This window comes from Acidimicrobiia bacterium (assembly GCA_040880805.1).
Taxonomy (GTDB): Bacteria; Actinomycetota; Acidimicrobiia; order IMCC26256; family DASPTH01; genus DASPTH01.
This window is the reverse complement of record JBBDHW010000060.1, coordinates 1-57,671: the sequence shown is the minus strand read 5'-3', so window position 1 is coordinate 57,671 and position 57,671 is coordinate 1. Positions and strand designations below refer to the sequence as shown.

Below are 57,671 nucleotides of genomic sequence, written 5' to 3'. Positions count from 1 at the left end.
TCCAGTTCGAGGCGCATGTCGTTCGCGGCGATGGTCTCGCCGGCAAACCACTCCTCGCGTGTGCGCACCGGTCCGCACGGCACGTCGACCGCACCGAGAACTGCGAGCCACTCCGCGCGCGCCCTCGAGCGAAACGCCGCTTCGAGCTTTCGCATCGTGACCTGGGCGCCCGGCGCGACCAACGCGGCGCTCAGATCGCCGGCGAACTGTGGATCCGACAACACATCGGCGAGCACGCCGGTCGCCTCCAGAGCCCGCACGTAGAGGACTTCGAACAGCGCGCCGAGGAAGAACCATTCACCGTCCGCGCATTGATACAGGCGGTAGTTCGGCGCGCCGCCGAGGGGCGCTCTCCAGATCGAAGTCTGCTCGTGCTCGAACCGTGTTGACGGCAAGACCTGCGCGGCGCCGTGCAGCCCGCTGACGACGACGCTTTGCCCGAGTCCCGAGCGAACGCGTTCGAACAATGCCGCGCCGATCGCGGTAGCCATGCAATTGGCCTGGCCGTAGTAGGCCAGCGGCGCGACGAGGTGGACGGGCGCGCCGGAATACGACGCTTGTCCCGACGATATTCCGGTCAGCGCGGTGAGCACGTTGTGTGACGCGGGCAACGCGCTCCAGCGGCCCGTCTCGCCGTAGGGCGGCGCCCAGGCGTGGATCAGCCGTTCGTGCTGCCGCGTCAAGGCGACACCGTCGAGACCGAGCGACTCGAGCACGCCCGGCGCCGCATCGAACATCGCAACGTCCGCGTCGGCAACCAGGCGCTTTGCGACACCGAGATCCGCGGGCGTCATCAGATCCAGCGCCACACGCCGCTTGTTGCGATTCCAGGCCAGATAGCCCGGCTCGTCGCGGCCGCGCGCTCGAGCCGCTGGATCGACCTTGATCACCTCGGCACCAAGATCACCGAGATGCATGGCAGCCATTGCGGCCGCGCAGTTGTTCGAGAAGTCGAGGACGCGGACGTCCGCAAACACCGACACCGAGCCGCTACGCGTCGGTGAGCTGCTTGGCGAACCCCGCATTCTCGAACGCCTTGCGGATCTGCTCCTTGGCGGCCTCGGGCAGGATGCCCTGCGGGGGGCGCGAGTGCGGGTAGTCACCAACGGGGAGCCCGATGACGGACGCCGCGTACCGGAACCCTTCGCCCCAGTGCGTGAAGTAGTCGGGCCGTCCGGGGTAGCGGGTGAACCACCCGCCCACTTCCTCACTGATGCGGTCGAGGCCCGTCTCCTGGGCGTACTCGATGGCTTCGGCGAGTCGACCCTCCCAGACCATGGTCCAGTAGTTGGTGAGCATCGGCTTCTCGGGCGTCTCGTAGAAGTAGCCGGCGGTGCCGAGTTGCGCGGGCCCGACGATCCCCTGCTGCAACCATCCCGCCTTGTACACGATGGTGTCGCACTCCCAGATGACGAGCTCGGGAGCGAGCGCATGCGCAGCCTTGCTCCGCCAAGGTTCCATCATCCCTTCCTTCATCGCGCACACCGCCGGGATCTCGTTCGTGATCTGCGCGACTTCTTCCGGGGTGAGGGCGTAGCCCGACGACCCCGAGTTGAACAGGCCGAGGGCGATGTCGGTGCGGTCGGCGACGTACTGGAAGAAGCGGAGCACGCCCTCTCCCCCGTGAACCTCCATCGGCGGCGTCTGCAGGTAGCAGATGTCGGCGCCGTGGGACTCGGCGTGCTCGGTCAACTCGAGACAGTCCTTGGCCGACGTGGCGCTCGTGCACGCCTGGATCACCGTGTCCGGCGCGATCGCGCGCGCCTCCTCCACCGCCACCTCGAGCAGCTGCTTCCGTTCGTCGATGGTGAGTGACCACCACTCGGCGATCCCGCTCGTGAGCCAGAGCATGGCGTGCCCGAGATCACCGACGCAGTACCGAACCAGCGCGCGGTAGGCGGCGAAGTCGATGTCGTCGCCGTCGGTGCCGCTGAAGGGCGTGTACAGCGAGTTGCCGATGCCATGGAGACCACCCGAGGCGGCCCACTCTTTCGCATCACGTGCAGAAGGCATAAGTGCTCCCCTCGACGAGCAACGAAGCGAAACGGTGTAGTTTCAGCGTAATGGCGGACTCCGCGAGTGCAGTCGCCGACGGTGGCCGCGACGGCGCATTCGTCGACGGCGTGGTCGACACCTACGAGCGGGTCGCCGCCATCCACCATGGCACACCGGCCACCAAGCGCGATGGCGCCTTGGAGCTGACGCGCTTCGAGGACGTCGTCGCGGTGACCAAGCGCCGCGACGTCCACTCGATTGATCCGGACGCAGTGGCGATCGTGTCGATGGCCTTGGGCGCCGGCCGGCCGCTGATCCCGTTGATGCTCGACGGAGAGCAACACACCAAGTACCGCAAGCTGCTCGACCCGCTGTTCGCTCCCAAGCAGGTCGCCCGCCTCGAACCGGTAATCCGGAACCTCGCGGAGGGGCTGATCGACGCGTTCGCCGCCGACGGAGAAGTCGACTTCTTCGCGGCCTTCTGCGAGCCGCTCCCCAGCCAGATCTTCCTGAGCCAGCTCGGCCTGCCGCTCGACGACGTGCCGTTCCTGCTCTGGGTGAAGAACGGCATCATCCGCCCGACGGACGAGGAGCACCTTGCGGCGGCGGGGCCAAAGCTCATCGAGTACCTCGACGCCGAGCTCGATCGCCGCGAGGCGTCCGGCGAGCAGCAGGACGACCTGATTGGCGGGTTCCTCACGGCTGAGGTCGACGGGCACAGCCTGACGCACGAGGACGTCATCGACATCACGTTTTTGCTCGTGCTCGCCGGCCTCGACACCGTCACGGCGTCACTCTCGTGCATGGTCGACTGGCTGGCCCGCCATCCGGCGGAACGTGACCGCCTCGTGGCTGATCCGTCGCTGCTTCCGGCGGCGATCGAAGAGCTGATGCGCGTACACACACCCGTCGTGGCCGGCAGCCGCCACGCGACCGTCGACTTCGAGATCGACGGTGTCGAGGTGAAGGCCGGGGACGAGATGCGCGTCGTGTGGGCCGCCGCCAACATGGACCCCGACACGTTCCCGGAGCCGACCAGCGTCGACTTCGCGCGACCCAACAACCGCCACATCGCCTTCGCGAGCGGCTTCCACCGGTGTCTCGGCTCCCACCTGGCACGACTCGAACTCCGCGTCGCGTTGGAGGCGCTGCACCGTCGCATCCCCGACTATTGGCTCGACCCGAACCGAACACCCGGCTACCTCAACACCGCTGTCGTCCGCTGCGTCGACCCACTGCCGCTCGTCTTCACACCCGCGTGACACCGCCGCTCGGAATTCACGCTGGGCTGCTGCGAGTCGACCATGCCTGACCAGGAGCGCACCCGGGAGATCGCCGTCGATCGCGAGCTCTGCATGGGAAGCGGGATGTGCATCGTCTACGCGCCGGGCACGTTCGCGCACGACGAAGCGACGAAGGCGATCGTCATCGACCCGATGGGGGACGCGATCGACGCGGTCCGCATCGCAATCGAGGCGTGTCCGACCGGCGCGCTGAGTCTCACGTCCGAGGAAGAGCGGGGCTGAATGGAAATGTTGCTCGAAGGCAAGTCCGCGGTGATCACCGGGGCGGGATCCGGCGTTGGGCGCGCGTCGGCACTGCGCTTCGCCGAGGAAGGCGCGCGCGTTGTCGTCGCGGATCTCCAGCTCGACTGGGCGAAGGAGACGGTGCGCCAAGTCGAGGCGATCGGCGGCACCGCCGTCGCGCAGGAGTGTGACGTCTCACAGGACGATCAGGTCGCCGACATGATCGCCGCCGCGGTCGAGCACTTCGGACGGCTCGACGTCGTCTTCAACAACGTCGGTATCCCGACCCCGCGACTCGGGATGAGCTTCGAGGAGCACAGCGTCGACGACTTCGATCGCTTGATCGCGGTGAACCTCCGCGGCGTGTTCCTCGGGTGCAAGCACGCGGTCATCCAGTTCAAGCAGCAGGGCGACGGGGGCGTGATCGTCAACACCGGTTCCATCGCCGGTCTCGTGGGCTGGGGCGGCACCGTGTACGGCGCGACCAAGGGCGGCGTGCACCAGCTCACGAAAGCCGTGGCGATCGAGTGCGCACCGTTCGGCATCCGGGTGAACGCGATCTGCCCCGCGGCCATGCCCTACACGAACTTCGCGGCGGCGGGGGGAATGGAGACACCTCCCGGCGGCATCGAGCAGATCGCGGAACACGTCGGTTCCATGCACCCGCTCGGGAGGCCGATCACCGCCGAGGACTGCGCGGAGGCCGCGGTGTTCCTCGCGTCCGATCGCTCGGGGAACATCACCGGTGTCCTTCTCCCGGTAGACGGCGGCTACGTGGCGCGATGAGCGAGCGCGCGGAGGCGGGTATCCCGGCGAGCAGCGAGCGGGGTCCGAGCGGCCCGGCGGCGCAGCCGCCAGGAGCGGAAGACATGAGCGAGGTGGACGACACGCAGACGCTCGACCGCGAGCAGCTTCGCCGGCTCTTCGATCTGCGGAGCAGCTACAACGCGCACTCCGGCGGCGACTACACGGACGACCCCTATCCGATGTGGGCGCAGTTGCGAGCGCGCGCCGCGGTGCACGAAGGCACGGTGCACGAGTTGACGGGCCACGCCGGCGCAGCCTCGTTCCATGGTCTCCCCTTTCCCGACCGACCGCACTTCTCCGCGTTCAGTTTCGCCAGCTGCGACACCGCGTACCGCGACGATGAGGTGTTCGCGTCGTCACCCGACGCCGCCGGCCCGGAAGCCGACGACATCAGCGTGACGAGCAGCATGTTGTCGATGGGCGGTGCCCGGCACCGTCGATACCGCTCGCTCGTCCAGCCGTCGTTCGTGCCGGCGAAGGCCCAGTGGTGGATCGCGAACTGGATCGAGCGCACGGTGCACCTGCTCATCGACGGGTTCGTCGACGACGGTCGCGCCGAGCTCAACGTCGACTTCGCGGCGGCGATCCCGGTGCTCACCATCACCGGCAGCTTCGGTGTGCCGGTCGAGCAGGCATTGGTCATCCGGGAGTCGCTCCAGCGACCGATGGAGATCGTGGAGATGCTCGAGCCCATCGTCGCCGCCCGGCGCGAGAAACCACGCGACGACCTCATCAGCGTGCTCGTCGAGGCCGAGTACACCGACGACGATGGCGTGACCCATCGCCTCTCCGACGCGGAGGTCTACTCGTTCGCCATGCTCCTGCTCGCGGCGGGCTCGGGCACCACGTGGAAGCAGATGGGCATCACGATCACCGCGCTCTTGCAGCGACCCGATGTGCTCGCTGCGGTCAGGGAAGACCGGCAACTGCTGCGGTCGGCAATCGAGGAGTCGCTGCGGTGGATGCCGACGGATCCCATGTTCTCGCGCTGGGTCACCCGCGACGTCGACTTCCACGGCGTGCAGCTCCCGCGTGGCGCGGTGCTGCATCTCTGCATCGGCGCGGCCAACCGCGATCCGGCGCGCTGGGTTCGGCCGGAGCAATTCGACGTGCGTCGCGCTCCCAAACCGACGCTCGCCTTCGGCAGCGGCCCGCACATCTGCATCGGCATGCACGTCGCACGCGCCGAGATGGCGGTGGGGATCGGCGCGCTGCTCGACCGGCTCCCCAACCTTCGTCTCGACCCCGACGCCGAGCCTCCGCGTTTCATCGGGATGTACGAGCGCGGCGCCACCGCGATCCCCGTGCTGTTCGGTTGACATGTCAGACCACGCCGAGGCGACCGAAGGTGTCGTGGTCGGTGAGCGCCGCAGCGAGGCGCGGGATGTGGACCAGCACGACCGCGCGCGAGCTGATCCGCGTGATGACCCACAGGAAATAGCCGTACGAGAAGCTGAGCGTGTACTGCTCCCACGCCTCGTCAAACGTCGGCGCCGGCGCGCCGAGCGACTCGAGCTCGCCGAGGTAGTGACGGAGCAACTCGGCCTCGTGCGCCCGTCGAGTCTCGATATCGAGGACCGTCGCCAGGTGATAGCTGATGTCGGTCGCCCAGTTGCCGCGCTGCACGATCTGCCAGTCGAGCCAACACGCTCGGCCGTCCCCATCCAGGTACGAGTTTCCCGAGTGCGGGTCGGCGTGGATCACACAGGTCACTTCGTGCGCGCCGGTACGCCGCATCGCTTCCGCGACGTTCTCCGCCGAGCGCAGCTCCGGCGCGATGTCGGGCCCGCGTCCGTCGTCGAGGAGCAACTGGAGTTGGTCCATGGGGAACATGTCGGCCATGGACGCGACGCGCGGGGTGAGCCAGTCGAGGTCGGCGACGTCGTCGCAACCCCACGTCGCCGCGTGCAGGCGCGCCAACTGGCCGAGGGTGTCGCGGGTGGTGTCGAGCGAGTAGGGCGTGTGCGCGTTCAGGAAGCGACCGCCGTTCGCGACGACGTCGTCCATGATGATGATCGCCTGCTGCGCCGCGTCGTCGACGGCCGTGTAGTAGGCCCGCGGCGAGCGCACGTCGAGCCGCGGCGCGAGCTCGCCGTAGAAGCGGGCTTCCGACAGGATGTCGGCCCCGGGCGACCCGTCGAGGTGCGCCTTCACGCAGTACGCCCGGGTCTGCCGCGCACCGTCGGCGCCCTCGAGCGTCAGCCGGAACCGGACTTTTGTCGCGAGGGTCTTCGAGGAGTCGACCTCCTCGACGCTGACGATGCGGTCACCGCCGCCGATGTCGTCGAGCGCCTGGCCGAGCCACTCCGGGTCGAGCACCGCGTCGAGCGTCGTCGGAACGGCGGTGTGTTGCACGGCGGCGAACGCTATAGCAGCACCTAGATAAGGTGCGATGGCGAGGCGCCGGCGTCGCTGACGAGCGCGCCCGAGGAGCGGAGGTGCTCCGTTGACGACGACCGGCAGTGGTGAGGTGCGCATCGGGCTGGTGGGTGGCGGCGACGCGCGCCGGATCACTGCGCTCGAGGAAGCCGTCGACTCGCTGTGGGTCGGCGGGCACGTCGCGTCGCGCAACCCGAGCCCCGAGGCGATGATGGGCCTCGCCCGGCTGGCGGCGCTGACCGAGCGGGTGACGATCGGCACGTCGATCCTGCTCCTGCCGCTCTACCCACCGGCGCTCGTCGCCAAACAGATCGCCGACCTCGACCGCGCCACCAACGGGCGCGTGATCCTCGGCGTCGGCGTCGGCGGCGAGTACCCGCAGGAGTTCCGCGCCTGCCAGGTGCCGGTGAACGAACGCGGCCGCCGCGCCGACGAGATGATCCCGTTGATCCGGCGCCTCTGGACCGCGGAGGAGATCACCCACGAGGGCCGCTACTACTCGATGCAGGACGTGCGGATCCATCCCGCGCCGGTGCAGGCCGGTGGTCCGCCGATCGTCGTGGCCGGTCGCCAAGAGCCGGCGATGCGGCGCGCCGCGACGTTGGGTGACGGGTGGTTCCCGTATCTCTACTCGCCGCGTCGCTACGCCGCTTCGGTGGAGACGGTCGAGCAAGCGGCCGCCGAGATCGCCCGCAACCTGTCGGCGTTCGAGTGGTACGTGTTCGTGTTCGTCAACGTGAACCCCGACGGCGACACCGCGCGCGAGGAGGCGGCGCGATCGATGGGCGGCACCTACAACCAGGACTTCGCTCCCATGGTCGACAGCGTCGCGGCCGCGGGGACCGTCGAGGAAGTGACGACGAAGCTGCGGGCGTTCCACGACGCGGGGGCGCGGCACTTCGTGTTCAGCCCGGCCACCGCGGGTGGCGACCCCCAACCGGTTGTCAACCGGCTCCTTGGCGACGTCGTTCCCGCGCTGCGGGAGCACGCCGCGGCCGCCCACTGAGCGGTCAGGATGAACGATGGCTCGGCGTGCCTTCGCCCCCATCGCTCGGGGCTCGACGCTCGAGCTGCCCGTCTGATCGAGATCTCGATGCGTCGCGCACACCGCTGACGCTCAGCGGATGGCGAGCCCCTGCCAGCAGAGTCGCCACACTCGTTCGGCGAGTGCCTCGGAGTCCGCGACGAGGCCCCCGCCGTGGACCGCGAGCGTCATCGTCTGGACGAGGTGCGTCACGATCGTCCCCGCCATCTCGGGATCGTCGCACGAACCGTCGCCGGCATCGCACACCGCGACGATCGCGTCGACGACCGCGGCGCGATACGGCTCGACGACGGCTTCCACTTCGTGGGGAAACGCCTCGATGAGTCGCTGGCGCTCACGGGCTCGCCAGCGATTGATACGTTGCGCGCGATCGTCGTAGGTGAACAGAAACGGTGCCGTCACCAGGTGATGCAGTCGTTCCACGGGTTGATAGCGGGCACTCTCGGCGATGAAGGCCCTCGACCCCTGGTCGATCGCCTCCTCGAACATGGCGAGGAGCAGCTCGTCCTTGCTGCCGAAGTGTCGGTAGAGCGTCTGCAACGCGACGTTCGCGCGTTCGGCGACCTGCTTCACCGTGAAGTCAGTGACCTCGCTCGTGAGCATGAGATCCCACGCCGCGTCCACGATGTCGTGAGCGATGCTTCGACCGCCGTTGTCCCCGACCCGGTCCATCGCCCGCAGCGCGGCCCGGACTTCCCACTGCCGCGGCTGCTCCCCAGGCCCCGCCCGTCCGGTGCGCCTCGTCCGTTGCGTCGACCCGGCGGACCGCGCGCCGGTGTTCTCGCTCATCGCCGCGTTCCGTGCATGACGTGTCGGCACCGCGACCGTCACCTCCTCTGCCTTGGCACGCCCGCCGGGGAAGAGCTACGGTCTGCCAACCCGAGACTATCGTTCTAGCGGGGTCGCATGCGAACACAAGTGGATCGCTCGAACGACCTGCCCTCGAAGATTGCCGACATCCGCCAGTCGTACGTCGACGGGCGCTTCGTCCCCGGCGACGGAGCGCCCCTCGCGGTCGACAACCCCTACACCGAAGAGGTCATCGCTCAGGTCGAGGCGCTGTCGCTCGCGCAGATGGAGGAGGCCGTCCTGGCCGCCCGCCGCGCGTTCGACCGCGGCGTGTGGAGCGGGCTCCGGCGCGAGGAGCGCATCGACGCCGTGCTCGCGCTCGGCGAGTACCTCGCCGGCCGCGCCGAGGAGCTGGGCGCGACCCTCACCGCCGAGGCCGGAGCCACGACGTCGATGCTGGGCGCGCAAGTCGGGATGCCGCTCGCCCATCTGCGGGCTGCATGCGAGATCTACCGCACCATGCCCGAAGTCGAGCTCACGCAACGCCCGTTGGAAGAGATGATTCTGGGCAACCGGGTAACGGCGAGCATGATGCGTTACGAGCCGATCGGCGTCGTCAGCGCGATCGCCGCGTACAACTTCCCGCTGCAGACGCCGCTGTGGAAGTTCGTCCCTGCGCTGCTGACGGGCAGCACCGTCATCGTGCGGCCGAGCCCGCTCACACCGATCGCCACGCTCGTGATCGGAGAGGCGGCCGAGGCGGTCGGGCTGCCTGCCGGTGTCCTCAACGTCGTCGTCGAAGGCGGTGTCGAAGGCGGTCAGCTGCTGTCGTCACACCCTGCCGTCGACTGCGTCAGTTTCACCGGCTCCACCACGGTGGGGAAGGCGATCATGGCCCAGGCGGCACCGACGGTGAAGCGCGTGCTGCTCGAGCTGGGCGGGAAGTCGGTCCAGCTGTACCTCGACGACGCCGTCGAACGTGCGCCGATGGGATGCGTCAGCGTGTTCGCGGCACACGCCGGCCAAGCGTGCGTCGCGCCCACCCGGATGCTCGTTCCCGAGGAACGCAAGTCCGAGGTGGTCACCCAGGCGGCCGCGATCGCGTCGAACCTCAAGGTCGGCGACCCGAGCGACCCGTCGACCGTCGTCGGGCCACTGATCTCGGCTGCGCAGCGCGAGCGCTGCGAGCGCTACGTCGCCGCGGCCGTCGAGGCCGGTGCCACCGTGGCCGCCGGCGGCCGCCGACCCGCCGACCAGCCGCGCGGGTACTTCTTCGAAGCGACCGTGCTCGACGTGCCCGACAACTCGAACCCAGCTGCGCAGGACGAGATCTTCGGTCCGGTGGTGTGCGTGCTCGGGTACCGCGACCTCGGCCACGCGGTCGAGATCGCCAACGATTCGATCTTTGGTTTGTCGGGGCAGGTGTTCGGCGGCGACCTCGCGCTGGCAACGAGCATCGCGGAGCGAATCCGCGCCGGCGCGGTGCAGGTCAACGGCGGCTACAGCGGCGCCTACGCCTCTTCCGGCGGTTACAAGCAGAGTGGCATCGGTCGAGAGCGCGGCGTGGAAGGGATCCGGTCGTTCCAGCAGGTGAAGCACTTGGCGGTCGGCAACCCGTGACCGTCGCCGGGCCGTCCGTGCCCGTCTTCGAGGGCGTCCGTGTCGTCGAGCTCGCCCAATTCGTGTTCGTGCCCGCGTGCGGCGCGCTGCTCGCCGACTGGGGTGCCGACGTCATCAAGATCGAGCATCCGGTCACCGGTGACGGCTACCGCGGCCTCGTGAGCCAGGGCATCCTCCGGCTCTCGGCGAGCGGAGTGAACCAGTCGATGGAGATGCACAACCGCGGCAAGCGCAGCATCGGCCTCGACGTCGCTTCCGCCGAGGGCCGCGATCTGTTGTTGCGCCTGGTCGAGACGGCGGACGTGTTCACCACGAACTTCCTGCCGTCGACGCTCGCGAAGCTGCGCCTGGGCGTCGACGACCTCCGGGCGGTCAACCCCAAGATCATCTACGCCCGCGGGCACGGCCACGGCGTGCGCGGGCCGGACGCCGACCAGCCCGCCTACGACGCCACTGCCTACTGGGCCCGGGGCGGGCTCGGCGCGACGCTGACACCGCCCTCGGTCGAACGACCGATCAATCAGCGTGGCGGCTTCGGCGACCGGAACGGCGCGGTGCAGCTCGCGTTCGGAATCGCCGGCGCGCTGTACCGACGCGAGCGGTCCGGTGAGCCGTCGGTCGTGGACGTGTCGTTGCTCGCCACCGCAGTCTGGACGCTCGCGTCGGACGTGCTCTCGGCGCTGCAGGGAAACTTCGCCGCCGCTCCGGTGGCCGGCCAGGCCGCGCGCATGTCGCCCAATCCGCTGAGCAACACCTACGAGACGAAGGACGGCCGATTCCTCAGCCTGCTGCTCCTCCAGCCCGACCGTCACTGGGCGGACCTCGCGCGCGCCATCGACCGGACGGACCTGCTCGAAGATCCGCGCTTCACCACTGGCGCCGCCATCCTCGAACACCCGGCGGAGATGGTCGACATCCTCGAGCCCCTGTTCAAGTCGCGCACGCTCGCCGAGTGGCGGGAGGCGTTCTCGGGCGCCCGGTTCCCGTGGGCGCCGTACGCACAGGTGCCCGAGGTCATCGAGGATCCTCAGGTGGTGGCCAACGGCTACCTCGTCGAGGTGGAGCACGACGGCGGCAACTTCCGCGTACCCGCCGGCGCGGTCCAGTTCGACGAGCAACCCGCGTCGCTGCGCCGCGGGCCCGAGCAGGGTGAGCACACCGAGTTGCTGCTCCTCGAGCTCGGGTTCGACTGGGATGACATCGTGAAGCTGAAGGGCAACGGCGTCGTGACCTGACGCCTCGACACGGAGGATTGCAGTGACGGAGTACAGATTGATCTCGTCGGACTCGCACGTCACCATGCCCGACGTGGCGTGGCAGGAGTACCTCGACCCCGAGTTTCGCGACCGCGCCCCGCGCGTCGAGCACACCGACGACGGTGACGTCCGTGTCTTCGAAGGACGACGGACGCCGATCATGACCCTCGACAATCTCGCCGGGAAGAAGCCCGAGGAGTTCTCGCTCAACGTGCGCAAGCTCGACGAGCAGCGGTCGGGAGCGTGGGATCCGGCGGCGCGCATCGAGGACATGGACACCGACGGCGTCGACGCCGAGGTGCTCTACGTGGGCGGTCCCCTGATGTCGTCCGACGCGGCACTGCGGCTCAACAGCGTGCGCGGGTACAACCGGTGGCTGTCCGACTATGCGTCGTACGCGCCGGGACGGCTCCTCGGGATGGCGGCGATCCCGATCGACACGCCGGAGCGCGCCGCCGAAGAGCTCCGCTTCGCCGCCGCGCAGCCCGGCCTCGCCGGCGGGTACATCCCGCTGTTCCCGCCCGAGGGCGACTACGGCGACGAGAAGTGGAACCCGATGTGGGAGGCGTTCCGCAACACGGGCCTGCCCATCGGTCTGCACGTCGGCGGCCGCCGTCCCGGCACCCCGACCGCCAGCATCTACGACAGCGCGCCCCGCTTCATGACCGGCCTCGTGATGAGCAAGCTCACGATGGCAGAGTCGGTGTCGGAGCTGATCCACGGCCTCGTCATGCAGCGCTACCCCGAGCTCAAGTTCATTGCGGTCGAAGGCCAGATCGGCTGGATCTCCTTTTTCCAGTACTACTCCGATCACCTCTGGGAGAGGCACCGCTTCTGGACCAAGAGCGAGCTGACCGAACCGCCGAGCCACTACTTCCGCCGTCAGGTCTTGGGCACCTTCATGGAAGACCCCGTCGGGCTGCGCGAACGCGAGCACATCGGCATCGACAACATCATGTGGGCGAGCGACTACCCGCACTCCGAGACGACGTGGCCGAACTCCAAAGCACTCACCGACGAGTGGTTCACGCCCTTCGGCGACGAGGAGAAGGCCAAGATCCTCTGGAAGAACTGCGCCACGCTCTACGGGCTCTGAGCATCATCACCTAATGGGGGGATCCACCATGTCACACACAACCAGGCCGTTGGCACGGCGCACCGGCCAAGGTGCGTGCGCGCTCATCGCCATGCTCCTGCTGAGTGCACTCACGGCAGCCAACGCAGGCGTCGTTGCTGTCAACAACGGCGTCGGGACCAAGGCTGCGCTCAACGGTCCGCAGTGTGACGCGCAGCGCGGACGGATCAGGTTCGTGTACCAGGGGTGGCTGCCGTGTGTGAAGCCGTGGCCGAAGAACGCGAACAACGGCGGGTCCACGTACCAGGGCGTGACCGAGGACTCGATCAAGGTCGTCATCCGGAAGGCGCCCGACCAGACGACCAACGAGGGCCGGAGCCCCATCAAAGATCGCGCCACCGGCCAGTTCTCCAACGTCGAGGCCGCGCTGCGCGATTCGCTGCCGATCTTCGAGAAGACCTATCAGCAGTGGGGCCGCAAGCTCGACGTCTCGGTCGTGGAGATGTCGGGCACCGACGAGGCCGCCAATCGCGCCGACGCAGTGAAGATCGCCGCGATGAAGCCGTTCGCGGTCATCGACCTCGTCGGTGATGAGGTCTTCCTGTCGTCGATCGCCAAGCAGAAGATCCTCGCGCTCGGAGGTATGGCTCCGAACAAGCTGAGCATCGCCCAGTCCCCGTACCGCTGGCCGTTGAGCCTCGACTTCGCCGCCAATGCGCTGCTCGGCGCCGAGTTGATCATCAAGGTCCTCGCGGGCAAGCCGGCGGAGCACGCCGGTGACACGTCGCTGCAAACGAAGAAGCGAGTGTTCGGCACGGTGCGGTCAGACGCGGCGACGGCTCCTGACTTCCAGCCCGCGTTCGACGAGTTGAAGAAGCACGGCGTGAAGCTGGCGCAGGACCTCACGTACGCGCCGCCGCTCGATGCCTCCCAGCTGAGTACGGCTGCGCAGGAAGCCGCGCCCACCCTGGTCGCGAAGCTCAAGGACTCCGGTGTCACGAGCGTGCTCGTGCTGCCATCGGACTACCAGATGACCGCGGCCCTCACGACCGCCGCGTCCAAGAACGACTACCACCCCGAGTGGATCGTGATGGGTGTCGGGTTGGTCGACGTTGGCGCGCTGGCCCGCACCTTCGACCAGGACCAGTGGAAGCACGCGTTCGGAGTCTCCGGGCTCTGGGTGCCAGTGCAGGGTCAGACGGCAGGACCGTCCGACGTCGCGTTCCAGTGGTACTGGGGACCGAACGCGGGGGTGTACAGCCAGGCGGTCGTCACCGATCTGGAGCTCCTTTACGCGGGGATCCACATGGCGGGCCCGAAACTGACCCCGGGGAACTACAAGGCCGGGATGTTCTCGCGGCCGCCGGTCGGCGGCGCGGCCGAGGGACAGGTGGCCTCGGCGGGCCGCTTCTACGGAAAGGTGGCGAAGCTTCCCTACGACGAGTACCTGACGGGCGGTGACGTCGCGCTGTTCTGGTGGGATCCCGACACCGCAGGACCCTCCGTCGCGGTGAACCTCCCCGACTCGAAGGGCGTCTATCAGTTCCTCAGTGGCGGCAAGCGCTTCCTCCGCGGCCAACTCTCCTCCAAGGCGCCTGCATTCTTCGACAAGTCCAAGTCCATCAACGTGCTGACAACTCTTCCCGCCGCCGACGTCCCACCCGACTACCCGTGCAACGGCTGCCCGAGCAGCGGCGGAGCCACATCGTGACGTGACCACGGCGCGCGGCACAGACGATCACTGGGAGCACCGGTGCATCGTCTCGGGCATCGGCATCTCACGGGTCGGCCGCAGGACCGGTCGCTCGGGACTGGAGCTCACGGTGGAGGCCGCCCGTGAGGCGATCGCGGACGCGGGCCTGACGCCGGACGACATCGACGGCGTCACGACGGTCGGCGAGACGCCACTCGCCGAGGCGATCCCCGCGCTGGGCCTCCAGCCGACGTGGACCGGCGAAGGAGGATCCTCCGTCGGCGGTTCGATGGCCGGCGTCCACAACGCATGCCGCGCCGCGGCGTCGGGCGCGGCGCGGCACGTGCTCGTGTACCGCTCGGTCGCGATGCTCGGCGGCAGCGTGATGGGGAGCGATGTGCCGAGCGCCGGGACGGCGACGCGCGACGAAGGCCGCGACGGCCCCCGCATGATGGACGACCTCGGCGAGCTGCTCGCGGCGAACGCCTACTCGGCCACCAACTGGATCGGCATGCACGCGCAGCGCCACATGCACCGCTACGGCACGACGCGCGAGCAGATGGGCTGGGTCGCGGTCAACGCGAGACGGCACGCGGCGCTGAACCCGCGCGCGATCTACCGCGCGCCACTCACCATCGACGACTACCTCGCGGCGCGCATGATCAGCGATCCGCTCGGGCTCTACGACTGCGACGTCCCGGTCGACGCCGCGTGCGCGTTCGTCGTCTCGGCCGCCGACACTGCGCCCGACCGCCCGAAGCCGGCGGTCCGCGTGCACGCTGCCGCGCGCGTGTCGGACCCTGTCGGTGGCTGGCTGCGGCGGCCGGACTACCCACGGATGGCATCGGCGGACGCGGCAAGAGAGCTGTGGAGTCGCGCCGAGCTCGGGCCACGCGACCTCGACTTCGCCGAGCTCTACGACGGCTTCTCGTTCCTCACGCTCGTGTGGCTCGAGGCCCTCGGGATCTGCGGCGAGGGCGAGTCGGGCGCGTACGTCGAGGGCGGCCAACGGATCGGCCTCGACGGGGAGCTCCCGCTGAACACCTACGGCGGGCAGCTCTCGGCGGGGCGCATGCACGGCCACTGGGTACTGCACGAGGCGTGCACGCAGTTGCGCGGAGAAGCCGGTCCTCGCCAGGTGCCAGAACACGAGGTGACCGTGGTGTCGACGGGCGGCGGACCGTACGCCACGTGCATGCTCCTCACCACCTGAGCGCGCGGCATCGGCTGCGCACTACTGGGGTTCGAGGACGACCACGGGGATCTCACGCGTCGTGCGCGTCTCAGCGCGAACTTCCGCGGTTGCCCGGTCTTGCGCCCGACGGCGGTGAGCACCAGGCACGTGGCGCCGTTCCACTCGTGGCCGACCTCGCCGTTCGTCTCCTCGTAGCGGCGGACGTGCTCGTCTCCGAGGAGGGAGATGTCGGGCGGCGTGTAGCCAGGCTCGGGCGGGCTCATGGGAGTCGAAGGACTCTAGTTCGCGCGCCGGTGAGGACAGAGCTAGCGTCTGCAAGAGCGAGACTCGCGTTCTTGGGGGAACGATGCAGACAGAGGCCGATCGGTTCAAAGAGCTGTACGACGTCGAGAAGCACGTCATGGCCGTCGACGGCGGGGTCCTCGTGGAGGATCCGTATCCGGCCCTTGCCGAACTCCGCGCGCAGGCACCGGTGCACGAGGGCTCCGTGCGCGACCTCCTCGGCTTCGGCCCGGGTGGACTGAACCTCCGGCCGGAGGCACCCGTCTTCTCGGCGCTGTCGTTCGAAGCCAACGACATCGCCCTGCGCCAGAACGAAGTGTTCTCCTCGACGTTCTACGCGGGGCTCACGACGCAGATGTTCGGCCGCAGCATCCTCGAGATGGTCGGAGACGAGCACCGCCGCAACCGGGCACTCGTGCAGCCGGCGTTCTCGCCGAAGCGGTCGCAGTGGTGGATCGACCAGTGGATCGCATCGCTCGTCGACGAGGCCGTGTCGGCCTTCGAGACACGAGGGCACGCGGAGCTGAATGCCGAGCTCTGCGCGCGGATCCCCTTACAGACGATCACGTCGAGCTTCGGCCTCACGCGCGAGGAGGCGCTCGACTTCCGTCAAGGTGCCGGCGAAGGAATGGCTCGGGATGTCGAGTCGCTCATGGCCACCCACGAGCGGACGACGGCCATGCTGCGACGCATCATCGAGGCGCGCCGCGCCGATCCCCAGGACGACGTGATCACGCTGCTCGTCGAGAGTGAGCTCGAGGAAGACGGCGAGCGTCACCTCCTCACGAACGACGAGATCTACGGTTTCGCTCGCCTGATCCTCACTGCCGGCTCGGGCACGACCTGGCGCCAGCTCGGCATCCTGCTCGTGGCCCTGTTGCACGACGCGCTGTTGCTCGACGCCGTCCGCGAGGATCGCGAGCTGCTGCGGCGCGCCATCGACGAAGTCATGCGCTGGGAGCCGACGGACCCGATCTTCCGCCGGCTCGTCGTCGACGACGTCGAGCTGTGCGGGGTCGAGATCCCCGCGGGAGCGGTGGTCGAGATGGTCCTCGGAGCCGCGAACCGCGACCCGGACCGTTGGGACGAGCCCGATCGCTTCGATCCATACCGGGCCCCGAAGCCGAACCTCGGCTTCGCCGGTGGTCCGCACGTGTGCCTGGGCATGCACGTCGCGCGCGCCGAGATGTTCGTGGCCATGAACGCAGTGCTCGACCGGCTGCCCAACCTGCGGATCGATCCCGCCGCGCCGCCGGTCCGGATCATCGGCCTCGAACACCGCGGGCCGAACGGCATCCCGGTGGTGTTCGGCGAGGCGGCGTGAACGCGGACGGGACTTCGTGCGCCAGGCACTGAGCGATCTGCGGGTCGTCGAGCTCGGAACCGGAGTTGCAGCAGGATGGTGCGGCAAGGTCTTCGCCGACCTCGGGGCCGACGTGGTCAAGGTGGAGCCGCCCGACGGTGACCCCCTCCGCGCGGATGCGGGCATGTTCACGCACCTGCACACGAACAAGCGGAGCGCGGTCGTCGAGGTGGCATCAAGCAACTCGGCGGCGTCGCTCTCGACGCTGCTCGACGGCGTCGACGTCGTGATCGACGCGCCCGGCGTCCGATCCCTCGCCGACTGGAGCATCGACCGCGACGAGTTGCTCGCACGTCGGCGCACGCTCACGGTCGTCGCCATCACGGGCTTTGGATCCACCGGCCCGTATGCCGACTACGCATGGAGCGACCTCGTCGCACAGGCCCTCAGCGGTGCGATCGTCTCGACCGGCGCGGCCCGCTCAAGCTGCCGATGTCGCTCGGCGAGACCGCGGTCGGTCACACCGCCGCGCTCGGCGCGCTCGCGAGCGTGCTCCGCGCGCGTGCGACCGGCGTCGGCGCGCTCGTGGACTGTTCGGCCGTCGAGGCGCTCGCGTCCGCTCCGTACCGGATCTCGCGCTATCTCGGGTGGGAGTACCAGGGCCGCGTCGCGTCGCTCCTGATCGCGCCGAGCAGCAGCGACACGCTGTTGCCGCTCGGCGTGTTCCCCTGCGCCGACGGCTACGTGGCGATGATGATGACGACCCAGCAGCTCGGCGAGATGATCACCGCGCTCGGCAGCGACGAGCTGCGCGACGCGTTCGCGCGGCCCGACGCCTTCGTGCGACCAGAGACGAAAGAAATCCTCGACGGTGTCCTCTACCCATGGCTTCTCGAACGCACGCGCGAGGAAGTCACGGCCGCGGCGCAGGAGGCGGGATGGCCGGTCACACCGGTCAACGAGCCCGCCGAGCTGTTAGCGCCGATTCTCGCATTCGAGGGTTCTGGGTGCACGCCGTCGACCAGGAGGTCGGCCCGGTGCTCCTTCCCGGAGCGCCGTACCGGCTCACAGAAGGGGGTTGGGCGCTGCGGCGCACTGCACCGCGTCTCGGACAGTTCGACGCACCGGCCGCAAACGGTGGCGACGTCCAATCGCCGACGCCGCCGGTCGCGGCGCGCGACCCGTCGGTGCCACCGCTTCTCGGCATGCGCGTGCTCGACCTCACCACCGTGTGGTCGGGCCCGTACCTCACCGCGCTCCTCGGCGACCTCGGCGCGGAGGTGATCCGCGTGGAGAGCCCCAATGTGTTCCCGCCCACCACCAAGGGCTACGTCCCCCGCCCGGCGCCGAACATGGCGCTGGGCGCGCTCGCTCGGTTGTACGGACCGCTCGCACCCGGCCGTGAGGATCGGCCGTGGAACCGACACGCCATGAACAACTCGGTCTCGCGCGGCAAGCGGTCGTGCACACTCGACGTGCGCTTTCCCGAACAGCGCGCGCTGTTCATGCGACTCGTCGAGAAGAGCGATGTGTTCGTCGAGAATCTCAAGTCGACGACGCTGCACCAGATGGGCATTCACGAGACCGAACTGTTGCAGGCGAACCCGCGCATGATCATCCTGCGGCTCCCGCCGGCCGGCCTCTCCGGTGACTGGGCCCATTACACCGGCTTCGGCGGCCAGTTCGACGGTCTGACCGGGCTGGCCGCCCTCCTCGGGCACCGCGGCACATCGCTCATGGAGTCACCGTCCACCCAGCACATGGACAGCGTCACGGGTCCCGCGGGTGCGTTTGCGACGCTTGCGGCCCTGCACTACCGCGCCTCGACCGGGCGCGGTCAGGTGATCGAGCTCGCGCAGAGCGAGAACGTGTTGACCGAGCTCGGCGACGTGTTCGTGAACCTGCAGCTCGGCGTGACGCCACAACGCTTCGGCAACCGCGACCCGCACCGCGCGCCGCAGGGCGTGTACCTCTGCGCCGACGGCCGTTGGCTCGCGCTCACCGTCACCGACGACGATGCGTGGCGCGGTCTCACCGGCGTGCTCCGGCGCGCCGACCTCGCGAAGGACGAGCGCCTCGCCGACGTCGTGGGGCGCCAGGCCGCGCACGACGAGCTCGACAACGCCATCGGCGCGTGGACGGAAACGGTGACGGCCGAGGCCGCCTTCCACGCGCTGCAGGAGGCGGGCGTCGCGGCCGCGCCGTGTGCCGACGACGCCATGCTCACGTCCGATCGCCAGATCGCCGACCGTGGGTGGATCCGGCCACTCACCAGCGCGGATGTCGGCACGTTCAACCACCTGGGTCACGCGTTCCGCGGCGTCCCGTTGGCGTGGGAACGTGGCGCGCCGACGCTGGGCGAAGACAACGAGTACGTGTTCAAGGAAATTCTCGGCCTCGACGACGGCGAGTACGACCGCCTCGTGTCCGAGCGAGTCGCGACCGAGGACTACCTCGACCCCGACGGCAACCCGTACTGAGCGAGCGGGGTCTCAGGGCCTACGGCAGGACGAGGATCTTGCGTTGGTCCTTGGCCGCGATGAGCTCGGCGAACGCGTCGTTGGCGTCTTCGAGCCCGACGCGCCGGGTCACGAACGGCGCCGCGTCGATCGCGCCCTGGCCGAGCGCGTCGACGACCGAGAAGAACTCGCGCCGCGTGTAGTACACGACGAAGTCCATCGCGAGTTCCTTGATCAGCGCCGCCATGGGCACGTACGGATCGGGTTTGGTGCACACGCCGACCATGACAACGTGGCCGTGGTGTGTGGACGCGCGCACGCAGCTGTCGGTCATGCCGGGAAGACCGACGCACTCGATGACGACGTCGTACCGCGGCTCGAGCGGCTCGGCCTCGGGGTCGACGGTGCGGGTGGCACCGAACTGCTCCGCGGCCTCACGGCGCGGGGCCGAGGGATCGGACACTACGAGCTCGCGGGCACCGCTCCGGGCGGCCCACGCGAGCACCGACAGCCCGACCGGTCCCGCACCGACGACGAGCACCGTGTCGCCCGATCGGATCTGGGCGCGCTCGACCGCGTGCAGCCCGACCGCCAGCGGCTCGACCAGCGCGCCGAGCGCCGGATCGATCGACTCGGGGAGTCCGACCGTCTCGCGCTGGTGTACCCGCACGTACTCGGCAAACCCGCCCGGACTCCCCCCGAGCTCGCAGTGAGCCGGTTCTCCGGCGAGGCAGGCCAGGCAGTTGCCGCATCCGAAGATCGGGAGTGCCGTCACGTGTCGACCCACGCGCCACGCCGGATCGGTGTGGCTGCCCGCGGCGGCGATCACGCCACAGAACTCGTGGCCCATCACGAGGCCGGCGGGCATCGAGGGGCGGAGCTTGAGGTCGGAGCCGCAGATCCCGCAGGCGGTCACCTCGAGCACGAGCTCGCCCGGTCCCGGCGACGGATCGGCGACGTCGGCGACCACGAGCTCATGGTCGTCGTTCAGCACGGCAGCACGCATTCGGCGAGCCTAAAGGTTCGTGCCCGCGCGAGTGCAGCGTGAGCGCGCGCGCGTTCTCCACCATGATCTTGCGTCGGTCGTCGATCGAGAACTCCTCCACGTTCTTGAAGAAATCGCGTGAGTGCGCCATTCCCTCGGCGTGCGGCCAGTCGGAGCCGAACAGGATGCGCTCGACCGGGATGTGCGTCGCCAGCTCGGGCACGCTGTCCTCCACGAAGGGCGCGACCCAGCAGTTGTCGTGGAACTGGTCGACGGGGTTCTTGGAGAACAGTCCCGGGTTCTGCCCGTCCACTCTCGCATGTGGGCGACGGGCTTGCCCCAGCGCGCGCCGAAGCGCTTCTCCACGTGGGCCTTGACCTGACTGCCGAGGCCGAGGCGGAACCCGCCCTGTGAAGGCAACTGCAGGTCGTACGCAGCGTTGGCGAGGTGCATCGCGCTGCGCGGGAAGGCGACGGCGACGTTCGTCATCAACGCCCGTCAACGTGAACACGCCGTCGACGCCGAGCGCCTCCAGCTCCTGTGCGCGCTTCGCGGCGCCGATCACCGACTGCGAGAGCTGGACGTCGACCTTCATGGGCGTCCTCCCATCGTCCACCAACCCGAAGCACCCCGACGGGAGCGGCCGCACCCTACCGGGAACGGTCGGCACACCGACGGTCGGACTCGGAGGAGTCGTGCCAGAATGCGCGTGCACACAGGGTGACAGCGGCGAGCGCGAAGGTCATCGTCGAGAGCTGAGGGGGGACGATGAGAACTCAGAAGCGTTGTGGGCGCGTGGTGAAGTCGGTGGTTGTGATCGCCGTCGCGGTGTCCGCGTTCACAGTTGTCGGCGCGGGGCACGGTGACGCGGCGAGCACCGCGGTCGTCGTGAAGCCGCCTGCCGGCGCAGCCAAGCCCGTACCGGGCACAGGGATCGGCACCCAGGCGGCGATGGACGACCCGCGGTGCCGAACGGGTGCGCAGTACGGCGTGTACGGCAAGTGGGACTCGTCGAGCGTCGGTGGCGGCCCGCTTTGCGTGCGGCCGTTCAAGAAGGGCGACGACAACGGCGGCGCGACGTACAAAGGCGTGACCGCGACCTCGATCAAGCTGGTGGCAGTCCTGCCCAGCCCGTCGCGGGGCGCGTCGCAGGCGGCCGCCGCGCAGCTGAAGAACCTGGCCGACGGCTCGACGGGCACGTGGGCGGACGCGGTGCACGACTACCTCGTCGCGAGGCTGCCGTTCTACGAGACGTGGGGCCGCGACATCGACGTGACCCTCTACGAGTCGACGGGCACCGACGAGACGGCCCAACGTGCCGACGCGGTGGCGATCCTGGCCGAGAAGCCGTTCGCGGTGATCAACTTCGACAGCTTTGGCCTGGACACGTTGGTGGCCAGCATGGCGCAGGCCAAGGTGCTCGTCGAGAGCTACGCAGCGTCGCCGGAGGAGTCGGCCGCCCAGGCCCCGTACCGGTGGGGCGGCAACGACACGGACGCAGCCGCCGCGAGCTCGGCCGAGGTGATCGGCAAGAACCTGGTGGGCAAGAAGGCCCAGTACGCCGGCGGCGACGTGAAAGGCAAGCCCCGCAAGTTCGGTCTCGTCGAGATCAAGGACGTCATCGACGAGTCCCGCTTCAAGAAGGCCGTCGGCAAGTACGGGGGAACGTTCGCGACTACGAACACCTATGTCGGCTCGGGTGGGGCCTTGGGCGACGCGACGATCGCGCAGGAGCAGGCGCCGGTGATGGCCACCCGGATGAAGGACGCGGGCGTCACGACGGTGGTGCTCTTCGCCGACGTGGCCATGACCAGGACCCTGATGGAGCAGGCCACCGCGCAGGAGTGGTTCCCGGAGTGGTTCGTCACGGGCGCGGGGTACTTCGACCTCCCGATTCTCGCCCAGGGCTACCCCGACGATCAGGCCGAGCACACCTTCGGGGTCTCCCTCATCCCCCCGTACTTCGACCTACCGGACGAAGTTGACAACATCGTCGCCACGAGGGGTGCCTTCAACTGGTTCTTCGGCACCAATCGCGGAACCACGAGCGGCGCGGTGCCCGGCGGTATCGACTGGTTCCTCAACGGCATCCACAACGCCGGGCCGAACCTGATCCCGAGCACCTTCAAGCAGGGGCTCTTCGCTGCGCCACCGACCCCGAACCCGACCCGCAGCCCACTCGTCACCCTCACGGGATACGGCCACACCACCGGGCTGCCGTATGCGGCATACAGCCCGGGCCCGGCCGACTTCGCGCCGATGTGGATGGATCCCCACACGAGCGGCATGTCGCTCGGGAGCAACACCGAGGTCCCCCACGTTTCGTGGTACATCGACGAGGGCCGTCGCTACAGCAGCGGGCGCTGGCCGAAGAACCTGCTCTGGTTCGACAAGTCCAACTCGACCCACGCACTCGACGGGATCCCGGCTGGCGCAACCCTCCCGACGGCCGCCTCGCCGTGCGCGCAGGGACAGTGTCCGTCGACGGGCGCGACCGAGCCGACCGCCGGCACACCGAGCCAGTCGGGCTTCGTCGCGAAGACCTCGCCCAACGCCCGCGCGACATCGTGAGAGAGAGGGCGGACAGCAGATGAAGATCTGCGGCAGTGCGCCGCGCTACGCGCCCCAGGGGAGTGGGCCGTCCTTCGGCTGCACCGTGACGTCGAGGATCCGCGCCTCGTCACTGAGCACGAGCTCGACGGCGGCGGCGATCGAAGCCGGTTCCGCGAGCGCGCCCGAGTGGACGCCGAGCCCGGCCCACCGCATCATGTGCGTCACCGCGCCCGCATCCATCTGGGTCCCGGTCCCCGCATCGTTGGTCGGACCGACGAAGATCCGGGTGAAGCCGACCTCCGGGTGCTCCGACCGCCAGGTCTCGATCATCCGGTTCAGTGCTGCCTTGGTAGACGTGTACACGCCGATGCCCGGCCACGGCGCGCCGATGCTGGAGACCGACGACAGGAACACCGCGGTACCGGTCGATTGCTGCAGGTGCGGGAGGGCTGCGCGCGTGACGAGGGCGGCGCCCATGACGTTGGTCTCGAACGTCCGTCGCCACCAATCAGCGTCGGCGTCGGCGAGGGCCACAATCGAGATCACACCGGCCGAATAGACCAGGTCGTCGAGCCCACCGAGGCGTTCGACGGTCTCGTCGACGACGCGCTGGCACTGGGCCTCGTCGGTGACGTCACATTCCAGGCCGACCGCGGTGCCGCCGGCAGCTTTGGCGATCTCCTGGCAGGTGCTGTGGCGACGCGACGCGAACGCCACGTGGGCTCCCGCCTCACACAACGACTCGCCGATGACCTTGCCGATGCCGGCCGATCCACCGACGACGAGCACGCGACGGCCGACCACGCGCTGTCCCATGGCCGGCCTCACGGCGCACCACCCGCGGCGGCGTTCGCCTGCGCGAGCGCGCCGTCGACCAGCACGTCGATGCCGGACACGGCGCGTGGGTCGTCGAGGAGCTCCGAGAGCTCACGGCCACCGACCGTCATTCCAACCCTCCCCAGCTCGGCCAACGCTTGCCCGCCGGGGCTCGCGCGCACGTACGCTAGCCAGTTCCGAAATCGATTTCGAAGCTGCAGCCAGGAGACACCGATGACCCAGATCCTGCACGGCGTGCGCATCCTCGAGGTCGCGGAGCACACGTTCGTGCCCGCGGCTTCGGCGCTCCTGTCCGACTGGGGGGCGGAGGTCATCAAGATCGAGCACGTCGAGCGCGGCGACGCGATGCGCGGACTCGAATCGACGGGCATGGCGCTGATCTTGGGCGACGTGCACGCGCTGCTCGAGCACTCGAACCGAGGGAAGCGCAGCCTCGCACTCGACCTGACGTCGCCTGACGGACTCGACATCCTCTACAAGCTGGCCGCCACGTCCGACGTCTTCCTGACCAACAAGCTGCCGAGCGTGCGCGCCAAGTTGCAGATCGGCTTGGAGCAGATCCGCGCCGCCAACCCGAACATCATCTACGCGCGCGGCACGGGACAGGGCGAACGCGGACCCGACGCCGACAAGGGCTCCTACGATTCGTTGGCGTTCTGGGCGCGCGCCGGGATCGCGCTCGGCACCATGCGCCCCGAGTACGACCTGGTGCCCATGCCGCCCGGCCCGGGGTTCGGTGATTCGCTCGGCGCGATGACGATCGCCGGAGGGATCATGGGCGCGTTGTTCCACCGCGAGCGCACCGGCGAGACGACCACGGTCGACATCTCACTGCTGGGAACCGGCCTGTGGGCGATGGGCCAGGCCATGGCCCTGTCGGTGCTGATGGACCAGGCGTGGGGGCCGCCGCCGAACGAGGAGATGTCGCGGAACCCGTTGGTCGCGATCTACCAGACCAAGGACGGTCGCTACGTCATGCTCACCTGCTTGCAGGCCGGCAAGTACTGGCCGCCGCTGTGCGAGATCATCGGACGCCCCGAGCTGGCCACCGACCCGCGGTTCGCCGATCACGCGTCGTTGATGGAAAACGCGCGCGAGGCGGTCGCGATCCTCACGGATGCCTTCGCGGAAGCCACGGTCGCCGAGTGGCGAGCGCGGCTCGAGCCGTTCGTCGGCCAGTGGACGATCGTGCAGCACTCGCTCGAGGCGGCCGACGATCCGCAGACCATCGCCAACGGCTATCTGCAGGAATGCAGCACCGCGGGCGGCACACCGTTCACGCTGGTTGCCGCACCCGTGCAGTACGACGAGCAACCGGCCAAGCCCGAGCGCGCGCCCGAGTTCAACGAGCAAGGGGATGACATCCTGGCCGAGCTCGGGCTCGACTGGGACACCATCGTGGATCTCAAGGTCCGCGGTGTCGTCGCGTGATCCGACAATCGACGTGAACCGACAATTGGGAAGGTGAATCATGGTGAAGCTGTTCGACGCATTCCGGTACGACGGCAAGCGTGCGCTCGTCGTCGGAGGTGCCACGGGAATGGGCGCTGCCGCCGCGCAACTCGTGCAGGACGCCGGCGCGGAAGTCGTGGTCATGGACTATGCCGAGGTCACCCAGCCCGGCGTGAAGTCCGTCCATGTCAATCTCGCCGAGAAGGACTCGATCGACGTCGCCGTCGACGCGTGCGGCGGCACGGTCGACGCGCTGTTCTCCTGCGCGGGCGTCGCCGACGGCACGCCCGGCATCGAGCGCATCAACTTCATCGGCCACCGGCACCTCATCGACTGGCTGCTCGAGCGCGACATGATCCCGCGGGGCGGCGCCATCGGCATGATCTCGTCCGCCGCGGGCCTCGGGTGGGAGGCGAACCTCGAGGAGCTCAAAGAGCTCCTCGCGATCAGCGACTGGCACGCGGCCGTCAAGTGGGTCGAGGAGCACGGCAAAGCCGACTACATGTCGATGAAGCAGGCGATGTGCGCCTATGTCGCCAGCCAGGCCCATCCGATGCTGAAGCGCGGCATCCGGATCAACGCGATCTGCCCCGGCCCCACCGACACTCCGCTGGCCCAGGCGAACGCGGAGGTGTGGCTCGGCTTCGCCGCCGACTTCCGCGCCGATGTGGGCGTCGAGCCCCACACGCCACTCGAGCAGGCGTACGCGCTCGTGTTCCTCTGCAGCGAGGCGGCCGCGGCCATCAACGGCCAGACCATCATCTCCGACGCGGGCTACCTCGCGTCCGGCATCACCGGCTCGTTCCCGGACGCCGCCCCGGTCGCGCAGTTCCTGTTCGGCCGATGACGACCAGCGACATCTACTACGACCCGTTCGACATCGAGATCGACCGGGACCCACACCCGCTGTGGCGCAGAATGCGCGAGGAGGCGCCGCTCTACCACAACGAGAAGTACGGGTTCTACGCGCTGAGCCGTTACGACGAAGTCGAACGTGGCCTCGTCGACTGGGAGAGGTATCGCTCCGGGAAAGGGTCGACGCTCGAGATCATCCTGGCAAACGTGGAGATGCCTTCCGGGATGGTCCTCATGGAGGACCCGCCGATCCACGACGTGCACCGGGGCCTGATGTCTCGGGTGTTCACCCCGAAGGCGATGAACGACATCGAGCCGAAGGTGCGCGAGTTCTGCGCACGCACACTCGATCCGCTCGCCGGCTCCGGCCGCTTCGACTTCGTCACCGACCTGGGCGCAATCATGCCGATGCGGACGATCGGCTCTCTCCTGGGGATCCCCGAGCAGGACCAGGAGGCGATCCGCGACGCGCTCGACGAGGGGCTGCGGATCACCGAGGACGGCGAAGTCCCCGACAACGAGTACCTCGCAGGCGGGTTCGCAATGTTCGCCGAGTACATCGAATGGCGGGCCGAGCATCCGTCCGACGACCTGATGACCAAACTGCTCAACGCCGAGTTCGAGGACGAGACCGGCACGGTCCGACGGCTGAGTCGCGAGGAAGTCCTCACCTACGTGGGGCTGATCGCAGGCGCCGGGAACGAGACGACGACGCGCCTGGTCGGCTGGACCGGCAAGCTGTTGGCCGAGCACGCCGACCAGCGCCGCGAGATCGCCGAGGACCGCTCGCTGATCCCGAAGGCCATCGAGGAGATCCTCCGGTACGAGGCGCCCTCCCCTGTTCAAGCGCGCACGGTCGCGCGCGAGGCCGAGTACTACGGCGAGACGGTGCCCGAAGGCGGCATCATGCTGCTGCTGAACGGCTCGGCGAATCGGGACGACCGCCACTTCCCAGACGGCGACCGCTTCGATATCCACCGCACGATCGATCACCACCTGAGCTTCGGCTACGGCCTCCACTTCTGCCTCGGCGCTGCGCTGGCGCGGCTCGAGGGCCGGGTCGCGCTCGACGAGGTGCTGAACCGCTGGCCCGATTGGGAAGTCGACTGGGACAACGTCAAGCAGGCCCACACCCCGACCGTGCGCGGCTGGGAGAAGCTTCCGGTCTTCACGCGCTGACCTCGAGGGTTGCTATGTCGGATGTGCTGGTCGTCCCACCAGTGTGTTCTTGCGTCGAGCTCGGCGCCGATGCGGAGACCCTCGGCGCGGATCGTTGCTACGAGTTCTGGGCTGTAGCGGCCGCGCGCGACGTGCTGGTCGAGGAGGTCCCAGTCCTTGAAGAACCACGACCGGTCGGGCAGGACCACGATGTCGAGTTCCTGGTCACTGGAATCGAAGCCGATGGGCGTGCGACGGAACGGCTCTTCGAGGTTGACATACCAGCAGGTGAACGCGCCGTTCTCGCCGCGCCAGAAGTGCACCACGGAGTACGCGTCCCCGGGACGGCGCAACTCGAGCACCCCGCTGCCCTCCCAGGTGTCAATGGCGTGGCCGGGAGCTACAACGCCGACGCAACATTGAGCTGTGCAAGTTCGCCGAGCCGCGGTGACTGGGTCGAGCACTGATGGTGGCAGCGATCGACGACTTCCGAGTGGCAGATTATCGGCGCGCCACGTTGTGGGTCATGGCAGCAAACCTGCGTGCACGCTCGTTCTACGAGACGCACCGCTGGCGAGCCGACACCAGGAGTCGAACTGACGATATTTGGGGGCTCAGCCTTCGCTACTCCAAAGACCTCGCGGACAAGTAGACGCGCTGGCTCCACTGAACGCCAAAGAGCTCGCGTGCGCGTCAGACCTACGTGCCGTTACGTGCGCGTCGATTGAGTGTTCCCGTGCGCGATCTTGTGCGCGTTTTCTGGGCGGCACGCCCTTGTGTGTCAGATAGTCGCTGGCACGTCGCTGGTCAGCTTGATCTCGTGTCGAAGATGACGTTGTTCGTCATCGGAGAGCACGCTCCAGGCCTCTCGCATCGCGAGTTGGCCATTGACAATGGCGGCGACCGCCTCGGAATCTTCGGCGCGTCCTTCGGGCTCGTCGATCTCGAACCCGGCGGTTCGGAGCCAGTCGGCGACTGCCGGCCAGCGCCACAACCGTCCCCGCGACCACAAGTGGGAAATCGGAGCGGGGAAGGTTCCCGGGCCGCGCCTACCCGCGATGTAGAGACGCACCGACTCACGGCTCTGGCCAATGAGCTCAGCGATGTCCGCCGCGGTCACCAGCTCATCGGGATCCGCGACGCTGACGACTCGGACGCCTGTCGACTCGATCTCGCGGATCGCGGTGAAGATCGCTTGGGCGAACGCGTCGGCCTCTCGATCGAACTCGGCGTAGAACACGCCGTCGATCTCACCGAAGCTGGCGTCGTCGCAGCCCGCGTCGTAGAGCGCGTTGAGCAAGTCATTGTCCGACAACACGTCCCCGTCAAGTACGAGCGTGAAGTTCCAGTCCTGCACTCTGATCTCCTTCGTCGTCAGCGCTTGCCCTGCGGGCACCGGTCGACCCTCCGCCGGATGCGTTTCGCTTCGTTGCCAGGATTCTTGGGGGTGCTCGACACGCTGAGCTGGCAGCAGCCGAACGGGCAGCGGATGATGGCCCACACATGGCCACTCCGCCGCTCGCACGTCCACGTTGCTTCGTCTGCGCGCTCGAGAGCCGCCTCAACTTCCTTCTTCGGGTGTCGGCCCCGCCCGTCCATGTTGACACTATACAACACTCACGTTGGGATTTGTCAACACCATACCCCACTGCGTCGGCGAAGTGAACGCGAAGCGGGCTCGAGTACTCAGGCCAGGCTCCCTTCAGCGCGCGCACTGGCACACAGAACGACGGCCTGGCGCGCACAGAATGTCGCGCAAGGCGCGCCCAGAGCCGGCGATGGGTTCCTCGCTTGCGGCCGGCCGGATCGCAGCCGGTCTCCTGTCCAAGACACGGAACATTCTTCTCGGACACAGTGACTCACGTAATCGCGGCGTACCCGGAAGCCGTCAGTTGGGAAGGCTGGCGCGGTACCCGATCGGGAGCAGCTCGAGCAACTGCCCGTCCGGATCGCGGATCATCACCGCGAGGCCGACGTGAGTCTGCTCGAGCACGCTGCCGCCGTACTCCACCGCTTTCGCCGCCGTGGCATCGATGTCGTCGACCGACACCGAGATGTGGGTGAGCCCGATCTCGTTCATCACCCGAGGGCGCGCGGACGCGTGCGCGCCAGCATCGGCGTAGGAGATCAGCTCGAGGACCGACTCGCCCCGGCGTAGATAAACGGCCTTGGCCCCGAGGGGTTGGGGGAGGTCGATCAGCTTCGCAACCATCTCGTCGGGCGGCTCCAACTCGTACCAGAACTCGAAGCCGAGCACCTCCTCGTAGAACCGCCGCGACCGCGCCGCGTCAGTGACGCAAAGACCCACATGGTTGAACACCGAACCCATTGACGCTCCTTTTCTGCTCTCGGCTTCCCGGTTGGGCGCGGGGATAGTGTCGGCACACTTCGCTCAGGGAGCGCGCAGTGCCGGAAGCGATCGAGAGGTTCCACATTCGCGTGGACGACGCGACCCTCGACGACCTTCGACTCCGTCTGGCGCGGACCCGCTTCCCGGACCAGATCGAGGGGACCGGCTGGGAGTACGGCACCCCGATCGATTACCTGCGCGAGCTCGTGGAGTACTGGCGCGCCGAGTACGACTGGCGAGCACAGGAGGCACGGCTCAACGAGCTCGAACACTTTCGCACCCGCATCGATGGCCAGTCGATCCACTTCGTCCACGCGCGCTCCGGTCACGCGGACGCCCTTCCGCTGATCATCACCCACGGCTGGCCCGGCTCCGTCGTGGAGTTCCTCGACGTCATCCCACGACTGACCGACCCGGAGGCCCACGGCGGCCGCGCCGAGGACGCGTTCCACGTGATCGCGCCCTCGCTGCCGGGCTACGGCTTCTCCGAGCCCCCGCGCACCCCGGGCTGGGACGTGCGGCGCGTCGCCCAGGCGTTCATCGAGCTGATGCCTCGCTTGGGCTACGCGCGTTACGGCGCGCAGGGCGGCGACTGGGGCGCCCAGGTCGCGACCAGGATCGCCGCGCTCGACCCGGAGCACTGCGCGGCCCTTCACCTCAATATGCCGATCGCTGCCCCTCCCGAGGACCCGGTCCCGCTCACCGAGGGGGAGCAGGCGGATCTCGCCGCGATGGGGCGGTTCCAGCGCGACGAAGCGGGCTACGCGCAGGTGCAGGGCACCAAGCCGCAGACGCTCGGGATGGCGCTCAACGACTCGCCGGCCGGGCTGCTCTCCTGGATCGTGGAGAAGTTCCGCACCTGGAGCGACTGCGACGGCCACCCCGAGAACTGCTTCACCCGCGACCAGCTGATCACCAACGTCATGTTGTACTGGGTGACGCAGACGATCACGTCCTCGGCGCGCTTGTACTGGGAGACCATGCACAGCGGCGTGTTGAGGGAAGCACCGGAGTACATCGGCGTTCCCACCGGCGTCGCGCGCTATCCGAAGGAGGAGGTGCTGCGCTTCCCGCGCTCGTGGGTCGAACAGCGCTACAACGTGACGCACTGGGCCGTCATGCCGCGCGGCGGCCACTTCGCTGCCATGGAGCAGCCCGAGCTCTTCGTCGACGACCTGCGCGACTTCTTCCGAACCGTGCGCTGAACCGCGCGTCGGGCTCACGGCTCCCTCGGCAGGCCGAGCAAACGCTCACCGACGATGTTGCGCTGGATCTCGCTCGTGCCGCCCATGATGGAGTTGGCGCGCGTCGATAGGAGGCCGCGCGCCCACTGTCCGCGATCGATCGCGCGTTGGTCCTCCGGCATGAGGAGTGCGTCCGGTCCCAGAACCGCGCTGGCGGTCTCGTAGAGCCGCTGGCTCATCTGCGCCCAGAACAGCTTCACGAGGCTCGACTCGGGTCCGATCTCCTCGCCGCGCTCGATGCGGGCTCGCGTGCGCGCGTTGTGCAGGCGAAAGATCTCGACCTCGATCCAGGTTTGCGCGAGCCGCTGGCGCACGATCGGGTCGCCGAGCCGCCCGAGGCGTGCACACGTCTGTGACAGGAGATCGATGGCCGCCTGGTGCAACACCTGTTCCTTCCACACGAACGTCGCGCCGCGCTCGTTGGCGAGTGTCGTGTTCGCCACCCGCCACCCCTCGTTCTCCGGGCCGATGAGGTTTTCGACCGGCACCTCTACCTCATCGAAGAAGATCGCGTTGAACTCGCTCTCGCCGGTGATCTGGCGCAGCGGGCGGACCTCGACACCCTTCGTGTGCATCGGGATCGCCAGCATCGAGATTCCCTTGTGCCGGGGCGCCTCCGGGTCAGTACGCACCAGCGCGATGCCCCAGTCGGCGTACGTCGCGTACGACGACCACACCTTCTGACCGTTCACGAGGTACGCGCCGCCACGCTTCTCCGCGCGCGTCGAGAGGGCGGCGAGGTCGCTCCCCGCGTCGGGCTCGCTGAAGAGTTGGCACCAGATGTCGTCGGCACCCAGGATCCTCGGCATCCACCGCAGGCGCTGCTCCTCCGTGCCGTGCGCCATCAGGGTCGGCCCGACCAGGCTGACGCCGGCCCGCCCGAGGATCTGCGGCGTGTCGGCGCGGGCCAGCTCCTCGTTGTAGATGGCGACGTGCGTCAGCGACGCGCCGCGCCCGCCGTACTCGACCGGCCAGTGGATCCCGACCCAGCGTCCGGAGTGGAGCGTCCGTTGCCACTCGCGCAGCGCCTCGGCCTCCTCGCGCGTCTCCGCGATGTCGACGTCGGGCGGCGGGTGCTCCTGCAGCCACGAACGCAGCTCGTAGCGGAATTGGTCGTCAGGTGACATGCCCGGCGCAGATCGGCGACACGATCAGGTGATCTCCGGCTGCATGCCGGGACGCAGCCCGCGCGCGTCGAGCTGCTCGCCATCGAGGCGGATCGGCGTGCCGTTGACCAGCACGTGCCGAACGCCCGTCGGCTCTTCCGCGGTTAGACGTTCTCCATTTGCCGGGAAGTCGCGCACGCGCCGGAGGGGGCCGGGGCCCACTGTCTGGGGATCGAACACGCACACGTCGGCCCAGTAGCCCTCGCGTACGTAGCCCCGGCGCGCGAACCCGAACATGTCGGCCGGTTCGCCACTCAACTTGCGCACCGCGCGCTCGAGCGGCATGACCTCTCGCTCCCGCACCCAGTTGCCGAGCAGGTCCGTGGCCAGCGGCGCGTCGCAGAGCTGGCTGACGTGCGCGCCCGCGTCCGAGAGGCCCAGCGCGACCTGCTCGTGGGTGAGCAGGTGGCTCACGCTGCGGGGTTCGTCGTTCGCGATGTAGATGCGGAAGCGCGTCTCGAGGTCCTCCTCGAGCGCCAATTCGCACATCACGTCGAGCGGGCTGCAGCCGCGCTCACGCGCGAGCTCGTCCACCCCCCGGCCCTCCAGCTCGGGGAACCGGTCCGACTCGGAGACCTCGCAGGTCTCCCAGCGCGGCCGCATCGGGACCTGCTCGAGGTCGGCGGCGGCCCGGGCCCGCCAGGCGGGATCGCGGTACGCGGCGATGCGGGCGTCGCGGTCCTTGTCCATGAGGTCCCCGAAGACCGTGCTCACGTTGAGGCTGAAGGGGCTGGCCAGCGTGAACTGCATGGTGAGCGGCCGCGGGGTGACCTGCGGCCACACCTGCGCGCCGCGGGCCAGGGCCGCCTCGTGCAGGTCGAGCTGTGGCTGGTGCCTGCCGTCGGCGAGGGCGAACAACGGGTAGGTGAACGGCCGCCCGATGCGGGGTTGCAACTCGTACATGTCGGCGTACGTGCACTGCTCGCCCGCCGTGGCGAGCACCACACCCTTGCCCGTCCGTCCCACCGTGAGGAAGAGCGCCTCGACCTCGTCGCGCTCGGCGAAGCGGCTGGGAACCGGCTTCCCGTCCATGCCGCGGTGCGTGTAGGCGAAGCTCGTCGAGAACCCGGCCGCCCCCGCGTCGATCGCCTCGGTGACGAGACGGCACATCTGGTCGATCTCGTCGGCCGTCGCCGCACGCTCGTACGCCGCGTCGCCCATCACGTAGAGCCGCAGCGCGCTGTGCCCGATGTACGCGGTGAAGTTGAGCACCGTGCCGCGGCGGTGAACCAGCCCCATGTACTCAGGGTGGGTCTGGAACTCCCACACGATGCCCGCGGTCAGTGACGCGCCGTCCATGTCCTCGACGTTCTCGAGCGTGCGCACGATCACGTCGTGGTGCTCGGGCCGGGTGGGCGCGATCGTGAAGCCGCAGTTGCCGGCGACGACGGTGGTGACGCCGTGGTACGACGTCGGCCGGAGGGCCGGGTCCCAGAACACCTGCGCGTCGTAGTGGGTGTGGATGTCGATGAAGCCCGGTGCGACCGCGCAACCCGACGCGTCGAGCTCGCGCTCGCCCCGGAGGTTCGCCCCGACCTCGCGGATCACACCGCCCTCGATCGCCACGTCGGCCACGCGGCCGGGCGTGCCGCTCCCGTCGAAGACCGTTCCGCCGCGGACGACGATGTCAGCCGGCATCCGGACCTCCCGTGCGCTTGCTCAGGATCTCCCGCATCTGGTTGGCGGGCGGGCCCGCGGTGGTCCCACCGTCGACCGGAACCACGATCCCCGTGATCTGCGCCGAGCGGTCGCCCGCCAGGAACAGGACCGCGTTCGCCACGTCCTCCGACGACCCGAGGCGCTGCAGCGGCTGCGTGTGCCGGATGACTGCCGCCATGTCGTAGTTCGTGATGCCCGTGGGGATGTGGCCCGGCGCGATGCAGTTCACCCGGATCCCGTAGTCCGCCAGGTCGATCGCGATCGAGCGGCTGAACTGGATGACGGCGGCCTTCGCGGCTCGGTACATGATCGGCCCGGCGCCGCCGGTGAGCGCCGCGATGGACGACGTGTTGATGATGGAGCCGCCGCCGTGCTCCGCCATGTGGCGCGCCGAGCGCTGGCTGCCGACCATGACACCGAAGAGGTTCACCGCCATCACGCGCTCGTAGTCCGCCAGATCATTGTCGAGGAAGCGGGTGAAGGCGCTGCCGATCCCGGCGTTGTTGAACATCACGTGGAGCCCGCCGAAGTGCCCGACGGCGAAATCCACGAGCGCCTGGACTTCGTCCGCATCGGACACGTCGGTGCGCTTGAACGCGGCCGCCGCGCCGAGTCCCGCCGCCACCTCAACGCCCCGGTCGGCGTTCACATCGGCGATGACGACCTGCGCGCCTTCCTCCACGAACAGCTCGGCGGTCGCACGGCCGATCCCGCTGGCGCCACCGGTGACGATCGCGACCTTCCCTGCGAGCTCCTCGCCCATCGTCAAGTGAGGCGGCAGCGCAGCGGCAGGTGTTTGATGCCGCCGTTGACGGCCGAGTTGAGGCGCTCCGCCGGGCCCGACACCTCGAACGACTCGAGCCGCGTGAGCAGGTGCCGGAAGACCGTCTCCATCTCGAGGCGCGCGAGGTGCGCGCCCATGCAGAAGTGCTCGCCGATGCCGAACGCGAGGTGGGGGTTCGGGTGGCGGTCCACGCGGAACGCGAACGGGTCCTCGAACACCTCTTCGTCCCGGTTCGCGGACGCGAAGAAGATCGCCACCCGCTCGCCCTCGGCGATCTTCACCCCGCGCACCTCGGAGTCCTCGGTGGCCATCCGCGTGAAATGGATGATGGGGCTGACCCACCGCAGCATCTCCTCCACCGCGTCGGGCATCAGCTCGGGGTGGTCACGCAGCTTCTCCCACTCGCCGCGGCGCTCGGAGAAGGCGAGCAGACCCCCGCTGATCGCGTTGCGCGTGGTCTCGTTGCCCGCCTCGACGATCAGCTCGCAATACATGAGGAGCTGCTCCTCGGTGAGCGGCTCGCCGTCGATCTCCGCGCTGACCAGGTGGCTGACGATGTCGTCGCCTGGATCCCGCCGGCGCTCCTCGATGAGGGCCCCCAGATAGGCGTGCATCTCGCCGCGAGCACGCTTGATGGTCTGGCCGGGTGTCTCGCCGGGGCGGCGGAACTCCGGATCGTCCTTGCCGATCACCTCGTTGGTCCAATGGAACAGCAGCTGCCAGTCGGAACGAGGCACACCCAGGATCCAGGAGATCACCGCGATCGGCAGCGGCGCGGCGATGCGCTCGACGAAGTCGAACTCGCCCGAGTCGCCCGCGGCCGCCACCTCATCGAGGATCTCGACTGCGATGCGCTCGATCTCGGCGTGGCGCGATCGAATGGCGCGTGGCGTGAAGCGCGGCATGGCGACGCGGCGCAGGGGTCCGTGCCGCGGAGGGTCGAGGGTGACGACCATCTCCGTCGGCTGCGCCGGAGCGCCGATGTGGCCGAGGATGAGCCCGTGCGCGTTCGAGAAGCGCACCGGCTGCGACGCTACGTCCACGATGTCGGCGTGCTTCGTGATCGCCCAGAACGGCTGGTAGCCCGGCGGCTCGAAGTACGCCACGGGCGCCTCGGCCCGCAGTCGCGTCCACACCGCGTCCGGGTAGCCGTTGCGTGCGAACCGCGCGGGGTCGACGAGATCGAGGGGATCGATGGACGCCGGGACATCGACGCGGGGAGTCATCGGACAAGCACCCTATCCCGGTCGACACGCCAGGTCAGTCGGACGCGACCTGCAGCAGTGCGTCGGCCACCGCCTCGGGCTCGGTGATCATGAGGTCATGGCCGGTGTCGATCTCCCAGAGTCGACCCGCCGCGCGCGCCTTCTCCATGAGCTCGGGTTCTCGGGTGGCCAGCGTGGAGGTGCAGACGATGTGGTACTGCGGGATCGCCCACAGGTCCGCTTCGTTCGTGAGGCGGAGCGGCTGCTCGAAGCAGCCCCACGGGTGGCCGGTCAACCGGTCCGCCATCCAGGCCACGTCGTCCGGATCGGTCACGCCATAGAACCGGCCCGCCTCGGGCGACGGCAGCAGCACCAGCTCCACGCCGTCCACGACCTGCCCTGCGGGGCGGGTCGCTTCGATGATCGGGCCGGCGACATCGACGAGGGACTGACCGTTCACCGGGTTCGCGGCGTCGAGGTACACGATGCGGCCGACCCGCTCGGCGGCGCGATCTGCGGCGCCGGTGATCACCATCCCGCCATAGCTGTGCCCGACCAGGATCACGTCGCGGAGATCCTCGTAGTGGAGCACCGCCGCGATGTCGGTGATGTGCAGGTCGAGGCCGATGCCGGGGCTGAGCAGATGCGACCGCTCCCCCAGTCCGGTCATCGTGGGCGTGTACACCTCGTGCCCCGCGGACCGCAGGAGGCGGGCGACGCGCTGGTAGCACCATCCGCCGTGCGCGCCGCCGTGCACGAGAACATACGTCGCCATCGGCTCTCCTGTTCCTGAGTGAACGCTCGCTTCGCAGTGAGCAACGCGATCAGAGGTTGTAGAACGCCCGTGCGGTCGCGCCGAGGATCAGACGCTTCGACTCGTCCGGCAAGGGTTTCACCGCATCGAGGAGCTCTTCCACGACGCCCGGGATCTTCGCGTCCGGGTGTGGGTAGTCGGACGCCCAGAGGATCTTGTCCGCGCCGAGGTGCTCGGCGGTGAAGGCCAGCGCGACCTCGTCGGGGTCGAAGCTCACCATGCACTGACGCGCGAACACCTCGCTCGGTCGCGTCGCCTGATCCGGACTGCCGAAGATCTCGAACTGGTGATCGAAGCGCTGCAGCATCGGCACGATCCAGCCACCCGTCCCCTCGAGGAACGCGACGCGCAGGTCGGGATGACGCTCGCAGATCCCGCCGAGGGTGAAGTACCCGACCGCCATCTGGAGGTCGAGGGCGTTCGTGAGACCCTGGCGAAGCGCAAGCCCCTCCGTGGGGTTCGTCACACCGTCCGCGAGCCCGAGCAGGCGGCACGCGTTCAGCATGTCGCCGTGGGGCGACGGATGCACACCGATCGGGCACCCGAGCGCCTCGGCCGCAGCCCAGAAGGGGCCGTACGCGGGATGATTGAGCTTCAGCGCACCGATGTACGGCGCCGGCCGGATCATCACCGCCTTCGCGTCGAGGTGCTCGAGCGCGCGCTCCATCTCGACGACGGCCGATTGCGGATCCTGGAGCGGCACGAGCGCCACCGGGTACAAGCGACTCGGCGCCACCGCGCAGTAGTCGTACAACCAGTTGTTGTACGCACGGCACGCGGCACCGAAGACGTCGGCTTCCTCGATCCACGTCAGCATCGCAGTGGGATAGAGGACAGCGACGTCGATACCTTCGGCGTCCATGTCGACGAGCCGAGCCGCGGGGTCGTGGCCGCCCGGCCGGCTCATCTTGAACTTGGACTCCTCGTCCCAGTTGGCGTCGCCCGCGGCGGTCGACGCCCACGCGGCCTCATCGTCGTCGCCACCGCCTCCGAGGAACTCGGGCGCCATGTCGGGGTACGCGCGCTGAATGCCGGTGGCCTGCACGTAGCCGCCACCCGGATGACCGAGAATGTCGCGGAACTCCGGTTCTGCATACTCCTTCCAGATCACGTCGGGCTCGATGACGTGCCCGTCGGAGTCGATGATCTCAGGTCGCGTCGGCTGCTCAGGCATGGTCACCCCAGGGTCTCGATCTCGGTCCGGACTCCCCTGTCGTAGCACGGCGCGGTCAGGACGGCGCGCCCGACTCGGGACTCGTGGAACTGGTTATCGTCACGCGGTGGAGATGAATTCGAACGCAACGCGCCCGCGGGTGGACTTCGACCTCTTCGGATCGACGACTCGGGGAAGTTCCGACGATGCGTGGAGATCAGTGCGCGCTGCCTTGTGCCCGGTCGCATGGGCAGAACACAACGGCGGGCACTGGGTCATCAGTAGCTTCGAAGCCGTGGCCGCGGCGTTCCGCGACTGGGAGCGATTCTCGTCGGAGCGGACCGACCCGGATCGATCCGCAATCTCCTTCACCAACAGCAAGGTTCCCGTCTGCCTCCCGGAGGAGTGCGACCCGCCGAGGTGGTACGGATTGCGCCGCGCGCTCGCGCAGATCCTTTCGCCTCAGGCATCGGAGCGCCTGCGCGAGCGGGCCCGGTTCTGGACCGCGCACTACCTCGACCAAGTCGTCGACCTCGGTGAGTGCGAGTTCGTTCACGACCTCACCTGCCCCGTCCCTGCGGCCGTCACCTTGGAGTGGATGGGATTCCCACGCGAAGAGTGGCAGACGTTCTCCGACGCCTTCCACGGCGTCTCCGCGTACCCGATCGGAACCCCCGAGCATCGGCAAGCCTCAGAGTCGTACGGACCGGTGATGACTCGCATCACCGAAGAATTGCAACACCGCATCGCGTCCCCACGCGACGACGCACTCACCGCGATCGCACATCATGAGGTCGACGGTGTGCGGATATCCGAAGAGATCGCGCAGTCGATCGCGTTTCTCACGACGGCCGGCGGCGTCGACACCACGACGTCGCTCACGGGCGCCGCGTTGCTCCATCTGTCGCAGCACCCGGACGATCGCGAACGACTGCGCAACGAGCCCGACCTCTTACCGCTCGCCACGGAGGAGTTCCTTCGCTACTACCCGCCGGCGCGAACGCACGCGCGAACGGTTGCGGTTGACACCGTGTTCGAGGGCGTCGAGATGAAGAAGGGTGAGCGCGTTCTCTTGAGCGAGGCCGCCGCCGGGCGCGACGAGTCGGAATTCGAGAACGCCGACGAGTTCGTCATCGACCGCCTTCCGAACCGGCACCTCTCGTTCGGAGTCGGCATTCACCGTTGCCCCGGATCACACCTTGCCCGAGTCGAGTTCTCCGAAATGATCACGGCCGTACTCCGGCGCATGCCCGACTACGAGATCGCGCTGGACGGCGTCGAGGAATACCCCGACTGGGCAATGGTCGGAGGCTGGCAACGCATGCCGGCAACCTTCACACCCAGCGCGTAGTCGCGCGGGCCGTTGCTCTGCGAGAACGTTCCTTCCTAGTGTGAACCCGAGTCATCGATCATCGTCAGGGGAACCGCCGTGGGTAATTCCGATTTCGCCACCATCGACTTCTTTCGCAACCGGGCCCTGACCCAGGACCCCTACCCGTACTACGACTGGCTGCGCGAGCAGAGCCCGGTGTGGCGCGAGCCGAATCGCGGCGTGGTGATGATCTCCGGGTACGACGAAGCGATCGCTGTGTACCACGACCAGGCGACGTTCTCGAACTGCAACACGGTCAGCGGACCGTTCTTCGATTTCCCGGTTCCCCTGAAGGGCGACGACATCACCGCGATCATCGAGGAGCACCGCGACACGCTGCCGTTCAGCGACCAGCTGCCCTCGTTCGATCCACCCAAGCACACCGACCACCGCGCGTTGCTCATGCGGCTGATCACGCCGAGGCGCCTCAAGGAGAACGAGGAGTTCATGTGGCAGCTGGCCGATCAGACCTTCGACGAATTCTTCCCACGCGGTGAATGCGAGTTCGTCAGGGAATACGCGCTTCCGTTCACCTTCCTCGTGGTCGCCGACCTCCTCGGCGTGCCCGAAGATGACCGCGACAAGTTCCGCACGAATCTCGTGGACAAGAAGCGCGCCGAGGAGATGTCGCATGCGCCGCTGGAGTATCTCTACGAGCAGTTCACCGCGTACATCGAGGAGCGGCGACGCGCGCCCGGCGACGACGTCATGACCGGGCTTGCCACCGCGACGTTCCCCGACGGCACGTTGCCCGAGGTCGACGACGTCATGCGGATCGCCGCGAACCTGTTCAGCGCGGGCGGCGAGACGACGGCCCGCCTGCTCTCCACGTCGTTCCAGATCCTCGGCGACCGCCCGGACCTCCAGCAGGCGCTGCGCGACGACCCCGGCAAGGTCACGGCCTTCATCGAGGAGGCCCTGCGGCTCGAGAGCCCGATCAAGGGCGAGTTCCGTCTGTCACGCGTGCCGGTCACGGTCGGCGGTGTCGATCTGCCTGCCGGCACCACCGTGTTCGTGATGAACGGCGCCGCGAACCGCGATCCGCGCCAGTTCGAGAACCCGAACGAGTTCCGCCTCGATCGCGTGAACGGTCGCCAGCACATCGGGTTCGGGCACGGCATCCACTCGTGCGCGGGCGCGCCCCTCGCCCGTGCAGAGTCGCGCATCACCACCGAGCGGTTCCTGGCCCGCACGGACGAGATCCGGATCTCGGAGGCGGCGCACGGCCCGGCCGACGCGCGGCGTTACGAGTACGACCCCACCTACATGCTCCGCGGCCTCCGGGAACTGCACTTGGAGTTCACGCCCGTCAGGTAGCCGCGGGCCGCCGCCTTCGCAGTCCGCTTGCGGCCGCCTCACGCGAAGTGGCGCGACTGGCCACCGGGAAGGTCGACGATGAACAGGCGGTCCGCGAACTGCCAGCCGTCCGAGCCGCGTCGGTACCGGTCGATATAGCGCCCGGCGACGATGGTCTGGATCGGTTCGCCCGCGTCGAGACCCTGGAGAACCGTGTAGTAGCAGCGCCCCGTCGCCCCGTCGGCACCCTCGACGAGATCGATGGTCAGGTTGCTCATCAGGTGCTGGGTCTTCGGCGTACCGTCGTAGAGCATGATGCGGTCGTAGACGGCCCGGATCTCCTCCGGCGAGCGCAACACCTTGCCGGTTGCCGCGGAACGCCACGTCGCATCCGCGAACAGCGCAACGACGCCGTCGATGTCGCCGCCGTCGAGCAGCTCGGCATAGCGGTACACCAGGGCGGTGATCTCGTCGCGGTCCCCCACGGCACGGGAAGCTAGTCCCGCCCGCGCTACCGCGCGCGAGCACGAGGATCAGTACCGCGACAGCCTCTCCGGCTGACAGCGCTCGACGCCGATCACGTCACCGTGATCGCGTGCGTGGGGCAGCTCTGTTCTGCCTCGCGGACGACCGCCTCGAGCTCGGAGGGAATGTCGGGCAGCACCACGACGGCATATCCCGCGTCGGTCAGCGCGAACACGTCAGGACAGAGGATCACGCATTGTCCGAAGCCGCCGCAGCAATCAGCGTCGACCTCCACCCTCATGAGCTCTGGTCCTGTGCGTAAGTGGCGGCGCCTTCCGGGGAGCGAGCGCCCTGCGGTGCAGTCACGCGAGCACGGCCGTTTGCTTCATGTCATTCCTCGACACGCCAGATCGGACAGTCAGACAATAACGACTCCCGCGTTGGCGTCAGCGAGACGGCGGGTGTCGCCGCTGTCCAGCTTCGCCGTAACGTTGCTCTCGTACGGGCAAACCACGTCATCGACGATCGTTGCGGAGGACCGCGGTGGGCAACACTGATTTCGCCGACATCGACCTGTTCCGCGACCCTGACCTCCCCCAGGACCCATACGCGTACTACGACTGGGTCCGCGAGCAAGGCCCGCTGTGGTACTACCCGAAGTGGGACGTGTGGCTGGTCACGGGGTACGAAGAGGCGATCGCCGTGTACCACGACCAGGCGACGTGGTCGAATTGCAACACGGTGAGCGGGCCGTTCGTCAAGATCCCGGTTCCGCTCGAGGGCGACGACATCACCGAGATCATCGAGGCGCACCGCGACGAGCTGCCGTTCAGCGACCAGCTGCCCTCGTTCGACCCGCCCAAGCACACTGCACAGCGCGGACTGCTGATGCGGCTGATCACGCCGAAGCGCCTCAAGGAGAACGAGGAGTACATGTGGCAGCTCGCCGATCGGACGATCGACGAGTTCTACGACCGCGGTGAGTGCGACTTCATCCCCGAATACGCACTGCCCTTCACCCTCATGGTGATCGCCGACCTCCTCGGCGTGCCCGACGAGGACCGCGACGAGATCCGCGCCAAGCTCGCGGGCAGGGAGCGCCCGATGGCACAGTTCCGCTCAAGTCTCGTGCAGGAGGCAGGTCCGGCGAAGCTGTCGCACAAGCCGCTCGAGTTCCTCTACGAGCAGTTCACCGCCTACATCGAGGACCGTCGGCGCGCGCCGCGCGACGACATCATGACGGAGATGGCCCAGGCGACGTTCCCCGACGGCACACTGCCCCCGGTCGACGATGTCATGAGGATCGCGGCCAACCTGTTCTCCGCGGGCGGGGAGACCACGGCCCGGCTCATCACCATGTCGTTCCGGCGGCTCGGCGACCGACCCGAGCTCCAGCAGCGGCTGCGCGACGACCGCGATCTCATCTCGCCGTTCATCGAGGAGCAGCTGCGGATCGAGAGCCCGTTGAAGGGCTCGTTCCGGCTCTCTCGCGTCCCGACCACGGTCGGGAGGATCGACCTCCCCGCCGGCACGACCGTGTTCCTGATGAACGACGCGGTGAACCGCGACCCGCGCCAGTTCGAGAACCCGGGCGAGTTCCGTCTCGATCGCGCGAACGGTCGCATGCACGTCGGGTTCGGGCACGGCATCCACTCGTGCGCCGGCGCACCCCTCGCGCGTGCGGAGACCAAAGTCACCATCCAGCGCTTCCTCGACCGCACGGAGGACATCCGGATCTCCGAAGCTCACCACGGCCCGGCCGACGCCCGGCGCTACGAGTACGACCCCACCTACATGCTCCGCGGCCTCCGGGAGCTGCACCTGGAGTTCGTGTCCGTCGCGACTTCTGCTCGCAGCGCAGCCACATCTTCGTAGCCGCGCCTCGCCGAACCGAAGTGCGCTCAAGAACCCATCAAGACGCCGCGCACGACCGCGCCGTCGCGCATCGCGGCCAGCGCCTGGTTCACCTCTTCGAGCGAGAAGTGCTTCGTGACCATCCCGCCCAGGTCAACCCGGCCGGTCTCGATGAGCTCGATGAAGCGCGGGTAGTCGCGTGTGACGCGCGCGGAGCCGTAGTAGCTGCCCTTCACCGTGCGGTCCTCCATCACCATCCGCAACGTCGGCAGCGCGAGACCCGCGCTGCGACCGGCGACGCCGACCAACACTGTGGTGCCGCCGCGTCGAGTCATCTCGAGCGCCTGCAGCTGCAGCTGCTCGACGCCCACCGCCTCGAAGGCGAAGTCCACGCCGCGACCTCCTGTGAGGGCGATCACCTGCTCCACCGGGTCGCCCGCGCTCGGGTCGACTTCGTCGGTCGCACCGAACCGCAGGGCTGACTGGCGCTTCATCGCCACGGGGTCGATCGCGATGATGCGCGACGCGCCGGCGACTCGCGCTCCCTGGATCGCCGAGGTTCCCACGCCACCGCAGCCGATCACGGCAACCGTGGCGCCCGGACCGACCTGCGCGGTGTTGATCACTGCACCAAATCCGGTGGTGAACCCGCACCCGATGAGCGCGAGCTGATCGGCCGGGAGATCCGTGTCGACCGGGATGCATGACGCCTCGTCGACCGTCATGACGTCGGCGAAGCTGCCGACCCCGCTCATCGCGTTCGCCACGGACCCGTCGGCGCGCTGGGCGCGGGGCCGGGCCATCACCTCGGGCCCCATCTCGCAGAGGTGCGTCTCCTGCCGCCGGCAGAACCAGCACTGCCCGCACACCGGTGTGAGCGCGACGATCACTCGCTGGCCGGGCCGTACGCGCGACACCTCGGCGCCGACCCACTCGACCACGCCGCAAGCCTCGTGCCCGAGGATCATCGGGTTGCCACCGGGCATGCGGTCGATCACCGCCTGGTCGGACTGGCACACCCCACTCGCGTGCACGTGGACGATGGCGTCACGCGGCCCGGGCGTGAGAGCGGTGACGTCCTCCAGCGAGAGGTCCTCATGTTGTTCTACGAAGATGGCTGCGCGCATGCGCGCACCGTACCCGCTACCACTCGCGCTCGTGCTACCTCAGCCGCTGTGCTGCCACGCCGCAGACCGAGCACCGAAGTGAAGCACTGCCGATCTGGCGCGGCGGACGTTGTCGCAGCATCGGTGTTTCGGCGCGCGTGTTCGGTGTGCTTGTGTATTCGAAGTACCCCGCGGCCGGCAGTCCGTACTCTCTCTTGATGGCTCCGAAGGAGTATCCGGAACCGGGGTTCGAGTCGCACGACGAGCGAGATGCGCTCAATGCCTGGCTGGATTATCACCGTGGCGTTTCTACGAAGGTTGCATCAGGGCACAGACGGAGATTGCCGCTATGTCGCTTCCGCAACGATGGCGGCGACGGGGGAAGGCTGGAATGCGTCGATGAAGCTGCGTATGGCGGCGTTGGATCCGCTGAGATGGAGCTGACCTTCGTGGAACGCATCGGTGAGCGTGTGGTACCCGAGATAGATGCGGTAGAGCGTCGAGAGTTCGGAGTGGAGCGTGAGATCGACATCGAACCCCGGGTCGGTGAGACAGAGAGATGCCTCGTCTTCGACGACGATCCAGTACCGGTTCGGATCGTCGCCGAAGTGCACGTAGATGACGAAGCGGGGCCCGCGAAGGGTGTCGGGGTTCAGGCGGCGGTGGAGCCACCACAACAGCAGATCGGCGTCGAGTTCGTCGGGGTCGGGCTCGCCGAACGCCCATCTCGCGCCCCACTCGGCGAGGCCGAAGACGACCGGTTGCAGGTCGCGGCCGGCGGGCGTGAGTTGGTAACTCCCGTTCGGATCGTGCGCGACCACTCCGGCGCGTTCGAGTTGATCGAGCCGCCGACTCAACAGTGCCCGTGAGAGCCCCGGATTACCACGGACCAGCTCGTTGAATCTTGTCGTGCCGGTGAGCAGGTCGCGCACGATGTGGAAGGTCCAACGATCGCCGAGCACCTCGGCCGAGCGCGAGATCGGGCAGTACTGGCCGTATTTGTTCATGCCACCAGCATGCCATCGGTTCAGTATTGGAACTAGTCAACCTGCCTCCGAGGGGTTTCGATGTTGGGGCAACCGCAGATGGTCCGAGTTGGCTCCACAGAAAGGTGTCGCATGCGCATCGCCAAGAACGAGATACCAGTCAAGATCGACGTGCCCGGCGCGGTCGCACGCCAAGCCGATGGCTTCGGTGATCCGTCCGGACTCGGCACGCTCGGAGGCGAGTACTTCTCGCTCGGGGCCGGCACCGACATTGCCCCACTGTTGAAAGGGCTCGAGGGTGACGCCTGCCAGGCCCCGCACTGGGGCTACATGCTCTCGGGTGAAGTCGTCGTCACCTACACCAACGGGACCGACGAGACTTGCTCCGAAAACGACCTGTTCTACTGGCCCCCCGGACACAGCGTGCGCGTGGTGGACGACGCCGAGGTCATCCTCTTCAGCCCACAGGTCGAGCACACGAAGGTGATGGACCACATGCTCACGCAGATGGGAAGCCGTTGACAGACCTGACGCGTGAATGAGGGGTGTCACCTGCGATGAAGGTCCATGATGACGTCGAGAAGCGGCACCCAGAGGTGCCGGGCTGCCGGGAGGGAGCATGAGCATGTCTGCAATCGACGCGTTACGTAGCGAGGCGAGCGGCGAGGTGATCGCTCCGGGAGATGCCGGGTACGAGGAGGCCCGCAAGGTCTATAACGGCATGATTGACAAGCGTCCCGCCGCCATCGTGCGCTGCACCGGGACAGCCGACGTGGCCGCGGTGATCGGTGTGGCCCGCGCCGAGGGTTTCGATCTCTCGGTTCGGGGTGGCGCGCACAGCGCGCCGGGCTTCGGTACCAACGACGGGGGGCTCGTGATTGATCTCAGCCTCCTCCAAGACGTCGTCGTCGCAACGGACACCCAGACCGTGCGCGCTGGCGGCGGGTGTACCTGGGCGGGGTTCAACGAAGCCACGAATGCGTATGGTCTGGCGACCACGGGCGGCATCATCGGCTCGACGGGGATCGCGGGTCTCACCCTCGGTGGGGGCATCGGCTACCTCTCGCGAAAGTACGGACTGTCGTGCGACAACCTCCTGTCGGCTGAGGTTGTCACCGCCGACGGACGCGTGGTCACCGCCAGCGAGAACGACAACAGCGACCTCTTCTGGGCGTTGCGCGGGGGCGGCGGCAACTTCGGTGTCGTCACCACGTTCGAGTACCGGCTGCACCCCGTGGCGGACATCTACGGTGGACCGATCGCGTATCCCGTCGATCGGGCCGACGAGGTCTTGCGCTTCTACCGCGAGTACATTGCTGAGTCCCCCGAGGAGTTGGGGGGATTCGTCGGGTTCCATCTCGCGCCGCCGCTGCCGTTCTTGCCCGAGGAGTGGCATTTCAAGAACGTGTGTCTCGCGGTGCCGTGTTGGGCGGGTCCACTCGACCAGGGCGAGAAGATGATCAAGCCGTTCCTCGATGTCGTCGCGCCTGTCGGGTCGCACGTCGGCGCGATGCCGTATCCGGCGCTCAACACTCTCTTCGACCCGCTGCTCCCCGCCGGACTTCAGCACTATTGGAAAGCGAGCTTCGCCCGCGACCTCAGCGACGAGGCGATCGCCGTGCACGCCGACCATGGTGCACGGGTCCCAGCAATCCAGTGTGCCGTCCACCTCTATCCAATCGACGGGGCCGTGCAACGCGTGGGTGCCGACGAGACAGCGTTCGCGTACCGCGACGTCAACTTCTCGCCCGTCATCGCCGGCATGTGGGAAAACCCCGCCGACAACGACACGAACATCGCCTGGGTCCGCGGCTACTACGAAGCGCTCGAGCCGTATTCGGCTGAAGGCGGCTACATCAACTTCATGGACGGCGACGACCAGAGCCGCATCAAGGCCAACTATCGAGGCAACTACGAGCGGTTGGCTGCGATCAAGACCAAGTACGACCCGGCCAACCTGTTCCACCTGAACCAGAACATCCAACCCACGACGTAAGAAAGCATCGCCGACACCCGATATCCGCAAGTCACGCTCCAAGACACGCTGTTCGCCGTGGGCATGTCACGCCCATAATGCGCTCACGCCGCGTACGCGACAACGTGCTTAGGGCCTGCCGCGCCGGTACACGCCGACACGCCGATCTGTGCTGCTCGCCGTCGGCTCGTGGTTGTGGGAAGGTCGTCGGAGGTCGAGCGCAGGACTCGCTCTGCGGTCATGATCACACGGCTCGGTCCATTGGGTCACCCAGCAAGGGCGCTCGATGGAGGCAAAGGGGAGCGAATTTTCCGGTCAGGTTCGTTCGGTAGCTCCACCGTCCGGGCGGCACTGCTGGGGACTGCCACACCGGACGGGTGCGAGGCACCGGATGACCGCCGACAAGGACTTCAAGCAACTCGTACGTGCACGCGCCCGCAAACAGCGCACGTCGTACGCGTCGGCACGCCAACGCCTCCTCGCAACCGCCACCGCGCCCGCATCGAGAGAGGACCCGTCCATGAAATTCACCAGCGTTGTTCCGATCCTGCGGACCTTCGACACAGACAGAGCGACCGAGTTCTATGTCGACTACCTCGGCATGACGGTCGATTGGGAGCACCGCTTCGAGCCCGATCTCCCCCTCTACCGCCAGGTGTCGAGAGGGGACCTCGTGCTGCATCTCACCGAACACCAGGGCGACAGCACTCCCGGCTCGGTCGTCTACATCTACATGACCGGCGTGCGAGACCTGCACGCGGAGCTGAGCGAGAAGTTCTCGGTGGGCCGCAACAAGCCAGGCCTCGAGAGCGCGGACGGTCGCACCGAGTTCGCCGTCGTCGACCCATTCGGCAACCGGCTCCGCTTCGGTGAGCTCGAGTAGCGAAGCGCGGCTGGAGAACTGGATCCCTCCAGCCGCGCCGAGCGACGTCGACGGTCCCAAAGACCAGCGCTCGCGCAGTGCAGCGGACGGCTGACTACACAAGGCGACAGCAACCAGCACGATGCGAACCTGCCTGCGATCACCGGACCAACGAAGTAGCCGTTTCCCGGCTGCCGGTGTACGGCTCCTGACTCCAGCCGTCTCCGAACGCCGGCTGGGTGACCGTCGTCAGCAGTTGGCGACGGCGTCCAAGGCCTCGCAGATGCGGCGTCGTCCACCGACGCCGAGTTCGCCGAGGCGCGTCGTGAGGACCGACTTCGGTACGGCGGCGAGGCTGTCGAACGTGGCCGCGCTGTCGTGGTCGATGCCTTCCTCGGGGCCGACGGGGATGCATGTCGGGATGTCTCGGATCGTGCTCGTGACCGGCGCCACCACGACGTTGTTGAGAACTGGGATGGCCTCGTCGCGCGACACGACGAGTACCGGTCGGCGCTTCTGGTTCGGGGTCTCCATCAACCAGAGCTCGGCCTGGGCTACCACGGCTCCGCCTCGGTCAACGCGATTGCGCTCGCCATCGCGAGCTCGTTGTCGTCGAGCGTCTGGGGCTGCTTGGTGTACGACTGGACGATGGCGGCGCCGACGCCCGCTCGGCGGACCGCATCGGCAAGGTGGTGCACTCCTCGTCGAATCACCGCAGATCGGCTGTCGCCGATGCCTACGTCAACGAGTTCGTCGATCAGCGCGAGCTCCTCGTCGGTGAATCTGGTCGGCACGGGCGTTGTCATACAGGGCAGTATACGGCCCGTAGAGCACCATCGACCTACCTCCCATTCCTCGCCCGACCGTCCCCGAACACCGGATCGAGACACGCCGAGGGTGAGGTAGGCCGCTGGTTGGTCTGCGTGCCGGTAGGTCGGACGGGCTCAGTCCCACGCGTTTCCGCGGTGGGTGCGTGGTTTCCGTCGCGCCGTGGGTGCAGCTTCGCCAGCGGCCCCCTGTCGGGTGAGTGGCGGGAGGGATCCTCCCCCTCCCGCTCTCGCAGAACCGTACGTGACCGTCTCCGGTCATACGGCTCCCACAGGCCGACTGGTGGTGATCCGGGGAAGTTGACCACGGATGGACCCACACAAACCCGAGGAGTCCCAAAGTTCTTGCGAGTTTCGGCGGGGCCATCGTTACCTGCACACCGGAACCGACAGGCCGTCCAACCCGAGCGGGCCCGACGTGTCGCGTGTCCCCTAGCGCGAAGCCCAGATGGGTCGCGTTGCGATCAGTTCGCTGACCTGCATGCGAAGCCCACATCCGCTTGGGCAGTCGATTTCGTTTCCCTGCCAACTCAGATGGAACTCTGTAGTTCGGTCGCACGCAGGGCACCTCAGGAACTGTTCCACGCGAGATTCGACCGGAGTGACAACGATGGAACCCCACTTGATGCCCTCAAGCGTCAGCGAGTACACGGCGCTGGGATCACCGCACATCGCTACCGGATGGTAAGGATGCGCAGAAACAGAGAGGAGAATGGTGGGGAAGAAAACCGCCGTGACCTCGACTTGTTCGGTCAGACTCCAGACACGAAGCGCCCGATCGCGTCCGCATGAAAGGACGAACGCTCCATCTGGGCTCAACGCGCATGCTTCAACACCGCCGGCGTGACGGCCGACTATTTGTACCTCTGTCAAGTCAACCGCGTCCCAGACTCGGATCGTTCCATCCTGGCCCGCCGAGATGACCTTCGAGCCGTCCGGACTGACTACGCAATCCCGAACGCCAGACGCAACACCCCCCGCGTCTGCATGCCCGACTCCGATCGCGACCAACTCTCCTGAGTCAGCAGCAAACTTCTTGATCGTGCCGTCAAGGCCAGCTGCTAGCACGAAATGAGCGTCAGGACTGATCGCGCAGGCGTTGAGGCTCGAATCTGTCGCAACGCGAACGCGTTGTTGGCACTCATCGGTGTCCCACAAGATGAGCACACCATCCGAGCCCACAGAGACGATGTAAGACTCGTCGGGGCTGATCCGGCAACCTCTCACCCCGCCCAAAGTCTTGCCGAAGAACTCACGCAGCCGCTCCGGCGTTGAGCCCTCAGCGTGCGAGGCTGCGGGATCGTTTAGAGTTGCGAGGAGCCCCAAATCATGGACGTCCCAGAGCTTACAGGTCTTGTCGCTACTGCCAGTCACGAGAGCACGGGAATCTGGGCTGAAGTCGCAGTCAGCCACGGGCGCGTCGTGGGCCCGCCACCTGGGTAGTGCCGCGCGGGTAAAGTCCCACAGTGTGACGTCGCCCTGAACGTTCGCCGTCGCCGCCAGGCGACCATGTGGGCTGAACCGGCACACCACACCGCCAGTCGAAGGGGGCGGCGCCCAACCTTCAGGTTGCAGTACTGGTTCCCAGAGCCGTACGGTCATGTCGAGACTTGCTGACGCAACGTACGCTCCATCCGGGCTCATCGCGCACGCGAACACAAGCGAATCATGGCCCGAAAGATCGCATTGCTCGGAACTGGTCGACACATCCCACACCCTCACTGTCTCGTCGGCTCCTGCCGAAATGATCTGCTGAGCGTCAGGACTAACCGCGCAGTCACACACGCCCAGCGGAAGAACGAAATCTTCATTCCAGTTATCTTCAATCCGCTGGTGACACATGACCGCGAGTTCTTCGCCGGTCGCGGCATCCCAAATACGCAATGTCGCGTCATCGCCACCGGCAGACACTACGAACGACCCATTTGGACTCACGGAACAAGCCCAGACGCGGCCGCGGTGTCCACGCAGCACTGCGCGCTGCACGCAGGTTTCAGCATCCCAGATTCGGACAGTTCCATCGTCACCGGCGGATACGACATACGAACCGTCTGGGCTCCACGCGCAGTCACGCGCCGAGTGACCCGGTGCCTCAAACCAACCGGCCTCGCGCAATCCGTGAGAACCCGTAAGATCCCACAACTTCAAGGCGTAGTGCACCAGATCATCCGGAGTGGGCACGGAAAGCAGGTTCCCCCCGACCGAGACCATGCGCGAACCATCTGGGCTGAGTTCGCACGCCCTCGCAGTCTCGTGCGCCATCCTCTGGACATCAATTCGTTCATGAGTTGAGAGATCCCAGACGCAGATACATCCATCCTGACTGATGGTCACCAATCGGCGACCCTCCGGAGAGAAGCTGCAATCCACGACGGTTGAGTCGTGACCGATCAGACGAGCAACCTCAAGTCGCGAGTTGACATCCCAGATCCGGACAGTCTCATTGCTGCCCGTAGCAAGCAACCGCCCATCAGGGCTGAAGTTGCAGACTTGAGTGATCGCCGCTTCTTCGGCGATCACTCCCCGCAGTGCGGGTGAGTCTGCAAACTGGGGCCCTACTCGGCGTATCCAAGGGTGGCTTGCCGCCTCTCCACTTCGGCTCTGGCGAGCCAACCCGAGCGAGACTTGGTCGAACTCGGACTCGAATTGCAGCCGGTTGTAGAGCTGTTGGAACAAGGCTTCAGGCCGCGACACGAGGTTATGGAACTCTCGTTCGAACGCAGATGACACGATTCGCAGAGCAGATCGATCCATCACGTGGTTGCCCGAGAGCGCCAAACTAAGCTGCTGATTCTTCCCTAGAGCACGCGCAACATCACTCATGCACGCGTCGCTGGCGTTCTCATTCGAGCACGGCTGCAGGCACTCGCTAACAGCAGCACGGTGGGGGGTTGGCGCTTGCCCGTCACCCCCTGAGCCTGTCCCTGCGACAGGTAAATAGCCCTCATTTTGATGTCACATGGATGAGCAGCAATCTTGCCGGGGGGTCATGATCTAGTCGGCTCTCGATTGAAACTTCGAAATCATGGTTCGGATAGCGCGGGTAAATCTCGCGAAGCACCTGTCGCGACAGGTCCACCATGAATTCATCTGTTAGATCCCGCAGGGTTCCGACCTTCACCGGATCACAGTTTCCGTTGAGCTCGTCAATGCGAGGTTGTGAAAGCAGTTCTTTGAGTATTGAAGTCGGCACATGATAGGTATCTGGCAATCCTGGTTCAGCCTCCTTGAACACGTGGAAGTACGCAAGTCTTCGGTTCGCTGCTTGCTTGACGGTCGCTTGTTTCGCTTTGTCCCAAAGCGGCATCTCGTGCCTTCCTTTCCCGCGGCGACTCGGCCGCCGCATTCTAAAGAATCGACCAAACTCAAACTCAGGGTCAGCAGATCGTCTGTTTCAGCCTCCTTGGGCGCTACATGCAACATCGCGACGCGCTCATTTTTCCCACTGCATCTCCAAAGCGGATTCGCCGACGATGAACTTGTTGATGCGCAGAGGTCCGCCGCAGCCCTCTTGTGGACAGGTGATGTCCTCACCTCGCCACTCCTGCTGGAACGGTGACGCCTTGTTGCAGTGCGGGCAGTGGATCTGGAGGTCGTTGCCGTCGTGGAAGTCGACGCCGGTGAGGATGATCCGTCGGCGCTTGTCGGTGCCAGCCTCGCCGTCGCCGCCGGGCATGCGCTCGAGCGCGAACGTGTAGTCGTCCTGGAGCTGGTAGACGCCGGTGTAGGTCTTCGTCTCGTCGCCGTTGTCGACGACGCCGACGTGGGTCGCCTTCTGCTCGAGGAACTCGAAGTCGGTAAGCGTCTCGAACACCCCGTCCCAGTCCTCGGCGCTGGTCTGCTGGAACGGGAGCTCGACGAGCCGGCGCACGTTCGCCACCGTCCGCGGCTCTTCGCCGTCGGCGACAGGCACCTCGACGAACGGCTCCTGCTCACCGAAGTAGCGAGCGAGCTCGGCATGACGGGTCACACCATCGGCGCCCTCTAGGTAGTCCTCGGCGACGACCTCACCGAGCTGCCGGTGGTAGAAGCTGAGGAGCTGCGCGCCGTCGGACTGACGGGTGCTCAGGTAGGGCTCGAGGTCGAGGTAGAAGCGCGACCACACCACGATGGGCAGCTGGCGCACGTCGGGCGCGTCCTTGTCCTGACGGCTGCGGAAGTCGCCGAGCACGGTGGCGGGATCGTCGGGGTCCATCGACAGCACCCCGAGCATCTCCTCCTCCGACATGCCGCTCTTCGCGGCACGGAGGTAGGCCAGCGAGCGGTCGACCATGAGCGGCCCGTGGTTGTGGGTGCTGCGCAGCCGACCGAAGAGGTTCGTGCGGATCAATCCCGTCACGGTCGGGTCGAGCGGGCGGTACGTACCGGGACGTTCCTCCTCGCTGGGGCGGTCGTACGAATGCCACCGCCGTGCTTCTTCGAAGGCCAGCTTCAGGTACAGCGGCAGCCCGTTGGACGCGAACTTGTCGAGCACCTCACGGCGCTGGTCATCGGTGAGCGTGCGCTTGACCTCGTCGTCGTCGAGCCACGCGTCGAGCAGCTCGCCACCCTCGGCGACGGTCATCTCGGTCAGCTCGAGCCGATGGGACTCGGGGAGCTTGGCCTCCAGCGCATCGAGGCACTCCCGGGGGTCGGTGAGCGTCGACACGATGATGCGCACGTGCTCCGGGAGCTGGCGCGGCAGCCACACGAGGCTGCGGGCGTTCTCGGCGTCGGAGAGCTGATCGACCGCGTCCAGGAAGATCACGAGCGGACGAGTCTTCGTCGCGAGGGCGAGCCGCTTCGGGAGCTCCTGCACGAGCTCGCGGTAGTCGGCCGGCGCGGACTCGTCCGGCCCATACCGGCGGGAGATCTCCTGGCACAGCCCGGCGAGCAGTCGCCGGACGTCGGACGACTCGGGCGACGCGCCGATGAATCGCACGATCACCCGCATGCCGTCCTCATCCGCGTGCCGTGGTGCCTTCCCGGGAGCGGGATCCACGAGGTCCTGTTCCTCGGGCGCGCCAAGTGCACGCCCGACGACCTCGCGTGCCACCTCTGCGATGAGCGCGGACTTGCCCGAACCCGACGCGCCAGAGAGGGCGAAGGGGTGCTCGCCACCGGACCGGGCATGGTCGGCGAGCGCATCGACCACACCCCTCCGACCGGTGAAATGCTTCGCGCGGTCGTCGCCGAACTCTCGGTGGTTCATGACCTCTTCGAAGAGCTGCTCCCGGCGCGCGAGGCCGGACCTGATCTGCGTCCAGAGCGCCTCCTCGACTCGATCCGACAGCTCGTCGAGGTGCTCGTCGGCGACCTCGTTGGCCCCCCATCGGGCGGTGTACTCGACGATGTGGTCGTGCCAGAGGTGCGGCTCGAACCCAGCCTTCAGCGCGGCGAGGTCGTCTCGATCGTCCTGGTCGGCGTCCACGAAGTCCACGGCCGTCGGACCCGACGGCGCGTCCTCGAACGAGCGGAAGAAGCAGAAGACGTGCTCGTGCGCGTCGGACGTACCGAGTGCCCCGAAGTGGATCTCCTGCTCGGTCGCCGACTTCTCGTACTTGACGAGCTGATCCGGAGAGAGGTCTAGCCCTTCGATGGCGTTGAGCAGGATCTCACGCAACTGCGACTCGACGCCGGCCCACACCTCACCATCAGCGGCGGCGTTGCGCTCGCGCTCGTCCTCGGTCGCCTGCTCGGGAAGCTCCTCCAGGCGGGGCTGGAGCACGTAGACCGGTGGCACCGCGTTGTCGTCCCGGCGATACCAGACCGCCAACAGGTGCTGCTGCTGCTGCTGGGAATCGGTCACCTTCGTCCACAGCAGCTCCCACTCGCTCGCGGGGATCTCGGTGGGCAGCGCGCGCCACCCGTACCGATCGCCGAGGAGGACGAGGAAGTTGGGCCGCGGGGTGATCCGCTGGCAGCGCTTGACCTCGGCGATGCAGATCGGGATGGTCTGCTGGTCGAGCGACGCCTCCTGGCTGATCCCCCACCGCAGGTCGATCGCCTGGAAGCGCACGCCCTCGGCCTCGCACCGCCGCTTGAGGTTCGCGAACGCCTTCACCTGGAGTGCGTTGCGCTCCTTCACCAAGTCGCGGAAGGTCGAGCTCACGAAGACCCGGAACGTCTTGCCCGCCTGCGGCATCCGGACCCCCTTCTCCCCACCGATGCGGCCTCCATTCCACGCCCATCCGGGCCGGAGATCAAGTGGTTGCAGGAGACCTGGCTATGCTCGCGCCTCGGTTCGCAGCGTGAAGACGTACGGGATCGGTTGATTCCCGGTTGCATACCCCGAGTCGGCCACGTGCAAGGTGTGGCCGTCGTCGTCGAACTGCGCCGCGAGCACTGGTGAGATGCAACGGGCCCGTGCGACGAGAGCCCCACGCCGACCATCCCAGATCTCGATGGCGTTGTGCGACGCTGAGATCGCGACGAGATCTCCTCGGCGAGACCAGGAGATCGCAATGGGAGCGTCCGGTCGGCGAGGAACTTCGACAGAGCCCCTCGGCTCGAGCTCTGGTGGCTGCCAGAGCAAGCAAGTGCCCTCGGCGTCGACCGATGCGAGCAATCCATCAATCGAACTATGAAGAGCGTTCACGGCGGCGGGATGCCCGGCGACGGTGATGGAAGATGTGCGCGTCGCGACATCGATGAACACCAGTCGACCATCCGCGGTCCCTGCCACTACGCAGTGCCCATCCCGGCTCCAAGTGGCAGCGGTCAGCGAATTCGATTGGTGAGTCGATGCTGCCCAGGTGACGCTCAGTTGCTCGAGGGCCCTCACGCGCTCGGTGATCTCACTCCGCAGTAGCGCTCCTTCGCGAAGCCGTTTGGCGAACTCGCGGCACCGGTCGATGAGGTTTGCGTCTGCTTCGTCGGTGCGATGCCAGACGGCGACGCGTCTCTCGGGTACGAGTGAGGCGACGCTGCCTTCTGGCGCGGATGCCAACGCAAGACTGTCGTCATCGGCGGCGTAGGCGAGCCATTGGCCGTCAGGGGACCACGCGAGTGCCCGGCTGCGCGCCGCCGGAATCTGCGCGATCAACTCGCCGGAAACGACACTCCACACCCGTACGAAGTGATCGGATGCCGACGCGATCAGAGCGCCGTCCGGCGACCACACGAACTCCGATACTGCAAGTTCGTGCACGAGTACATGTTCAACCAAACCGTGAGCGTCCCAGAGGCGGAGCGTCTTGTCGTGCCCCGCTGAGGCGATCTGCTCACGTATTGGTGACCAGCACACAGCGTCGACAGGCAGGCCAGTGGTCGGGGCGCGTGAGTCACTGAGCAGCTTGTCGAGCTCTGGCAAGAAGGGCTGTACAAGCTCGTCGAGCCGCTTTGCGGCTGCACGAACGTCCGCTGCCGACGCGCCACCTCGAATGACGCGCTTGATTTCCTCGAGTTCTCGCCTTGCGGCGGCCGGATCCGCGGGCACTGAGGTCGGTGGCCCCTCGCCGGCCTCCGACGCGCCGAACGCCATTCGGCCGAGACCTTCGTGGCCGCCGAGGTTGCGCTCGATGGCCCCGGTGTACCCGTCCCAGATCTGTACGAGGCCCCGTTGCCCTCCGGATACGTACTGGTTGCCGTCGGGAGACCAGGCGAGACTCCTGATGCTCGACCACTCCGCGCCCAGGTCATTGTTCACTCCACCCCGAATGGGCTCCCAGAGCATGACCACGCTCGATTGATCGGCAGAGATCAGTGATCCGCCGTCGGGGAGCCACGCGACCTCAACTACGCCCGTCGGGTGGCCGTGCAACACCGAGGCGAGCGTTCTCTCCACCGCGTCCCATACATAGATCTGGCCACCGAGCGACGCCGAGGCGAGGTAGCGCGCGTCGGGGGACCATGCGAGTGACATGATCGATCCGACGTGGTGGTCGACAACCGCGATGACGTCGCCGGAAGCCCGGCAGATCGACAGCAGTCCGTTCTCGAACCCGAAAGCTAGACATTCGCCGTCGGGGGACCACGCAATTGCAACGACCGCGTTCGTGTCACCCTCGTACATGCGCACTATGGCGCGGCCCGGTGCCTCAATCACCGCTCGTGGTCCAGAGGCGCCGAGTTCGAAGATGCATCCCGACGACTCATTTCGACCAGCGGCGATCATGGTCCCGTCGGGTGAGACCGAGAGCGGACCCCGGCATTCGAGTGCGCGCGAGCGCGGCTCCAGGCGCGCGCTTCCGAGGTCCCAGACATCGACGCTGTGATCGCGGGCGACTAGGAGAAGGCGTCCATCAGCCGAGAGCGCTGCTTCGCGGCCTCGGTACTCAACGAGTTGCTCCTCCGAGCCGTCCGCGAGATCCCGCGCCCACACTCTTGTGCTGTCGCGGATGATGAGTCTGGTCGCTGACGACCACACGACATCCCATGCCCGACAAGGGAATTCCAACTCGCGTCGCCAGCGCTTGAGATCCCAGATTCGCATGCGTCCGTCTGCGCTGATGGAGGCAACGTGGTCGCCGCTGGCAGACACGGCCAGTCGCTGACCGCCTTCGAAACGAGGCGGGACACCGCCGTTGAGTCGGTCGAGTGCGTGCGCGCCCCCCAGTTCGGCACTCCGTACAAGTTCGGGATTCGCCGCTGCCGCCGGCCGATTCTCCAAGCTCATCCAACATCGGCCGGCCAAGGCGTTCTTGCAGCTGGCCGCCAAGACGTCGTGGACTGCTGGTTGCGCGCGCACGGTGAACAAGCGGTTGTGCACGTGGGAGATGAGGCTCTCAGGCTGACGGCCGATGATGAGCGCCTCACGGTGGAAGATCCGCGAGACCAACGAGAGTGCCGACACGCGGTCGATCTGAACGTTCTCAGTCATCGGAGCGAGAGAGGGAGAGTCGGCTCGCTAGCTCTTGTCTCGTTGGTCTCGCAAGGTGTCACCAAGGCTCGACAGCTCCGAGCGCAAGCCACTTGGAATGTCTGGATTTCTCAGAATCTCTTCGAGACCTCGCAAGACCTCTCCGTAGCGCTTCGCGTCAAGCGCAGGCTGGTAGTGCTCCACAAAGAGTGCCACCCCCGTTTCTGCGGCCTTTTGACGCCACATCGTCCGGTTCTCGTCGTCAAGATGTGGGTTGACGATCTCCCGCTCCGCGAGGGCCAGAGCTTCACGATGACGTCCGGCCTTGGATGCTGCGTCCCACTGAAACAACGCATCGATGCTTCCGACCAGCGAAGCTCTCGCGCGCACGTCACCTGCATTCGGCTTCGGTTGCTTCTTGAACAGTCCCATTCCCGCTCCTCGCAGACGCCGCGGCTGAGGTGTGAATCGCCGTGTTGTCAAGTGGGTCGGGGCGCGCGGTATCGGGTC

51 protein-coding genes and 2 pseudogenes (1 of these 53 running past the window's edge) are annotated in these 57,671 nt (G+C 67.4%); 24 read left to right on the top strand and 29 right to left on the bottom strand.

Annotated elements, in window-relative coordinates:
• Positions 1-983, bottom strand: partial view of a CoA transferase gene (locus tag WD271_16200; GenBank protein MEX1009361.1) — the 5' portion only. Its footprint begins 1,309 nt before the window's first position; the window shows 983 of its 2,292 coding nt (coding positions 1-983); it begins with the start codon at positions 981-983; its stop codon lies off the left edge, out of view.
• Positions 984-990: 7 nt separating this feature from the next.
• The gene (locus WD271_16195; GenBank protein ID MEX1009360.1) at positions 991-2,013 is read right to left on the bottom strand and encodes a dihydrodipicolinate synthase family protein; all 1,023 of its coding nucleotides are present in this window, start codon (positions 2,011-2,013) and stop codon (positions 991-993) included.
• 50 nt (positions 2,014-2,063) lie between these two features.
• Between WD271_16195 and WD271_16190 the strand changes: the two genes are divergently transcribed.
• From WD271_16190 to WD271_16175, 4 genes are all read left to right on the top strand, one after another.
• Positions 2,064-3,257, top strand: a complete 1,194-nt coding sequence (locus WD271_16190) for a cytochrome P450 (GenBank protein MEX1009359.1) — start codon at positions 2,064-2,066, stop codon at positions 3,255-3,257.
• 42 nt (positions 3,258-3,299) lie between these two features.
• A complete protein-coding gene (locus tag WD271_16185) occupies positions 3,300-3,521 on the top strand; it encodes a ferredoxin (protein ID MEX1009358.1) in 222 nt (73 codons plus the stop codon).
• A complete protein-coding gene (locus tag WD271_16180; protein MEX1009357.1) occupies positions 3,522-4,307 on the top strand; it encodes an SDR family NAD(P)-dependent oxidoreductase in 786 nt (261 codons plus the stop codon).
• Between the two features lie 83 nt (positions 4,308-4,390).
• On the top strand, positions 4,391-5,647 hold the full coding sequence (locus WD271_16175) for a cytochrome P450 (protein MEX1009356.1): 1,257 nt from the start codon (positions 4,391-4,393) through the stop codon (positions 5,645-5,647).
• 4 nt (positions 5,648-5,651) lie between these two features.
• Here the strand turns inward: WD271_16175 and WD271_16170 are convergent, their stop codons facing one another.
• Positions 5,652-6,683, bottom strand: coding sequence for a phosphotransferase (locus WD271_16170; protein MEX1009355.1), 1,032 nt, complete (start codon positions 6,681-6,683; stop codon positions 5,652-5,654).
• A gap of 91 nt (positions 6,684-6,774) precedes the next feature.
• Here WD271_16170 and WD271_16165 point away from each other — a divergent pair, with 91 nt between their 5' ends.
• Positions 6,775-7,713: a TIGR03619 family F420-dependent LLM class oxidoreductase gene (locus WD271_16165; GenBank protein ID MEX1009354.1), complete on the top strand. Its 939-nt coding sequence runs from the start codon at positions 6,775-6,777 to the stop codon at positions 7,711-7,713.
• A gap of 111 nt (positions 7,714-7,824) precedes the next feature.
• Here WD271_16165 and WD271_16160 read toward each other — a convergent pair whose 3' ends face one another.
• Positions 7,825-8,541 carry a TetR/AcrR family transcriptional regulator gene (locus tag WD271_16160; protein ID MEX1009353.1) on the bottom strand — a complete coding sequence of 239 codons (717 nt, stop codon included), beginning with the start codon at positions 8,539-8,541 and terminating at the stop codon, positions 7,825-7,827.
• A 117-nt stretch (positions 8,542-8,658) separates the two neighbouring features.
• Here WD271_16160 and WD271_16155 point away from each other — a divergent pair, with 117 nt between their 5' ends.
• Genes WD271_16155 through WD271_16135 form a run of 5 tightly spaced genes read left to right on the top strand, consistent with a single transcriptional unit; the run spans position 8,659 to position 15,398 of the window.
• Positions 8,659-10,161: an aldehyde dehydrogenase family protein gene (locus tag WD271_16155; GenBank protein ID MEX1009352.1), complete on the top strand. Its 1,503-nt coding sequence runs from the start codon at positions 8,659-8,661 to the stop codon at positions 10,159-10,161.
• Positions 10,158-11,396, top strand: a complete 1,239-nt coding sequence (locus WD271_16150) for a CoA transferase (protein ID MEX1009351.1) — start codon at positions 10,158-10,160, stop codon at positions 11,394-11,396. Before WD271_16155 ends, WD271_16150 begins: the two co-directional genes overlap by 4 nt.
• 22 nt (positions 11,397-11,418) lie before the next feature.
• Positions 11,419-12,513, top strand: a complete 1,095-nt coding sequence (locus WD271_16145; protein MEX1009350.1) for an amidohydrolase family protein — start codon at positions 11,419-11,421, stop codon at positions 12,511-12,513.
• Between the two features lie 28 nt (positions 12,514-12,541).
• The gene (locus tag WD271_16140) at positions 12,542-14,203 is read left to right on the top strand and encodes a hypothetical protein (GenBank protein MEX1009349.1); all 1,662 of its coding nucleotides are present in this window, start codon (positions 12,542-12,544) and stop codon (positions 14,201-14,203) included.
• A gap of 1 nt (position 14,204) precedes the next feature.
• The gene (locus WD271_16135; protein MEX1009348.1) at positions 14,205-15,398 is read left to right on the top strand and encodes a thiolase family protein; all 1,194 of its coding nucleotides are present in this window, start codon (positions 14,205-14,207) and stop codon (positions 15,396-15,398) included.
• A 68-nt stretch (positions 15,399-15,466) separates the two neighbouring features.
• Here WD271_16135 and WD271_16130 read toward each other — a convergent pair.
• A pseudogene (locus tag WD271_16130) lies at positions 15,467-15,643 on the bottom strand (nitroreductase/quinone reductase family protein).
• An 83-nt stretch (positions 15,644-15,726) separates the two neighbouring features.
• On the opposite strand from WD271_16130, the gene WD271_16125 reads away from it, so the two are divergent.
• The 3 genes from WD271_16125 to WD271_16115 all read left to right on the top strand — a co-directional run bounded on the left by WD271_16125 (position 15,727) and on the right by WD271_16115 (position 19,445).
• On the top strand, positions 15,727-16,986 hold the full coding sequence (locus tag WD271_16125; GenBank protein MEX1009347.1) for a cytochrome P450: 1,260 nt from the start codon (positions 15,727-15,729) through the stop codon (positions 16,984-16,986).
• A 16-nt stretch (positions 16,987-17,002) separates the two neighbouring features.
• Positions 17,003-17,647: a CoA transferase gene (locus tag WD271_16120; GenBank protein MEX1009346.1), complete on the top strand. Its 645-nt coding sequence runs from the start codon at positions 17,003-17,005 to the stop codon at positions 17,645-17,647.
• 325 nt (positions 17,648-17,972) lie between these two features.
• Positions 17,973-19,445, top strand: coding sequence for a CoA transferase (locus tag WD271_16115; protein ID MEX1009345.1), 1,473 nt, complete (start codon positions 17,973-17,975; stop codon positions 19,443-19,445).
• A 19-nt stretch (positions 19,446-19,464) separates the two neighbouring features.
• Here WD271_16115 and WD271_16110 read toward each other — a convergent pair whose 3' ends face one another.
• The 3 genes and pseudogenes from WD271_16110 to WD271_16100 all read right to left on the bottom strand — a co-directional run bounded on the left by WD271_16110 (position 19,465) and on the right by WD271_16100 (position 21,004).
• Positions 19,465-20,430 (bottom strand): alcohol dehydrogenase catalytic domain-containing protein, encoded by a 966-nt coding sequence (locus WD271_16110; protein ID MEX1009344.1) that lies wholly within the window; start codon positions 20,428-20,430, stop codon positions 19,465-19,467.
• A complete protein-coding gene (locus WD271_16105; protein MEX1009343.1) occupies positions 20,399-20,722 on the bottom strand; it encodes an amidohydrolase family protein in 324 nt (107 codons plus the stop codon). The genes WD271_16110 and WD271_16105 overlap by 32 nt, the downstream gene beginning before the upstream one ends.
• A 26-nt stretch (positions 20,723-20,748) precedes the next feature.
• Positions 20,749-21,004: pseudogene (locus WD271_16100) on the bottom strand (LLM class flavin-dependent oxidoreductase).
• A 173-nt stretch (positions 21,005-21,177) separates the two neighbouring features.
• Here WD271_16100 and WD271_16095 point away from each other — a divergent pair.
• Positions 21,178-22,980, top strand: a complete 1,803-nt coding sequence (locus WD271_16095; protein MEX1009342.1) for a hypothetical protein — start codon at positions 21,178-21,180, stop codon at positions 22,978-22,980.
• A 45-nt stretch (positions 22,981-23,025) separates the two neighbouring features.
• Here the strand turns inward: WD271_16095 and WD271_16090 are convergent, their stop codons facing one another.
• Together WD271_16090 and WD271_16085 are read right to left on the bottom strand one after the other, a co-directional pair.
• Positions 23,026-23,778 carry an SDR family oxidoreductase gene (locus WD271_16090; protein ID MEX1009341.1) on the bottom strand — a complete coding sequence of 251 codons (753 nt, stop codon included), beginning with the start codon at positions 23,776-23,778 and terminating at the stop codon, positions 23,026-23,028.
• A gap of 8 nt (positions 23,779-23,786) precedes the next feature.
• Positions 23,787-23,909, bottom strand: coding sequence for a hypothetical protein (locus WD271_16085; GenBank protein MEX1009340.1), 123 nt, complete (start codon positions 23,907-23,909; stop codon positions 23,787-23,789).
• 103 nt (positions 23,910-24,012) lie between these two features.
• Here WD271_16085 and WD271_16080 point away from each other — a divergent pair, with 103 nt between their 5' ends.
• From WD271_16080 to WD271_16070, 3 genes are read left to right on the top strand one after another with little or no spacing between them, the layout of a single operon-like run.
• Positions 24,013-25,230, top strand: a complete 1,218-nt coding sequence (locus tag WD271_16080) for a CoA transferase (protein ID MEX1009339.1) — start codon at positions 24,013-24,015, stop codon at positions 25,228-25,230.
• 43 nt (positions 25,231-25,273) lie between these two features.
• Positions 25,274-26,098 (top strand): SDR family oxidoreductase, encoded by an 825-nt coding sequence (locus tag WD271_16075; protein MEX1009338.1) that lies wholly within the window; start codon positions 25,274-25,276, stop codon positions 26,096-26,098.
• Positions 26,095-27,285 carry a cytochrome P450 gene (locus tag WD271_16070; GenBank protein ID MEX1009337.1) on the top strand — a complete coding sequence of 397 codons (1,191 nt, stop codon included), beginning with the start codon at positions 26,095-26,097 and terminating at the stop codon, positions 27,283-27,285. The genes WD271_16075 and WD271_16070 overlap by 4 nt, the downstream gene beginning before the upstream one ends.
• Positions 27,286-28,045: 760 nt before the next feature.
• On the opposite strand, the gene WD271_16065 is transcribed toward WD271_16070, so the two are convergent.
• Together WD271_16065 and WD271_16060 are read right to left on the bottom strand one after the other, a co-directional pair.
• The gene (locus WD271_16065) at positions 28,046-28,660 is read right to left on the bottom strand and encodes a hypothetical protein (protein MEX1009336.1); all 615 of its coding nucleotides are present in this window, start codon (positions 28,658-28,660) and stop codon (positions 28,046-28,048) included.
• Between the two features lie 492 nt (positions 28,661-29,152).
• Positions 29,153-29,593: a VOC family protein gene (locus tag WD271_16060; protein ID MEX1009335.1), complete on the bottom strand. Its 441-nt coding sequence runs from the start codon at positions 29,591-29,593 to the stop codon at positions 29,153-29,155.
• Positions 29,594-29,670: 77 nt separating this feature from the next.
• Between WD271_16060 and WD271_16055 the strand changes: the two genes are divergently transcribed.
• Positions 29,671-30,819, top strand: a complete 1,149-nt coding sequence (locus WD271_16055) for an epoxide hydrolase (GenBank protein ID MEX1009334.1) — start codon at positions 29,671-29,673, stop codon at positions 30,817-30,819.
• A 14-nt stretch (positions 30,820-30,833) separates the two neighbouring features.
• Here the strand turns inward: WD271_16055 and WD271_16050 are convergent, their stop codons facing one another.
• From WD271_16050 to WD271_16025, 6 genes are read right to left on the bottom strand one after another with little or no spacing between them, the layout of a single operon-like run.
• Positions 30,834-31,985, bottom strand: a complete 1,152-nt coding sequence (locus tag WD271_16050) for an acyl-CoA dehydrogenase family protein (GenBank protein MEX1009333.1) — start codon at positions 31,983-31,985, stop codon at positions 30,834-30,836.
• Positions 31,986-32,009: 24 nt separating this feature from the next.
• On the bottom strand, positions 32,010-33,662 hold the full coding sequence (locus tag WD271_16045) for an amidohydrolase family protein (GenBank protein ID MEX1009332.1): 1,653 nt from the start codon (positions 33,660-33,662) through the stop codon (positions 32,010-32,012).
• Positions 33,652-34,446: an SDR family oxidoreductase gene (locus WD271_16040; GenBank protein MEX1009331.1), complete on the bottom strand. Its 795-nt coding sequence runs from the start codon at positions 34,444-34,446 to the stop codon at positions 33,652-33,654. Before WD271_16040 ends, WD271_16045 begins: the two co-directional genes overlap by 11 nt.
• A 2-nt stretch (positions 34,447-34,448) precedes the next feature.
• Positions 34,449-35,693, bottom strand: a complete 1,245-nt coding sequence (locus tag WD271_16035) for a cytochrome P450 (protein ID MEX1009330.1) — start codon at positions 35,691-35,693, stop codon at positions 34,449-34,451.
• 34 nt (positions 35,694-35,727) lie between these two features.
• Positions 35,728-36,447: an alpha/beta hydrolase gene (locus WD271_16030; GenBank protein ID MEX1009329.1), complete on the bottom strand. Its 720-nt coding sequence runs from the start codon at positions 36,445-36,447 to the stop codon at positions 35,728-35,730.
• A 49-nt stretch (positions 36,448-36,496) separates the two neighbouring features.
• Positions 36,497-37,660, bottom strand: coding sequence for an amidohydrolase family protein (locus WD271_16025; protein MEX1009328.1), 1,164 nt, complete (start codon positions 37,658-37,660; stop codon positions 36,497-36,499).
• Positions 37,661-37,934: 274 nt separating this feature from the next.
• On the opposite strand from WD271_16025, the gene WD271_16020 reads away from it, so the two are divergent.
• Together WD271_16020 and WD271_16015 are read left to right on the top strand one after the other, a co-directional pair.
• The gene (locus WD271_16020) at positions 37,935-38,990 is read left to right on the top strand and encodes a cytochrome P450 (protein MEX1009327.1); all 1,056 of its coding nucleotides are present in this window, start codon (positions 37,935-37,937) and stop codon (positions 38,988-38,990) included.
• Positions 38,991-39,068: 78 nt separating this feature from the next.
• A complete protein-coding gene (locus WD271_16015) occupies positions 39,069-40,328 on the top strand; it encodes a cytochrome P450 (GenBank protein ID MEX1009326.1) in 1,260 nt (419 codons plus the stop codon).
• 38 nt (positions 40,329-40,366) lie between these two features.
• Here the strand turns inward: WD271_16015 and WD271_16010 are convergent, their stop codons facing one another.
• Together WD271_16010 and WD271_16005 are read right to left on the bottom strand one after the other, a co-directional pair.
• Positions 40,367-40,792 carry a nuclear transport factor 2 family protein gene (locus tag WD271_16010; protein ID MEX1009325.1) on the bottom strand — a complete coding sequence of 142 codons (426 nt, stop codon included), beginning with the start codon at positions 40,790-40,792 and terminating at the stop codon, positions 40,367-40,369.
• A gap of 92 nt (positions 40,793-40,884) precedes the next feature.
• Positions 40,885-41,073, bottom strand: a complete 189-nt coding sequence (locus tag WD271_16005) for a ferredoxin (GenBank protein MEX1009324.1) — start codon at positions 41,071-41,073, stop codon at positions 40,885-40,887.
• Between the two features lie 242 nt (positions 41,074-41,315).
• Between WD271_16005 and WD271_16000 the strand changes: the two genes are divergently transcribed.
• Complete coding sequence (locus tag WD271_16000; protein ID MEX1009323.1) at positions 41,316-42,647, top strand: cytochrome P450; 1,332 nt, start codon at positions 41,316-41,318, stop codon at positions 42,645-42,647.
• Between the two features lie 26 nt (positions 42,648-42,673).
• On the opposite strand, the gene WD271_15995 is transcribed toward WD271_16000, so the two are convergent.
• Positions 42,674-43,753: a Zn-dependent alcohol dehydrogenase gene (locus tag WD271_15995; GenBank protein MEX1009322.1), complete on the bottom strand. Its 1,080-nt coding sequence runs from the start codon at positions 43,751-43,753 to the stop codon at positions 42,674-42,676.
• Between the two features lie 326 nt (positions 43,754-44,079).
• The gene (locus WD271_15990; GenBank protein ID MEX1009321.1) at positions 44,080-44,739 is read right to left on the bottom strand and encodes a helix-turn-helix domain-containing protein; all 660 of its coding nucleotides are present in this window, start codon (positions 44,737-44,739) and stop codon (positions 44,080-44,082) included.
• A 111-nt stretch (positions 44,740-44,850) separates the two neighbouring features.
• Here WD271_15990 and WD271_15985 point away from each other — a divergent pair, with 111 nt between their 5' ends.
• The 3 genes from WD271_15985 to WD271_15975 all read left to right on the top strand — a co-directional run bounded on the left by WD271_15985 (position 44,851) and on the right by WD271_15975 (position 47,576).
• Complete coding sequence (locus WD271_15985) at positions 44,851-45,240, top strand: cupin domain-containing protein (protein MEX1009320.1); 390 nt, start codon at positions 44,851-44,853, stop codon at positions 45,238-45,240.
• 97 nt (positions 45,241-45,337) lie between these two features.
• Positions 45,338-46,714, top strand: a complete 1,377-nt coding sequence (locus WD271_15980) for an FAD-binding oxidoreductase (GenBank protein MEX1009319.1) — start codon at positions 45,338-45,340, stop codon at positions 46,712-46,714.
• A 370-nt stretch (positions 46,715-47,084) separates the two neighbouring features.
• Complete coding sequence (locus WD271_15975; protein ID MEX1009318.1) at positions 47,085-47,576, top strand: glyoxalase superfamily protein; 492 nt, start codon at positions 47,085-47,087, stop codon at positions 47,574-47,576.
• 228 nt (positions 47,577-47,804) lie between these two features.
• Here the strand turns inward: WD271_15975 and WD271_15970 are convergent, their stop codons facing one another.
• The 7 genes from WD271_15970 to WD271_15940 all read right to left on the bottom strand — a co-directional run bounded on the left by WD271_15970 (position 47,805) and on the right by WD271_15940 (position 57,593).
• Positions 47,805-48,116: a type II toxin-antitoxin system PemK/MazF family toxin gene (locus WD271_15970; GenBank protein ID MEX1009317.1), complete on the bottom strand. Its 312-nt coding sequence runs from the start codon at positions 48,114-48,116 to the stop codon at positions 47,805-47,807.
• A complete protein-coding gene (locus WD271_15965) occupies positions 48,110-48,361 on the bottom strand; it encodes a hypothetical protein (protein MEX1009316.1) in 252 nt (83 codons plus the stop codon). The genes WD271_15970 and WD271_15965 overlap by 7 nt, the downstream gene beginning before the upstream one ends.
• A 453-nt stretch (positions 48,362-48,814) precedes the next feature.
• Entirely contained in the window at positions 48,815-51,205 is a 2,391-nt protein-coding gene (locus WD271_15960; GenBank protein ID MEX1009315.1) for a WD40 repeat domain-containing protein, read from the bottom strand.
• Positions 51,206-51,326: 121 nt separating this feature from the next.
• Positions 51,327-51,689 (bottom strand): hypothetical protein, encoded by a 363-nt coding sequence (locus tag WD271_15955; protein MEX1009314.1) that lies wholly within the window; start codon positions 51,687-51,689, stop codon positions 51,327-51,329.
• A 126-nt stretch (positions 51,690-51,815) separates the two neighbouring features.
• Positions 51,816-54,506: an AAA family ATPase gene (locus WD271_15950; GenBank protein ID MEX1009313.1), complete on the bottom strand. Its 2,691-nt coding sequence runs from the start codon at positions 54,504-54,506 to the stop codon at positions 51,816-51,818.
• An 81-nt stretch (positions 54,507-54,587) separates the two neighbouring features.
• Positions 54,588-56,408, bottom strand: a complete 1,821-nt coding sequence (locus tag WD271_15945) for a hypothetical protein (protein MEX1009312.1) — start codon at positions 56,406-56,408, stop codon at positions 54,588-54,590.
• A gap of 801 nt (positions 56,409-57,209) precedes the next feature.
• Complete coding sequence (locus WD271_15940; protein MEX1009311.1) at positions 57,210-57,593, bottom strand: hypothetical protein; 384 nt, start codon at positions 57,591-57,593, stop codon at positions 57,210-57,212.
• Positions 57,594-57,671: the final 78 nt, after the last annotated feature.

Coding starts and splice junctions, on each gene's coding strand:
- WD271_15940 (MEX1009311.1), bottom strand. CDS start 57,593: ATGGGACTGTTCAAGAAGCAACCGAAGCCGAATGCAGGTGACGTGCGC.
- WD271_15980 (MEX1009319.1), top strand. CDS start 45,338: ATGAGCATGTCTGCAATCGACGCGTTACGTAGCGAGGCGAGCGGCGAG.
- WD271_16125 (MEX1009347.1), top strand. CDS start 15,727: ATGCAGACAGAGGCCGATCGGTTCAAAGAGCTGTACGACGTCGAGAAG.
- WD271_15955 (MEX1009314.1), bottom strand. CDS start 51,689: ATGCCGCTTTGGGACAAAGCGAAACAAGCGACCGTCAAGCAAGCAGCG.
- WD271_16180 (MEX1009357.1), top strand. CDS start 3,522: ATGGAAATGTTGCTCGAAGGCAAGTCCGCGGTGATCACCGGGGCGGGA.
- WD271_16140 (MEX1009349.1), top strand. CDS start 12,542: ATGTCACACACAACCAGGCCGTTGGCACGGCGCACCGGCCAAGGTGCG.
- WD271_15965 (MEX1009316.1), bottom strand. CDS start 48,361: ATGACAACGCCCGTGCCGACCAGATTCACCGACGAGGAGCTCGCGCTG.
- WD271_15975 (MEX1009318.1), top strand. CDS start 47,085: ATGACCGCCGACAAGGACTTCAAGCAACTCGTACGTGCACGCGCCCGC.
- WD271_15950 (MEX1009313.1), bottom strand. CDS start 54,506: ATGCCGCAGGCGGGCAAGACGTTCCGGGTCTTCGTGAGCTCGACCTTC.
- WD271_16025 (MEX1009328.1), bottom strand. CDS start 37,660: ATGCCTGAGCAGCCGACGCGACCTGAGATCATCGACTCCGACGGGCAC.
- WD271_15960 (MEX1009315.1), bottom strand. CDS start 51,205: ATGAGTGATGTTGCGCGTGCTCTAGGGAAGAATCAGCAGCTTAGTTTG.
- WD271_16005 (MEX1009324.1), bottom strand. CDS start 41,073: ATGAGGGTGGAGGTCGACGCTGATTGCTGCGGCGGCTTCGGACAATGC.
- WD271_16030 (MEX1009329.1), bottom strand. CDS start 36,447: ATGGCGACGTATGTTCTCGTGCACGGCGGCGCGCACGGCGGATGGTGC.
- WD271_15995 (MEX1009322.1), bottom strand. CDS start 43,753: ATGCGCGCAGCCATCTTCGTAGAACAACATGAGGACCTCTCGCTGGAG.
- WD271_16185 (MEX1009358.1), top strand. CDS start 3,300: ATGCCTGACCAGGAGCGCACCCGGGAGATCGCCGTCGATCGCGAGCTC.
- WD271_16090 (MEX1009341.1), bottom strand. CDS start 23,778: ATGGGACAGCGCGTGGTCGGCCGTCGCGTGCTCGTCGTCGGTGGATCG.
- WD271_16095 (MEX1009342.1), top strand. CDS start 21,178: ATGAGAACTCAGAAGCGTTGTGGGCGCGTGGTGAAGTCGGTGGTTGTG.
- WD271_16195 (MEX1009360.1), bottom strand. CDS start 2,013: ATGCCTTCTGCACGTGATGCGAAAGAGTGGGCCGCCTCGGGTGGTCTC.
- WD271_16070 (MEX1009337.1), top strand. CDS start 26,095: ATGACGACCAGCGACATCTACTACGACCCGTTCGACATCGAGATCGAC.
- WD271_16035 (MEX1009330.1), bottom strand. CDS start 35,693: ATGACTCCCCGCGTCGATGTCCCGGCGTCCATCGATCCCCTCGATCTC.
- WD271_16045 (MEX1009332.1), bottom strand. CDS start 33,662: ATGCCGGCTGACATCGTCGTCCGCGGCGGAACGGTCTTCGACGGGAGC.
- WD271_16110 (MEX1009344.1), bottom strand. CDS start 20,430: ATGCGTGCTGCCGTGCTGAACGACGACCATGAGCTCGTGGTCGCCGAC.
- WD271_16050 (MEX1009333.1), bottom strand. CDS start 31,985: ATGTCACCTGACGACCAATTCCGCTACGAGCTGCGTTCGTGGCTGCAG.
- WD271_16160 (MEX1009353.1), bottom strand. CDS start 8,541: ATGAGCGAGAACACCGGCGCGCGGTCCGCCGGGTCGACGCAACGGACG.
- WD271_16080 (MEX1009339.1), top strand. CDS start 24,013: ATGACCCAGATCCTGCACGGCGTGCGCATCCTCGAGGTCGCGGAGCAC.
- WD271_16060 (MEX1009335.1), bottom strand. CDS start 29,593: ATGGGTTCGGTGTTCAACCATGTGGGTCTTTGCGTCACTGACGCGGCG.
- WD271_16175 (MEX1009356.1), top strand. CDS start 4,391: ATGAGCGAGGTGGACGACACGCAGACGCTCGACCGCGAGCAGCTTCGC.
- WD271_16155 (MEX1009352.1), top strand. CDS start 8,659: ATGCGAACACAAGTGGATCGCTCGAACGACCTGCCCTCGAAGATTGCC.
- WD271_15990 (MEX1009321.1), bottom strand. CDS start 44,739: ATGAACAAATACGGCCAGTACTGCCCGATCTCGCGCTCGGCCGAGGTG.
- WD271_16085 (MEX1009340.1), bottom strand. CDS start 23,909: ATGACGGTCGGTGGCCGTGAGCTCTCGGAGCTCCTCGACGACCCACGC.
- WD271_16040 (MEX1009331.1), bottom strand. CDS start 34,446: ATGGGCGAGGAGCTCGCAGGGAAGGTCGCGATCGTCACCGGTGGCGCC.
- WD271_15985 (MEX1009320.1), top strand. CDS start 44,851: ATGCGCATCGCCAAGAACGAGATACCAGTCAAGATCGACGTGCCCGGC.
- WD271_16190 (MEX1009359.1), top strand. CDS start 2,064: ATGGCGGACTCCGCGAGTGCAGTCGCCGACGGTGGCCGCGACGGCGCA.